This is a genomic window from Desertihabitans brevis (assembly GCF_003327535.1).
Lineage (GTDB): Bacteria > Actinomycetota > Actinomycetes > Propionibacteriales > Propionibacteriaceae > Desertihabitans > Desertihabitans brevis.
The window spans coordinates 1-57432 of the sequence record NZ_QOUI01000011.1 but is presented as its reverse complement, the minus strand read 5'-3'; the positions used below and the strand labels follow the sequence as shown (position 1 = coordinate 57432).

The following is a 57432-nucleotide window of genomic DNA, read 5'->3' as shown; positions in this document are numbered from 1 at the left end:
CGTCCAGCAGCTCCTGGGTGATGGTGCCCTCGTTGGCCGACAGCGCCTCGGCCACCGGGGCGAACACCTGGGCCAGCTCGGCGTCCTCGGTCTGCGCGGTCAGCGCCTGGGCCCAGTAGAGCGCCAGGTAGAAGTGGCTGCCGCGGTTGTCGATCTGGCCGAGCCGGCGGGCCGGGGACTTGCCCTCGGTGAGCACCTTCTCGGTGGCGGCGTCCAGGGTCTCGCCCAGCACCCGAGCCCGCTCGTTGCCCTCGGAGCCGGCGAGGTGGCGCAGGCTCTCGGCCAGCGCCAGGAACTCACCCAGGCTGTCCCAGCGCAGGTAGTTCTCCGACTGCAGCTGCTGGACGTGCTTGGGTGCCGAGCCGCCGGCGCCGGTCTCGAACAGCCCGCCGCCGTTCATCAGCGGCACCACCGACAACATCTTGGCGCTGGTGCCCACCTCGAGGATGGGGAAGAGGTCGGTGTTGTAGTCGCGCAGCACGTTGCCGGTCACCGAGATGGTGTTCTCGCCGCGGCGGATCCGCTCCACGGAGAACTTCGTCGCCTCGACCGGGCTCATGATCTCGATCTGCAGGCCCTCGGTGTCGTGCTCGGGCAGGTACTGCTCGATCTTGGCGATGAGGTTGGCGTCGTGGGCGCGCTCGCGGTCGAGCCAGAACACCGCCGGGTCGCCGGTGGCGCGGGCCCGACCGACGGCCAGCTTGACCCAGTCGCGGATCGGGGCGTCCTTGGTCTGGCAGGCGCGCCAGATGTCGCCCGGACGCACCTGGTGCTCCAGCAGCACGGTGCCGTCGGAGCCGACCACCTGCACGGTGCCCTCGGCCTCGATCTGGAAGGTCTTGTCGTGGCTGCCGTACTCCTCGGCCTTCTGCGCCATCAGCCCGACGTTGGGCACGCTGCCCATGGTGGTCGGGTCGTAGGCGCCGTTGGCCTTGCAGTCCTCGATCACCGCGGCGTAGATGCCGGCGTAGGAGTGGTCGGGGATGACGGCGAGGGTGTCGTCCTCCTCGCCCTGCGGGCCCCACAGCTTGCCGCCGTTGCGGATCATCGCCGGCATCGAGGCGTCGATGATGACGTCGCTGGGCACGTGCAGGTTGGTGATGCCCTTGTCGGAGTTGACCATCGAGAGCCGCGGCAGCTCGGCCATCCGCGCCTCGAAGGCCGAGCGCACCTCGTCCCGGACGTCGGCGGGCAGGGCGTCCAGCCCGCTGAGGATGCCGCCCAGGCCGTCGTCGGGGCTGAGCCCGGCGGCGGCGAGCTGGTCGCCGAAGCGCTCGAACACGTCGGCGAAGAAGACGCGGACGGCGTGGCCGAAGATGATCGGGTCCGACACCTTCATCATCGTCGCCTTGAGGTGGAGGGAGAACAGCACGTCCTCGCTGGCGGCCCGCTCGACCTGCGCGCGCAGGAACTCCTCCAGGGCGGCGGCGTCCATGAAGGTGGCATCGACCACCTCACCGGCCTGCACCGGCACCGACTCCTTGAGCACGGTGGTGGTGCCGTCGGCGCCGACCAGCTGGATGGTGAGGGTGTCCTCGGCGGCGGCCACCACCGACTTCTCGTTGGAGGCGAAGTCGCCGGAGTCCATGGTCGCGACGCTGGTGCGCGAGTCGGCCGACCACTCCCCCATCCGGTGCGGGAAGGAGCGCGCGTAGGCCTTCACGGCGGCGGGGGCGCGACGATCGGAGTTGCCCTCGCGCAGCACCGGGTTGACCGCGCTGCCCTTGACCTTGTCGTAGCGGGCCCGGACGTCCTTCTCCTCCTCGGTCGAGGGCGACTCGGGGTAGTCCGGCAGCGCGTAGCCCTGGGCCTGCAGCTCGGCGATGGCGGCCTTGAGCTGCGGCACCGAGGCGGAGATGTTGGGCAGCTTGATGATGTTGGCCTCGGGCGTCTTGGCCAGCTCGCCGAGCTCGGCCAGCGCGTCGGGCTGCCGCTGCTCGGGGGTGAGGCGCTCGGGGAACTGGGCGATGATCCGTCCGGCCAGGGAGATGTCGCGGGTCTCGACCTCCACACCGGCAGCCGAGGTGAAGGCCTCCACGATCGGCTTCAGGGAGTACGTCGCCAGCAGCGGCGCCTCGTCGGTCTTGGTGTAGATGATCTTGGCCATGCGTGGCCCTGCCTCTCAGACGGTGGTGACGACTCGGGGCGAGGCTACCGAACGCCACCGACCGGAGTCGCCTCCGCCGGAGAGGCCGACGGTCAGCGGGGGTTGTGGGCGTCGGCGTCGATGACGCTCGGCAGCACGGCCATGGCGCTGATCAGGAGGATGCCGAGGACGGCGCCGACGGTGAGCAGGATCTGTGTGATGTCCATGACCCCATCCAAGGTCGGCCGGCGGCAGCGGACATCGGGGCACGGTCCCCCTCCGACCCCGACCCGGGGTGGGGGCGACCCCGGCCGGGCACGACCGTCGTCCTAGGGGTCGCCGGTGTCGGCTGCGACACCGGGAGCGGTGCCCGCGCCCGCGTCGGCCCCGACCTGCGCGGGGTGCACCGGCACCGGGTCGGGCGACCCCTCCCGGATGTCGGTGCGGCTCACTAACGTGCCGACCAGACGAGTCCACGTCCCGGTCACGACGAAGGAGTTCCCGGTGTCCACGTTGCTCAACCCGTACCTGCAGTTCGACGGCGACGCCCGCGAGGCGATGGAGTTCTACCGAGGCGTCCTGGGCGGCGACCTCGACGTGTCCACCTTCGGCGACATGGGCGGCCCTGCGGACGCCCCCGGCGCCGACAAGGTCATGCACGCCCAGCTGACCACGCCCGACGGGTTCACCCTGATGGCCTCCGACACCCCGCCCGGCATGGAGTTCCAGCCGGGCAGCAACTTCGCGATCAGCCTCAGCGGGGACGAGGCGGAGAAGATGCGCGGCTGGTGGCAGCGGCTGAGCGCGGAGGGCACGGTGTCGATGCCGCTGGAGAAGCAGCTGTGGGGCGACGAGTTCGGCCAGTGCACCGACCGCTTCGGCGTGGCGTGGATGGTCAACATCGCCGGCTCACAGGCCTAAGCCATCCCGTCCGTCCACCTCTCCGACCCCCGGTCGCCCGCCCGCGGTGGCCGGGGGTCTTCGCGTGCGCCGCCGCCGACCGTTGACCTCGTGCCCCGCGTCTGCCTACCCTCGTGGACCTGCAGTTGCGATAGTTGATCGAAACTATCGGGGGACGGCCACCCTCCCGACCGTCTCCGTCCTGCACCCTCCCGAGGAAGTGAGAGACAGATGCGCGAACACCGTCGTTCGACGCCCCGGCTCCTGACCGCGGCCCTCGCCGCGGGACTGCTGGCGGGCGCAGCCCTGACCACCACCGCGACCGCCCCGCCGGCGGCGGCCGCCCCGCAGGAGAGGCCGTCGGTGCAGTCGTTGGACACCCTGCGGGACTGGGCACCCCGCCAGTTCCGGATCGGCACCGCGGTGGCCGGAGGCGGCCACCACACCTCCGCCGACTACCCCGAGCCGTTCCCCAACGACCCGACCTACCGCGCGTTCCTCGCCGACCAGTTCAGCTCGCTGACGGCGGAGAACCAGATGAAGTGGAACCACATCCACCCCGAGCCCGACCGCTACGACTTCGAGCAGGCCGACGCCATCGTCGACTTCGCCGAGCAGAACGGGCAGGTGGTCCGCGGGCACACGCTGTTCTGGCACAGCCAGAACCCCACCTGGCTGGAGGAGGGCGACTTCAGCCCCGAGGAGCTCCGGGCGATCCTGCGTGACCACGTGGAGACGGTGGTGGGCCGCTACGCCGGGCGCATCCAGCAGTGGGACGTCGCCAACGAGATCTTCGACGACGCCGGCCAGCTGCGCACCCAGGACAACCTCTGGATCCGCGAGCTCGGCCCCGGCATCGTCGCCGACGTCTTCCGCTGGACCCACGAGGCCGACCCGCAGGCCGAGCTGTTCTTCAACGACTACAACGTCGAGGGACCGAACGCGAAGTCCGACGCCTACCACGCCCTGATCCAGCAGCTGCTGGCCGACGGCGTCCCCGTGCACGGGTTCGGGATGCAGGCCCACCTCGGGCTGCAGTACGGCTTCGACGGGCGGATGCAGGCGAACCTGCAGCGCTTCGACGACCTCGGCCTAGCGACGGCCATCACCGAGATCGACGTCCGCGGCCCGGTCGGTGAGGACGGCCAGCTGAGCCCCGAGCTGCGTCAGCGGCAGACGGACTGGTACGCCGCGGCGCTGGAGGCCTGCCTGGCCGTCGAGGGCTGCCGCTCCTTCACCATCTGGGGGGTGCTGGACGAGCACTCCTGGGTGCCGGGCACCTTCCCCGGTCAGGGTGACGCGCTGACCCTGGAGGGGGACTACCAGCGCAAGCCGGCCTACTGCGCCCTGCAGGAGACGCTCGCGACCGGGACCGGGCACCCGGGCCGGGACCGCCGGTGGGAGCGGATCTCGCCGCGGCTCAGCTGCGCCGCCGACCGCGGCTGAGCGCACACGACCCGCCCGCACCGTTCACCGGTGCGGGCGGGTCGTGAGGTGCGCGGCGCGGCGCCGGGATCAGTGCAGGATCTTGATCTGCGCCGGGTACGTGTAGAGCACCCCGCGGCTGGCGCGTACGGCCCCGAGCACGTGGCAGACCACGGTCATCAGCCCGGCGACCACCCACAGGATGACGGCCAGCGGGAAGAGCACCACGGTGATCGCGCAGACCCAGGCCACCACGTTGATGATCCAGGCCCAGATGTTGAAGTTGAACGACCCGGCGGCCGAGAGCCGGACGAACGGGCTCCGGCCGCGGAACAGCAGCCAGACCACCAGCGGCCCGACGAAGCTCAGCCAGCCGGCGCTGATGATCATCGCCACGATGGTGGACAGGTGGGCGGCGACCGCGAGCGTGCGCTCGTCGCCGTCCGCACGGGTGCGGTAGGGGGTACTCATCGGGGACTCCTTCGACTCGGACACCTCCAGTGAACCGCTTCCGGGGCCCCGGCCGGTGCGTCCCCGGGGCACCGTCAGGGTCGGGCGGTCACCGGTTGGGGGACGACCCCCGCACCCCGGCTCAGCCGACCAGCGCGAGGGCGAACGGCAGCACCGCCGGCACCCCGTGGCGGCGCAGCAGCCGGGCGCAGGCGGTCAGCGTCCAGCGGGAGTCGCAGAGGTCGTCGACCAGCAGCACCGGCCCGGCCAGCTCGGCCAGCCGGGCCGCCAGCGCGTCGTCGACGCTGAAGCGCTGCAGCACCGCCGCCGCCCGGTAGGCGCTGTTGCCGCCGCGGCCGGTCGCCGGCTCCCCGTGCGGCTCCAGGGTGCCCAGCAGCGGCAGCCGGCCCAGGCTCGACAGGCCCTCGGCGAGGGAGGCGACCAGCCGCGGCCGCGACGTCGACCCGACCGCGACCACCGCCACCGGGCGCTGCGCCCAGTCCCAGTCGCGCAGCACCTGCACGCAGGCCGAGGCGAGCACCGGCGGCACCTCGGCGTCGACCGGACGGCCGTCGGCGTCGGTGCTGAACAGCTCGCGCAACGGCTGGCCCCAGCCCAGGTCGGTCAGCCGACCCACCGCACGGCCCCGCTCGGCCAGCTCCCCGGCCGGGATCCTGCCCGACAGGTCGAGCCCCAGCCGCCCCAGCCCGGTGGGCCACTGCGCCCGCGGCTCGATCGGCACACCCACCCGCAGCAGCCCGGTGCCGGCCCGCTCGGCCCAGTCGGTCGGGACGTCGGTGGGATACCACGGCGGCTTCCCGGCCGCGCGCAGGCAGCTGTCGCAGCGGCCGCACGGGGCGGCGTCGGGGTCGTCGAGCTGGGCCACCAGGAACTGCATCCGGCAGCCGTCGGTGGTCAGGTACTCCCGCATCGCCTGCTGCTCGGCCTCCCGCGCCCGCGCGATCCGGTCGTAGCGCTCCTCGTCGTAGGTCCAGCCCCGTCCGGTGCCCACCCAGCCACCGCGGACGTTCTCGACCGCGCCGTCGACCGACAGGACCTTCAGCAGCAGCTCCAACGGCGTGCGGCGCAGGTCGACCCGCGCCTCCAGCGCCGGCACCGACAGCGGGCCGCCGGCGTCGGCCAGGGCGGCCAGCACAGCGTCGGCCCGGGCCCGTGAGGGCATGCTGGCGGTGGCGAAGTGCCGCCAGATGTCGGCGTCCTCCGGGCCGGGCAGCAGCAGCACGTCGGCCCGCTCGGTGGCCCGCCCGGCCCGTCCCACCTGCTGGTAGTAGGCCACCGGCGAGGACGGGGCGCCCAGGTGCACGACGAACCCGAGGTCGGGCTTGTCGAAGCCCATCCCCAGCGCGCTGGTGGCGACCAGCGCCTTGACCTCGTTCGCCTTCAGCGCGGCCTCGGCCTGCTCGCGCTCGGCGGCGTCGGTGCGGCCGGTGTAGGCGAGCACCTCGTGCCCCGCCTCGGCCAGCAGCCGGGCGGTGTCCTCGGCGGCGGAGACGGTGAGGGTGTAGATGATCCCGCTGCCGGGCAGCGCGTCGAGGTGGGTGAGCAGCCAGCCGAGCCGCTGCTTGGCCGACTGCAGCCGCAGCACACCCAGGCGCAGCGAGTCGCGGGCCAGCGGGCCGCGCAGGGTGAACACCTCCCCCTCGACGGCCTCGCTGCCGGCCCCGCCGCGCGGGGCGAGCTGCTCGGTGACGTCGGCGATCACCCGCTCGTTGGCCGTCGCAGTGGTGGCCAGCACCGGCGTCCCGACCGGGAGGGTGGCGATCACCGCGGCCAGCCGCCGGTAGTCGGGCCGGAAGTCGTGACCCCAGTCGGAGATGCAGTGCGCCTCGTCGACCACCAGCAGACCCAGCCGCTCCAGCAGCGTCGGCAGCACCGTCTCCCGGAAGCGCGGGTTGGTCAGCCGCTCCGGGGAGATCAGCAGCACGTCGACCGCGTCCGCGCGCAGCTGCTGCTCCACCTCGTCCCACTCGGTCTGGTTGGCCGAGTTGATCGCCACCGCCCGGACGCCCGCCCGCGCGGCTGCCGCGATCTGGTCGCGCATCAGCGCGAGCAGCGGGGAGACGATGACGCTCGGCCCGCTGCCCCGGCGGCGCAGCAGCATGCTGGCGACGAAGTAGACCGCCGACTTGCCCCAGCCGGTGCGCTGCACCACCAGCGTCCGGCGGCGGTCGGCGACCAGGGCCGCGACCGCCTCGAGCTGGCCGGGGTGGAAGTCGACCGCGCCCGGCCGGCCGTCCCGTGCGGTCAGCTCGCGCAGGCAGGCCAGGGCCTCCTCCCGCAGCTCGTCGGCGGCGGGCACGGCAGGGGCGGGTGTCGGACTCATGGTCCCGAGTATGGCGAGCGGCACCGACGGGCCGCGCCGTCCGCCCGCCCTCGTCCACAGCGAGCCTCTGGTCAGTGCCGCACGACCTGTGCTCGACTGAGGGCCACGGCCCGGCGACGGCGAGGAGGTCCGACGATGGCGAACCTGGAGGAGCGGGAGACGAGCAGCGCCTCCAGCGAGCAGCCCACCGAGCTCAGGCGGGTGATCGGCCCGGGCCTGCTGCTGCTCTTCATCGTCGGCGACATCCTCGGCACCGGTGTCTACTCCCTCACCGGCAAGGTCGCCGCCGAGGTCGGCGGAGCGGTCTGGCTGCCCTTCCTCTGCGCCTTCGTGGTGGCCTTCCTCACCGCGTTCAGCTACCTCGAGCTGGTGACCAAGTACCCCCGGGCCGGGGGCGCGGCGATGTACACCCACCGAGCGTTCAAGATCCAGTTCCTCACCTTCCTCGTCACCTTCGCGGTGATGTGCTCGGGGCTGACCTCGGCCTCCAGCGCCGCCCAGGCCTTCGCCGGCAACCTGTTCGCCGCGGTCGGCGTCGACGAGCCGGCCGAGCTGCTGCTGCTGGCCGGCGCCCTCGGCTTCATGACCCTGGTCGCGCTGGTCAACCTGCGCGGCGTCGGGGAGAGCGTCAAGGCCAACGTGGTGCTGACCTGCATCGAGCTGAGCGGTCTGCTCATCGTCATCGGCGTCGGGTTCTGGGCGCTGGTGCGTGGACTGGGCGAGACCTCCCGGCTGACCGAGTTCAACGTGCCCGAGGGCGAGACCCCCTTCGGCGCCGTCACCGCCGCCACCGCCCTCGCCTTCTTCGCCATGGTGGGCTTCGAGGACTCGGTGAACATGGCGGAGGAGACGAAGAACCCCAGCAAGATCTTCCCGAAGTTCATGGTGATCGGGCTCTGCGTGACCGGTGCCATCTACGTGCTGGTGGCGATCTCCTCGGTGGCCCTGGTCAGCCCGGCCGAGCTCGGCGAGGGGTCGACGCCGCTGCTCAAGGTGGTGCAGGCCGGGGCGCCGGGCTTCCCGATCGCGGTCTTCGCCTGGATCTCGATGTTCGCGGTGGCCAACTCCGCCCTCATCAACATGCTGATGGCCAGCCGCCTGCTCTACGGCATGGCGCGCGAGGACGTCCTGCCGCGGTCGCTCAGCCGGCTGCTCCCGGGGCGGCGGACGCCCGTGGTCGCGATCATCTTCACCACCCTGCTGGCCTTCGCCCTGGTCTCGCTGGCCGACCTCACCGCTCTCGGCGGCACCACCTCGTTGCTGCTGCTGTGCGTGTTCACCGTCGTCAACATCGCGGTCCTGGTGCTCAAGCGCGACCGGGTGGAGCACCAGCACTTCACCACCCCGGCGCTGGTCCCGGTGCTCGGCGCGGTGCTGTCCGCCTACCTCGCCAGCCCGCTCTCGGGACGGGCCACCGACGACTACGTGGTGGCGGGCTGGTTGATGCTGGCCGGGGTGGTGCTGGGGGCGATCACGCTGCTGGTCAACCGCTACCTGCTGCACCGGCGGGTCCGGATCGGCACCGCGAACATCGACCCGCGCACCCCGCGCTGACCGGGGCCGTCCGGCCGGCGCCCGTCAGCTGAGGACCAGGCGGACCGCCAGCACGGCCATGGTGAGTGCCACTCCCACGTCGATCCCCCGCCACACCGCCGGGCGGGCGAGCAGCGGCGCGAACCGGTGCGCCCCCGCCCCCAGCAGGGTGAACCAGACGACGCTGGCCGTCACCGAGCCGGCGACGAACCACCAGCGATCGGGGCCGTGGGCGTGGGCCAGGGTGCCGAGCAGGACGACGGTGTCGAGGTAGACGTGCGGGTTGAGGAAGGTCAGCGCCGCCGCGGTCAGCAGGGCCCCGCGCCGGGTGGTGCGCCGGTCCGAGGCCGCCTGCAACGCCGCTGCCGGTCGCAGCGCCCGGCGCAGCGCGATCCCGGCGTAGACCAGCAGGAAGGCCGCCCCGCCCCACCGGGTCACCTCGACCAGCCAGGGAAACCGCTCCAGCACCGCGCCGAACCCGGCCGCCCCGGCGCTCATCAGCAGCACGTCGGCCGCGATGCAGAGGAGCACGACCTCCGCCACGTGCTCGCGACGCAGCCCCTGGCGGAGCACGTAGGCGTTCTGGGCACCGATGGCGACGATGAGGGCGGCACCGCTGGCGAAGCCGGTGAGCAGGACGGGGAGGATCACGGCGCCGACGCTAGGCGCGGACCCTGATGCAGTCCAACGCAACTTCCTGATGCTCGTGAAGCACTGCTTCATCTAGGGTCGCGGACATGGACCTCGACCTCGCCGGTGTCACCACCCTGGTCGCCGTGGTGCGCACGGGCAGCTTCGAGGCGGCAGCCCGCGAGCTGCGGCTGACACCGTCGGCGGTCAGCCAGCGGGTGCGGGGGCTGGAGACCCGGGTCGGCCGGGTGCTGCTGCGCCGGACCCGTCCGGTGGTGGCGACCGAGGCCGGTGAGGTGCTGCTGCGCCTGGGCGGGCAGCTGGAGCTGCTGGTCGAGGAGGCGGTCGAGGAGCTGCGGGTCGAGGCAGCGCCGGCCAGCCGTCCGCCGGTGCTGCCGGTCGCGGTCAACGCCGACTCGCTGGCCACCTGGCTGCTGCCCGTGCTGGCCGAGCTGCACGAGGACCAGGGCGTCACCTTCGAGCTGCTGCGCGATGACGAGCACCACTCCGCCGAGCTGCTGCGCCAGGGCCGGGTGCTGGGTGCGGTGACCGCCGACCCGGTGCCCGTGCAGGGCTGCCGGTCGGTGCCGCTGGGGGTGCTGCGCTACCGCGCGCTGGCCGCGCCGTCCTGGGTGGCCCGCTGGGGCGCCCCGCCGCAGCAGATCGAGCACGCCCCGGTGGTCGTCTTCGACCCCCGCGACACGCTGCAGCACCGGGTGCTCGCCCGCCGCGGGCACCCCGACGCGCAGCCGCCGACCACCAGCGTCCCCTCCTCGTGGGACTTCGACCGGGCCGTCCGGATGGGGCTGGGCTGGGGCATGGTCCCCGAACCCGGCCTCGGCGACGCGGTCGAGCGCGGTGAGCTGGTGCCGCTGTGGGACGACGGCGAGCTCGACGTCGCGCTCTGGTGGCAGCACTGGCGCCTGGACTCCCCCCTGCTGCGCACCCTCACCGAGGCCGTCCAGCGCGGCGCCGCCGCCGTCCTCCACCCGCCCCACCCCTGACCGCGTGTATGTCATCGCGGTCACGGCCGGTGTGTCGCGGCGTGTCGGGCGGATCTGGCGCAGCGACGCACACGATCTCAGGGTTCGCGCGCGCTACCGGCCCGGCGCCTCCGCTAGCAGTCTGGCGGCGCCTCGGCTCGCTGCGGTCCGGCCCTGCTCGGGCGCTTCCCTGAGATCGTGTCGGCAGACGGGCCTCCGGGATGCGACACGCCGCGACGCGCCGGCCGTGACCGCGATGACATACACGGGAGCAGGGACCGGGCGCGGTCAGGCGGCGGTCAGGCAGCAGGCAGGTCGGAGGGGAGCAGGCTGAAGAGGAGGCTGTCGCGGCGGCCGCCCGTGAAGCGCAGGTGCTCGCGGAGCAGGCCCTCCTGCTGGAAGCCGCAGCGGGTGGCGACCTTCTGGGAGGCGAGGTTGTCCGGGCCGCAGGTCAGCTCCAGCCGGGCCAGCCCCAGGTCGGTGAGCGCCCAGCGGGTCAGCAGCCGGACGGCCCGCGCCGCGGCACCGCGGCCACGGGCGGCCGGGGCCAGCCAGTAGCCGACGCTGGCCCGACCCTGGTCGAGGTCGATCCCGGACAGCGAGACCTCACCGAGCACCGCGGACGGGTCGTCGGCCGCCACGACCGCCAGGTGCAGCCCGCGCCCCTCCACGCGGGCGCGCTCCACCGATGCGATCCGCCCGAGCACCTCCTCGCGGCCGGTGGGGGCCCAGTCGGAGAACCGGAGGAACACCGGGTCGCAGAAGGCGGCCAGCTGCGCGTCGGCGTCCCCGGGCCGCCAGGGGCGCAGCCGGACCACCGCGTCGGCCAGGGCGGGCACGGTCAGGGTCGGCACGCACCCACCGTAGGCCCGGCACCGTCCGCCGGGCCGGTGTGCGTCTGCGGCAGAGTGGGAAAGGTCCGTGCGAGCGACGAGGAACGAGGAGACCACGATGACCCAGCTGCCCCTGGACGTGCCGACCGACCTCTTCATCGGAGGTGAGTGGCGGGCCGCCTCCGGCGGGGACCGCATCGACGTCACCGACCCCGCCGACGACAGCCTCCTGGCGCGGATCGCCGACGCCACCGCCGAGGACGCCACCGCAGCCCTCGACGCCGCCGTCGCGGCCAAGCAGGAGTGGGCCGAGATGGCGCCGCGGACCCGCTCGGACGTGCTGCGGTCCACCTTCGAGGCGGTGATGGACTCCGCCGACGAGCTGGCCCTGCTGATGACGCTGGAGATGGGCAAGCCGCTGGCCGAGTCGAAGGGTGAGGTCACCTACGGGGCAGAGTTCCTGCGCTGGTTCAGCGAGGAGGCCGCCCGGGTGGGCGGACGGCACGGGGTGCGGCCCGAGGGCGGTGCCGACATGGTGGTGCGCCCCTACCCGGTGGGGCCCTGCCTGCTGATCACACCGTGGAACTTCCCGCTGGCGATGGCCACCCGCAAGCTCGGGCCCGCGCTGGCCGCCGGCTGCACCGTCGTCATCAAGCCCGCCACCTCGACCCCGCTGACCACGCTGGCGGTGGTGGCGATGATGGAGCGCGCCGGGCTGCCGGCCGGGGTGGTCAACGTGGTCACCAGCTCCAGCGCGTCGAAGGTCTCCAAGCCGCTGATGGCCGACCCCCGGCTGCGCAAGGTCAGCTTCACCGGCTCCACCGAGGTGGGCCGCATCCTGCTCGAGCAGGCCGCCCCCAACGTGCTGCGGACGTCGATGGAGCTCGGCGGCAACGCCCCGTTCCTCGTCTTCGACGACGCCGACCTCGACACCACGGTGACCGCCGCCATGCAGGCCAAGTTCCGCAACGTCGGGCAGGCCTGCACCGCGGCCAACCGGTTCCTGGTGCAGCGCGGCATCGCCGAGGAGCTCACCGCCCGGCTGAAGGACGCCGTCGACGACCTGGTGGTGGGACGCGGCACCGACGAGGGCGTCACCATCGGCCCGCTGGTCGACGACGACACCGTCGCCAAGTGCGTCGAGCTGACCGAGGACGCCGTCTCGCGCGGGGCGAAGGTGCTCTGCGGCGGGGAGGCGGTCGACGGCCCCGGGCACTTCATGCAGCCCACCCTGCTCACCGACGTCCCGCCCGACGCCCGGATCTGCGCGGAGGAGGTGTTCGGCCCGGTGCTGCCGATCACCGTCTTCGACACCGAGGAGGAGGCGGTCGCGATGGCCAACGACACCGAGCTCGGCCTGACCTCCTACCTGTGCACCTCCGACATGGTGCGGGCCCGCCGGGTGACCGACGCGCTGGAGGTCGGCATGGTGGGGATCAACATCGGGGTGCTGTCCAACGCGGCAGCCCCGTTCGGCGGGGTGAAGCAGTCCGGGCTGGGCCGCGAGGGCGGCAGCGAGGGGATCGCGGAGTACCAGACCCTGCGCTACAGCCTCACCCCGCTCTGAGGCTCGATGACGACCTTGCCGGTCCGCCCGGCGGCCGCGGCGGCGTAGGCGGTCGACGCGTCGGCGAGAGGGAACCGGTCGGTGACGACGACCTCGGGGTGCAGGTCCCACTCGACCAGGCGCTCCAGCAGCTCGGCCATCCGCGGCAGGCTGGTCACCCAGGACCCGTGCACGGTCAGCGAGGGGTGGATGACCACCGCGGAGACGTCCTCGACGCTCAGGCTGGCCCCCTCGCCGACCAGCACGCAGCGGCCCCACCGGCCGAGCGAGGTCAGCGCGGTGAGCTGGGCCGCACCGTTGCCCGAGGCGTCCACCGCCACGGTGAACGGCGCCCCCGGCACCGGCGTCCCCGGCTCGTGCACGTCGGTGACCGCGCCGATCGACAGCGCGAACTCCCGCCGCTCGGTCACCGGGTCGCTGCCCACCACCGTGGTCGCGCCCAGCCGCCGGGCCAGCAGGCCGGCGGCCAGCCCCACCGGGCCCAGCCCGGTCACCAGCACCCGGTCCCGTCCCGACACCTGGGCCCGCACCACCGCCTCGTAGGCGGTGCCGAAGCCGCACGCCACGCAGGCCCCGTCCACGAACGACAGCGCGTCGGGCAGCACCACCAGGTCGCGCTCCTCGGCCAGCAGGTACTCCGCGTGCCCACCGTCGCGCTGCCAGCCGTGGGCCGCCCGCCGCGGCGACGTGCAGGCGATCTGGTAGCCCTCGCGGCACTCCGCGCACAACCCGCAGCCGGAGATGTGGTAGACGACCACCCGGTCGCCGACGGCCCGCTCTGCCACCCCCGGACCGGTCTCCACGACCACCCCGCACGGCTCGTGCCCACCGACGACGCCCTGGTAGGCCTCCGCCCCGGTGCCCAGGTGCTCGCGGTAGATCGCCCGGATGTCGGAGCCGCAGATCGTGGAGGCGCGCACCTCGACCAGCATCTGCCCGTGGCCGGGCACCGGGCGCTCCACCTCCCGCAGCTCCACCGTGCTGTCCCCGGGTAGGAACGCAGCCTGCATCGCCTGGCCTCCTCGTCGGCTCCGACGGGGCGAGCGCCCCTGGTCAGGCCGACGATCTCACGCCGGTGGTCGGGGTGCCGCTAGCCTCCCGGCTCGTGTGCACCCTCTCCCAGCGTCTGTGGGACGCCGCCCGGCCGACCTACGAGCAGATCCTCGACCACCCCTTCCTCCTCGGGCTGGCCGACGGGTCGCTGCCGCGGGAGGCCTTCCGGTACTTCATCGTCCAGGACAGCCACTACCTGCGGGCCTACTCGCGCTGCCTGGCCCTGCTCGGCGCGCGCTCACCGCAGGAGGAGCCGGTGCGGATGTTCTCCCTGCACGCGGCGAACGCGGTGGACGTCGAGCGCGAGCTGCACGCGTCCCTGCTCGGCGACCTGCAGATCACCGAGGACGACGTCGAGCGGACGGGCGCGCTGCCGACCACCACGGCCTACACGTCCTACCTGACCGCGGTCTGCGCCACCGGCTCCTGGGCGGAGGGGGTCGCGGCGGTGCTGCCCTGCTACTGGGTCTACCGCGAGGTGGGTCGGACGCTGCTGGAGCGCTCCTCACCCGACCCGCTGTACGCCCGCTGGATCGAGACCTACGGCTCGCCCGAGTTCGACGCGGTCGTCGACCAGGTCATCGCGGTCACCGACCGGCTCGAGGCGGCGGCCGGCGAGGAGCAGCGCTGCCTCACCCACTTCACGACCACCACCCGGTACGAGTGGATGTTCTGGGACGCCGCCTGGCGCGGGCTGGTCTGGCCGGTGTGAGCGCGGCGGCTCAGCCGGTCGCCTCCTGGTCCAGCCGGTGGCCCGCGAGCACCTGCTCCACCCGCCGCCGCAGCTCCTGGTCGGCGTCGAGCTCGGTGACCTGGTCGACGAGCTGCTGGGCGACCTCGTGCAGCTCGAGGTTGCGGCTGCGGCAGAAGTAGCTGAGCAGCAGGAAGGCGCAGTCCTCGCTGAGGCCGAACGCGCTCATCGCGATCCCCTTGGCCTGCTCGACCACGTCGCGGTGCAGGGTCGCGTCGTGCACGGCCCGGCTGGCGAGGTGGCGTTCGCTGGCGGTGACGTCGACCAGCGTCCCGACCAGCGTGCAGCCGAGCCAGCTCGGCCGGTCCTGCGCCTCGGTGCTGTGGTCGGGCGCGATGGTCAGCACCATGGTGCGGACGCGTCCGCCGCGGGTGCGCAGCCGCAGCCGGAGGCTGGTCGCGCCGGCGGGCGGCTCGGCCAGCAGCTCACGGACCTGGGGCCGGTCGAGCGGGTCGACGTGGTGCAGCAGCACCTCGGTGGTGGGGACGAGGGAGCCCTCCCGCAGACCGAGCAGGGCGTAGAGCCCGCCCGACCACCACCAGCAGTCCTGGTCGAGGTTGGCGCGGAACTCCGCGGCCGGCAGCAGCTCGGCGTGGTCGTTGGCGGGAGGACGCCGGACGTCCTGCCGAGGGGTCGGGTCGATGGGTCGGACGTGGTCGATGGTCATCGGGAGCTCCTGCGGACGAGGAGTGGAGCAGGGGCCATGGCTCGACCCCGGGAGAGGGTGTCCGGGCGGGCGGCACCGGGTGCAGCCGCCGGGACGATGTCGGTCGACACGGGGTCCGTCGCCGGGAGACGCGGTGCGGGTGCCAGCACAGCGACGTCCGGTCCGGGCCCCTTTGCCGTCGGGAACGCATGAGCCGCTGTCTGACTCTCTCCGATCATGTCACGCCGGCGCCGTCGACGGCACCCCCGTACCACGACCGTCTCACGGGTCGAACGGGTCAGGACGGGCGAGCGTCCCGCCCGACGACCAGGACGTCCTCCCCGCCGATGCTGTCCTCGGTGACGACCGCGTCGGCGTCGACCACCGCGTGCCGCACGGTGACCCCGGAGCGCACCACCGCCCCCTCCAGCAGCACGGCGTCCTCCACGACCGCCCCCGGCTCGACCACGCACCGCTGGCCGACCACGCTGTCGCGCACCGTTCCCGACACGACGCAGCCGCCGGCCAGCAGGCTGCGCCGCAGGTCGGAGCCCTCCTCGACCCGGGCGGGCTGCGGGTTGGACACCGAGGTGAGCACCGGCCAGGACGGGTCGTCGAGGTCGATCCCGCTGTCGGCCAGCAGGTCGCGGTGCGCCTGGTGGTAGCGCTCGACCGTGCCGAGGTCGCGCCAGTAGCCCGGCAGCGGGTGGGCCGCCACCCGATGCCGCTCGAGCAGGTGCGGCACGAGGCTGTCGCCGTAGTCGGCGAGGTCCTCGCCCGCCTGCACCAGCTCCTCGATCGCACCCAGCAGCACGTCGGTGTCGTAGAGGAACAGCTCGGCGGCCACCACGTCGCTGGCCGGCTCCTGCGGCTTGTAGGCGAAGCCGGTGACCATCCCGTCCGACCCCTCCACCACGCCGTGGGACGACGGGTCGTCGGCGCGGTCGGTGGTGACCATCGTCAGCGCCGCCCCGCGCTCGCGGTGGGTGTCGACCACGTCGCGGAGGTCGAGGGTGTAGAGGTGGTCGGCGGAGGCGACGAGGACCAGGTCGGGGCCGTCCTGCTCGATCAGCCGGGCCTGCCGGGCGATGGCGTCGGCGTTGCCCTCGGCGAAGCCCTCCCCGTCCGTGCCCTCGAACGGCGGCAGCACCACGAGCCCGCCGCGGGTGCGGTCCAGGTCCCAGGGCCGGCCGTTGCTGAGGTGGTCGTTGATCGAGTACGGCAGGTACTGCTCGACGATCCACACGTCGCGGATGTGGGAGTGCACCAGGTTGGACAGCACCACGTCGATGATGCGGTGGCTGCCGCCCAGCGGCAGCGAGGGCTTGGCCCGGCGGTCGGTCAGCGGGCTCAGGCGTCCACCCCGGCCGCCGGCCAGGACCAGGGCGAGGACGCGCGGACGCTCGGCGCTCATCTCCCCACCGTAGGGCCCGGGGACGACGAAGGCCCCTCCCGGTCTCCCGGAAGGGGCCTCCTGCTGTGCGCGAGAGAGGATTTGAACCTCCACGTCCCTAAGGACACTGGCACCTGAAGCCAGCGCGTCTGCCGTTCCGCCACTCGCGCGTGGTCTCGCACCCCTCGGTGCGAACCGGCCGTGGAACATTAGCACGTCCGGCGTCGAGATCACGACTCGAGCCGTGTCCACCCCCTCCCGGCCGCCTCCGGCCGCTACCGTCGTGGCAGCCCGGGACCGCTACGGTCCGACCACGGTCCCGTCCGCCCCGCCGCCGCGCGGGAGGTTCGCCGTGCCGCGGCGGCCCGCATAGGATCGGGGCGGTCAGCAGAGGGTGGGTGCGTCGGCGGAGGAGGTGCCATGGGCGTGTTCGGTCGCTTCGAGAAGCGGATCGAGGGTGCGGTCAACGGCGTCTTCGCGCGCGCCTTCAAGGGCGACGTCCAGCCGGTCGAGATCGCCGCCCGGCTGCAGCGCGAGCTGGACGCCGAGGCCAAGCTGATGTCGCGGGACCGCCGCCTGGTGCCGAACGAGTTCGTGGTCGGGTTGAGCGAGCACGACTACGAGCGCCTCACCCCCTACGGCAAGACCCTCACCGGCGAGCTCATCCCCGAGCTGCGCCGGCACGCCTCGGAGCAGGGCTACGTCTTCAACGGCCCGATCATGATCCACTACGAGCTGGACGAGTCGCTGCCGACCGGACGGTTCACCGTCGCCTCCGAGGCGGTGGCCGGGGTGGACTCCGAGGACCCGGCCAGCACCACCCAGATCAACCGCGCCCGCCTCGTGCTGGAGGTCAACGGCATGCGCCACCCGCTCACCCCGCCCGGGCTGGTGATCGGCCGCGGCACCGAGGCCGACCTGCGGATCAACGACCCCGGCATCTCGCGCCGCCACGCCCAGATCGTGGTGCGCGGCAGCGGCCCCGACCTCAGCATCGAGATCAACGACCTCGGCTCCACCAACGGCATCGTCGTCAACGGCCAGCGCGTCCGCACCGCTCCCCTGCAGGCGGGCTCGCGGATCGAGATGGGCAACACCCGGATGCTGGTGCACGCGCCGTCGGGGAACTGAGGCGCGCCACCACCATGTCCGAGCTGATCGTCACCCTGCTCAAGGTGCTCTTCCTGGCCCTGCTCTGGGTCTTCATCCTGTCGGCCGCCTCGGTGATCCGCACCGACCTCTTCGGACGCACGGTGCGGGCCGGGGAGCTCCCCCAGCAGCTGGAGCAGCCGCGGCGGCGTGAGCGGCGGCGCACCAAGCAGGCACCGCGCTCGGTCGAGGTGACCAACGGCAGCCGGGAGGGCCAGCGGGCCGACCTGTTCTCCGGACCGGTGCTGATCGGCCGCAGCTCCGACTGCGCGATCATCCTCGACGACGACTACGTCTCGACCCGGCACGCCCGGATCGAGGCCGACAGCTCCGGCGGCTACTACGTCGAGGACCTCGGCTCCACCAACGGCACCTACGTCAACGGCCAGCGGATCACGGCGCCCACCACCGTGACCCCGGCCGACAGCGTGCGGATCGGACGTACGGTCTTGAAGTTGGTGAGCTGAGTGACGCTGCGCCTCAGCTACGTGGCCCACTCCGAGGTGGGTCTGGTCCGCAAGAACAACCAGGACTCCGGCTACGCCAGCCCGACCATGCTGGTGGTGGCCGACGGCATGGGCGGTGCCGCGGCCGGCGACCTCGCCTCGGCGGTGGCCATCGCCGAGGTGCAGGACGCCGACGCCGAGCTGCGCGCCGCCGCGCACGCCGAGCAGCAGGAGGCGACGGCCGACGGCGCACCGGGAGCGGACGGCAGCGGGCCCGAGGCTCCGGTGGAGGCGGCCGACGAGCCGATCGAGGCCGCCGAGGTCACCCTGGAGCCGCCGCAGATGCTCGACGTGCTGGCCGGGATCGTCGAGCGGGCCAACCGGCGGATCGCCGAGCTGGTCGCCGCCGACCCGAGCCTGGAGGGGATGGGCACCACCGTCGACGCGATGATGTTCGACGGCACGGACCTGGCCCTGGCCCACATCGGCGACTCCCGGGCCTACCTGCTGCGCGACGGCGTGCTGACCCGGCTGACCCACGACCACTCCTGGGTGCAGAGCCTCATCGACGAGGGCCGGATCAGCCTGGAGGAGGCGGCCTACCACCCGCACCGCTCGCTGCTGCTCAAGGTGCTCAACGGCCAGCCCTCCAACGACCCCGACCTCAGCACCCACCGGATGCAGGTCGGTGACCGCCTGCTGCTGTGCTCCGACGGGCTGTGCGGGCTCGTGGAGGACGACGTGCTGGGCTCCCTGCTGGCCCAGTCCGACCCGGCGACGGCGCTGGAGCGGCTGGTCTCCGAGGCCCACGCCGAGGGCGGCATCGACAACATCACCATCATCATCGCCGATCTGCTGGAGGCCGGCGAGGACGACGAGCTGCCTGACGTGATGGTGCTCGGGGCCGCCGGCACCCTGGACATCCCGGAGGTGACGGCCGTCCCGCCGCGGGCCCCGCTGCCCCCGGATGCCGAGGACGACGGCGCCTCCCCGCCGACGCCGCTGGCCGGCGAGGGCTCCCCGGCCAGCGCGAGCACACCGGTCCGCCCGCAGGCCAGCCCCGACGAGCGGGAGGAGGAGCGCCGCTACGCCCTGCAGACGCCGCCGTCGGCGCGGCGCCGGGTGCTGCGCTTCGCGCTGTCGGTGGTGCTGGCGCTGCTGCTGCTCGGCGGTGCCGCGGCCGGTGCCCTGGCTTGGGGCCGGACGCAGTTCTACGTCGGTGCCGCCGAGGAGACGATCGCCATCTACCAGGGGCTGCCCGACAGCCTCGGCCCGATCGCCCTGAACCGGGTGTACGAGGTGCAGCCCACCCGGCTGGCCGACCTGCCGCTGCTCTACCAGGACCAGGTGCGCAAGACCATCGACACCCGCAGCCTGGCCGACGCCCGGCGCACCGTCGCCGAGCTGACCGAGGTCTCGGAGGAGTGCATCCGGCAGCGGCAGGAGCGCGCCGAGCAGGAGCAGCCGCCCGAGCCCACGCCCTCCCCCACCCCGGACCCGACGCCGGACGACTCGCCCTCACCGACCGCCCCGCCCGAGGACGGGTCCTGCTGATGGGCGCGTTCGACCCGGAGGTGCCCAGCGTGGTGGTGGTGCACCGCAAGCGGCGCAACGTCGAGCTGGCGATGGTGGTCTTCGCCCTGCTCATCGGGCTGGCCGCCTACAGCCTGGTCCCGCTCAACCAGACCGGACGGCTGCCGGCGAACCTGCCGGTGGTGGCCACGGTCTGGTTCGGCCTGGGCGTCGCGGCCCACCTCGTCATCCGGTTCCGGCTGCCCTACGCCGACCCGCTGCTGCTGCCCTGCGTGCTGCTGCTCAACGGGCTGGGGCTGACGATGATCCACCGGATCGACATCATCAACGACCCGCCCACCTCCGGGGCCACCAGCCAGCTGCTGTGGACGGCCCTAGGCGTCGGGCTGCTGGTGGGCACCGCCCTGCTGCTGCGTGACCACCGACCGCTGATCCGCTTCACCTACTCGCTGGGCCTGGTGGGCCTGGCGCTGCTGCTGCTGCCGCTGGTGCCGGTGATCGGCACCGAGGAGTTCGGCGCGCGGATCTGGATCCGGATCGCCGGGTTCTCCTTCCAGCCGGCCGAGGTGGCCAAGGTCGTGCTGGCCATCGCGTTCTCCTCCTACCTGGTGGAGAAGCGGGACGTGCTGGCGCTGGCGGGGGCCCGGGTGCTCGGGCTCGACCTGCCGCGGGCCCGCGACCTGGGCCCCATCCTCATCGTCTGGGTGACCAGCCTGGCGATCCTGGTCTTCCAGCGCGACCTCGGCACCTCGCTGCTGTTCTTCGGGCTGTTCGTGGTGATGCTCTACGTCGCCACCGAGCGGCCCGGCTGGGCCGTCCTCGGCGCCGTGCTGTTCGCCGCCGGGGCCGGCTTCGCGGTGTGGGGGGCGAGCCGGATCAGCCAGCTCTCCCACGTGGGCGTGCGGATCGAGTCGTGGCTGCACCCGTTCGCCGACATCGACCAGAACGGCCAGATCGTCAGCGCCCAGTTCGGGCTGGCCTGGGGCGGGCTGCTGGGCACCGGGCTGGGGCTCGGACGTCCGGGGCTGACCCCGCTGGCGCGCAGCGACTTCATCGCCGCCGCGATCGGCGAGGAGCTCGGGATGGCCGGGCTGATGGCGGTGATCGTGGTCTACGCGCTGGTCGTGGCGCGCGGGCTGCGGGCGTCCCTGGCCTCGAAGGACCAGTTCGGCAAGCTGCTGGCGATGGCGCTGTCGTTCGTGCTGGCGCTGCAGGTGTTCATCATCATCGGTGGCGTCACCCGGCTGCTGCCGCTGACCGGTCTGACCACGCCGTTCATGTCCCAGGGCGGCTCGTCGATGATCGCCAACTGGGTGATCATCGCGCTGCTGCTGGTGATCTCCCACCAGGCCCGCAAACCCGCGGCGACCCGGCTGGAGAACGCGCTGGAGGACGAGGAGACCCAGGTCATCCAGACGGCAGGAGGCGCTCGATGAACCGACCGATCCGCCGCGTCGCCGTGCTCTGCCTGGTGCTGTTCGGGCTGCTGCTGGGCAACGGCACCTACCTCATCGTGGTGCGTCAGGACAGCCTCAACGCCCACGCGGCCAACCGCCGGGTCCGCGACGCGGAGTTCTCCCAGGACCGGGGCGCGATCCTCGTCGGCAACACCCCGATCGCCGACACCGAGCCCACCGACGGCCGGTTCGGCTACCAGCGGGTCTACCCCGAGCCCGAGCGCTACGCCCACGTCACCGGCTGGTACTCCTACGACCGGGCCCGCTCGGGGTTGGAGGAGAGCTACAACACCGAGCTGGCCGGCACCGACGACTCGCTGTTCGCCCGCCGCCTGGTCGACCTGGTGACCGGCCGGACGCCCGAGGGCGCCAGCGTGGTGACGACCATCGACCCGGCGGCCCAGCGCGCCGCGGAGGAGGCGCTGGGGAACCGCAAGGGTGCCGTGGTGGCGCTCGACCCCCGCACCGGCGCGGTGCTGGCCACCGTCAGCCACCCCAGCTACGACCCGAACCGGATCGCCAGCCACGACATCGAGGCCGCCAACGACGCCTACGCCGAGCTGGCCGAGGACCCGGACAACCCGCTGACCAACCGGGGGGTGCGCGAGATCTACCCTCCGGGTTCGACCTTCAAGCTGGTCACCGCGGCCGCGGCGCTGGAAGCGGGCCGCGAGCCCGACAGCGAGGTCGACACCCCGGCCGAGCTCACGCTGCCCGGCACCCAGACCACCCTCGGCAACGACACCGACTGCGGGGACGGCCGGGTCAGCCTGGACCGGGCGCTGCAGCTGTCCTGCAACACCGCCTTCGCCAACCTCGGCACCGAGCTCGGGGCCGACGCCCTGCGCGAGCAGGCCGAGCGGTTCGGCTTCGGCACCCGCCACCTCCCCGACCTCAACGGCGCGGCCAGCACGTTCCCCGAGGACCCGGACCCGGCGCAGACGGCGCTGAGTGCGATCGGGCAGTTCGAGGTGGCGGCCTCACCGCTGCAGATGGCGATGGTGGCGGGGGCGATCGCCAACGACGGCGTGGTGATGGACCCCTACCTGGTGAGCCAGGTGCGGGCGCCGAACCTGTCCACGCTGCGGGAGACCGAACCCCGTGAGCTGGGCCGGGCGATGTCGGCGGAGAACGCCGAGCAGCTGCAGCAGATGATGGTGAACGTGGTCGAGCAGGGGACCGGGACGAACGCGCAGATCAGCGGCGTGGAGGTCGGCGGCAAGACCGGGACGGCGCAGTCCGACCTGGACCGCAACCCCTACGCCTGGTTCGTCTCCGCCGCGCCGGTGGACGACCCGCAGGTGGCGGTGGCGGTCTTCATCGAGGAGGCCGACATCCCCCGCAACGACATCGCCGGTGGGCGGCTGGCCGCCCCGATCGCCCGCGAGGTGACCCAGGCGGTGCTGCAGTGACGACCGCGCCCCCGACCCCCCGGTCGACCAGGAAGGACCCGAACCGATGAACCTGCTCGGAGAGCGCTACGAGCTGGGCGACCAGCTGGGACGTGGCGGGATGGCGGAGGTCCGGCGGGCCACCGACACCCGGCTCAACCGGCAGGTGGCGGTCAAGCGGCTGCGCACCGACCTGGCCTCCGACCCCACCTTCCAGGCCCGGTTCCGCCGCGAGGCGCAGTCCGCAGCGGGTCTCAACCACCCCAACATCGTCGCGGTCTACGACACCGGCGAGGACTTCGACGAGCGGGCCGGGGTGGCCGTCCCCTACATCGTGATGGAGCTGGTCGAGGGCCAGACCCTGCGCGACGTGCTCCGCGACGGGCGCAAGATCATGCCCGAGCGGGCGCTGGAGATCATGCAGGGCGTGCTGGAGGCGCTGAGCTACAGCCACCGCGCCGGCATCGTGCACCGCGACATCAAGCCGGCCAACGTCATGCTGACGCCGAACGGCACGGTCAAGGTGATGGACTTCGGCATCGCCCGCGCGGTCGCCGACACCTCGGCCAACATGACCCAGACCGCCGCGGTCATCGGCACCGCGCAGTACCTCTCGCCCGAGCAGGCCCGTGGCGAGACGGTGGACGCCCGCAGCGACCTGTACTCGGCCGGCTGCCTGCTGTACGAGCTGCTCTGCGGACGTCCGCCCTTCGTCGGCGACTCCCCGGTCAGCGTGGCCTACCAGCACGTCCGCGAGCAGCCGACCCCGCCCAGCCAGCTCGACCCGATGATCACCGAGGCGATCGACGCCGTGGTGCTCACCTCGCTGGCCAAGGACCCGGGGGCGCGCTACCAGACGGCGCGGGAGATGAGCGACGACCTGGGCCGGCTGCTGTCGGGCCAGGACCTCACCACCGTGCTGGCCTCGCCTCCCCCGCCGTACGCCCCCGGTCCGCCGACCCAGGCCACCCAGGTGCTGGGCGCCCCGGCCCCGGTGCCGACCCCGGCCAGCGCCGGCACCGCCACCGAGGCCGACGGGCTGGAGGCCGCCGACGGCGAGGGCGAGCTGGAGGAGGAGCAGAAGTCGCGGCGGTGGCCGGTCGTGCTCGCCGTGCTGGCGCTCATCGTCATCGCGCTGGCGGCCGCCGGGCTGATCTACGTCTTCAACGGCCCCGGTGACGAGCAGGCCGGCCCGTCGACCTCGGCGACACCGCAGGTGCAGCTGGTGGACCTGCCGCGGGTGATCGGCTTCAGCCAGGAGCGGGCCGAGTCCGAGCTGACCAACGCCGGCCTGCGGATCGAGGTCGACGAGGAGCAGGGTCCCGACGACGGCACCGTGGGCCAGGTGACCCAGCAGAGCCCGGACCCCGACGACGAGCCGCAGGTCGAGGCCGGGTCCACGGTGACCGTCACGGTGAACGTCGGGCCCGACACCGCGACCATCCCCGACGACATCGTCGGCCAGCAGCAGGACGACGCGATCGACGCCCTCGAGGACGCCGGCTTCGACCGGGACAACATCGAGGTCGCCGACGCCACCAGCGAGGTGCCCAGCGACGAGGCCGGTGAGGTGCTGACGGTCGAGCCGGCCGCCGGGTCCGACGTCGCGGTGGACGAGACCATCCGGCTCACCGTGGCCACCGGCCAGTCCGAGATCCCGGACTGGAGCGGGTTCAACCAGGCCGCGGTCGAGCGGGACGCCCAGCGCAACGGCTTCACCGACATCCGCTTCACCCTCGAGGACAGCGACGAGGTCGCCCCGGGCGAGGTGGTCCGCACCGAGCCCAGCGCCGGCGTGCGGGTGCCGCGCGACAGCGAGATCGTGGTGGTGCTGGCGACCGCGCCGCCGCCCGACGGTGGCGGCACGGAGTCCCCGGACCCGGGTGACGGGCCGTCCCCGTCGGCCTCGCCCTCCGCCAGCCCCTCCGCGACCCCGGACGACGAGGACGAGGGCAACAGCGACACCAACTGAGCCCGGCGGGCCGTCGCGGGAGCGGCGGCCCGGACCGGGGCCTCGCTCAGCAGGTCAGCGCCACTGGGTGGCGATGACGAACGAGCTGGCCATCAGGCCCATGCCGATGAGGATGTTCCAGTTGCCCAGATCGCCCATGAAGGGGATCTGGCGACCGGCGATGTAGTAGATCACCAGCCAGGCCGCGCCGAGCAGACCGACGGTGATGAACACCGGGGGGACCCAGCGCCGGCTGCCCGGCGCCTTGACCCGCGGGGTCGACGTCTGGGCGTCGCGCTGCTTCCGCGCGCCCGCCTTCTTGCGAACCTTCGACTCCGCCACCAGTCCTCCTCGGGGTTTCGGTGGGTAGCGTAGTCCGCGCACCAGCAGATGGCACGTCGTCGGGGAGGGAGGACCTGTGGATCCCGCACCTGCGTCCCGCCCCGAGCAGGATGGACCGGACGCCTCCCGGGGCGGTTCCCCGGCCCGGTGGCGCCGTCCGCTGGAGCGGTTGCAGCACCGGCTCCACCTCGACCGCGGACGTCCGCACCGCCGGAGCCTGCTGACCATCGGGGTGTGCTTCCTGGCCGGGCTGATGATCACCGTCTCGGCCATCAACGCCCGGGGCACCGACCTGCGCCCGGAGCGGCACACCGAGCTGATCGACCTGGTCCGCAGCGAGGCCGCCCGCAGCCAGGCGCTCGCCGAGCAGGTGGCCGCGCTGCGCAGCGAGATCGACGAGCTGGCCGCCTCGACCGGCGACGACGCCGCCGTGGACGACCTCGCCGAGCTGGACCGGCTGGCCGGGCTGGAGCCGGTCGCCGGGCCCGGGGTGACGGTGACCCTCACCGACGCCCCGCTCAGCGTCGACCCGCCCGACGTCGACGGCGACCTGCTGGTGGTGCACCAGCAGGACATCCAGGCGGTGGTCAACGTGCTGTGGCGCGGTGGCGCGGAGGCGATGACCATCCAGGGCCAGCGGGTCATCTCCACCACCGGGATCAAGTGCGTGGGCAACACCGTGGTGCTGCACGGGGTGCCCTACGCCCCGCCCTACGTCATCTCCGCGATCGGCGACTCCGAGGCGCTGGAGTCCGCGCTGGACCGCTCGGCCTACCTCGACGTGTACGCCGACTACGTCGACGCCTACGGGCTGGGCTACGAGCAGCGGGTGGAGCCGGAGCTGCGGCTGGCCGGGTTCAACGGCGCCAGCACGCTGGAGTGGGCGACCCCGGCCGGGGTGGACTGAGCCGGCTCAGTGGGCTGGGCCGGCTCAGTGGGCTGGGCCGGCTCAGTGGGCTGGGCGGCTCAGGCGGCCGCCATCGCCCAGCGCACGGCGGCGGTGGACAGCCGGCCCAGCCGGCGTCCGGTGGAGGTCAGCGGGCCCGCGGTCAGCGGCGGCAGCAGGGCGCCGACGGGCAGCAGCATCCGCCGGGCCCACTCCGGCAGGACCGCCAGCCCGCCCGCGGCCAGCGCCCCGTAGCCGGGTCGCGCCGGCCACGGCAGCGGGGGCTGCACCAGCAGGAAGACGGCGGCCTCGCGGGCGGCGCGGCTGAGCTCGAGCTCGGGGCGGAACCGCTCCAGCCGCTCGGCCAGCTCCCCGGTCGAGGTCGGCGGTTCGGGGACGCCGAGCAGCCGGGCGGGGGTGCCGGTCTGGGCGACGTAGGTGTCGGCCTCGGCGGCGGTCAGCGGGGTGCGGGCGTAGGCCTGGTGGGCGGTGAGGAAGCTGTGCACCTCCGCGCAGTGCACCCACTCCAGCAGGTGCGGGTCGTCGGCCCGGTAGGGACGTCCGTGCTCGTCGGTGCCGTGCACCCGCCGGTGCACGCCGCGGACCTTCGCGATGGCGCGCTCGGCGTCGGGCACGGTGCCGAAGGTGGTGGTGGCGAGGTAGTGGCTGGTGCGCTGCAGCCGACCCCAGGGGTCGCCGCGGTAGCCGCTGTGGCCGGCGACGGCGGCCATCGCGAGCGGGTGCAGCGACTGCAGCAGCAGCGCGGCCAGACCGCCGGGGAACATGGCGGCCTCGGAGTGCACCCGCCAGATGGGGTCGGCGGCGCTGAACCAGCGCTCGCCCGGGGTGTCCCAGATCCGCTCGGCGTGCTGCCGGGCGTCCGGGCCGGCCACCCGGGAGCGGAGCGCGCGGCCGAGGACGCCCCGCAGCTGCTCGACCGCCGGTCCGGGCAGGGACACCGGCTCAGACGGCCATCAGCGGGCTGAGGTCCTTGGCCCGCTCGGGGGCGTCGGTGTCGCCGCAGACGGCCAGCCAGTTGGCCAGCATCTGGTAGCCGCCCTCGGTCAGGACCGACTCGGGGTGGAACTGGACCGCCTCGACGGCCAGCTCGCGGTGCCGCACCGCCATGATGACGCCGGACTCGGTGCGGGCGGTGACCTCGAGGACGTCGGGCAGCTGGGCGGGTTCGATCGCCAGCGAGTGGTAGCGGGTGGCGGTGAACGGCGCCGGCAGACCGGCCAGCACACCCGAGCCCTCGTGGTGCACCAGCGAGGTCTTGCCGTGCAGCAGCTCCGGGGCCCGGTCGACCACACCGCCGTAGGCGACCGCGATCGACTGCAGGCCGAGGCAGACCCCGAACACGGGCACCCGTCCGCCGTGGCTGCGGACCACGTCGACGCACACCCCGGCCGACTCCGGCGACCCGGGCCCCGGGGAGAGCAGCACCCCGTCGTAGCCGTCGGCCCAGTCGGGGCTGTCGAACCGCGGGTCGTCGTTGCGCCACACGTCCACCTCGGCCCCGATCTGGGCCAGGTAGTGGACCAGGTTGTAGACGAAGGAGTCGTAGTTGTCGACGACCAGGATGCGGCTCATCCCGCCATTCTGCTGCACGTCGCAAGCCCCGCCGGGCCCGGCTCAGCCCTGCAGCCCCGCGGACTCCTTGGGGTAGCGCAGCATGGCCGCCACCGGCGAGCCGTCGACGAGGTCGCGCTGCCGGACCGCGCGGACGGTGCCGCCGGCGCGCAGCACCCGGGCGGCGATCTCGTCCACCAGGTTGTAGGTGGTGGGCGTGGGCTCGGGGGCGGCGGTGATGGTGCCGTCGTCGGCGATGGTGCCCTCGTCGGTGGCGTCCATGTCGAAGCGCAGCTCCTCGACCGCTCCGACGGTGGCGGCCCGGGCCACCTCGGCCAGCGAGCTGGTGGCGCGGCCGGCGCTGCGGCGGGTGCCGAACAGCTCGCGCCACTCGTCCACCTCCGCCTTGTAGCCGGCGGTGAGGATCTCGCGCGCGCGGGCGTCGACGGTGTCGACGTCGAGGCTGGAGGCGTGGGCGTCGATGGTCTGCTCGCTGAGCAGCTCGTAGCGGTTGACCGCCCGGTAGGCCGGCTCGAGGTCCGGGGTGGCGGCGAGGATGAGCGGCAGCCCGGTGCCACGGACGTGGGGCAGCACGGCGTCCTGGACGGCGTTGGCGTAGCGCTCGCGCTGGGGGCCGTCGGCGTGCTTGCCGCGTCGGTCGGCCTGGCCGTGGTTGTCGGTGACGGCGAGCAGGCTGCCGATGTCGTCGGGCAGGTCGAGCTCGCGCGGCTCGGCCCGGTGGTCGGCGGTCAGCTCGAAGAAGCGGACGTCCTGCTCGGCCAGCCCGAGCACGAAACCACCGTGGCGCTGGCTCACCGCGCGCAGCAGCCCGCCCAGGTCGAAGCGGTCGCCGACGGCCACGTGCGGGGTGAGCCGGTTGGCGAGGCGGAAGGTGCGGGTGGTGCCGGGGGCGGCGAGCACGACGAGGGAGTTGGCCTGGTGGCGCCAGAACTCGTGGTCGGACTCGAGCTCGCGGACCGGGTCGAGCACCTGCGCCACGACGGCGGCGGTGGTGGTGCCGGCCTCGACCAGCTGACGTTCGGCCTCGGCGATGGCGTTGCGCAGGCCGATCTGGATGCGCTCGGTCTCGGCGGGGATCGGCGAGGACTCCAGCGCGATGGTGACGCTGGCTGGGTCGCGGGCGTCGATGAGCTCGGACAGATCCGTCGGGGTGGGGAGATCGACAGTCAGCATCCACCCACGGTAGGCCGTGGCCCGGCGGGGTTCGGCAGGGGGGTCGGGGGTGCGGCTCAGCCGCCGTCGAGGACGCTGGCGGCGACGTCGGAGAGCACCTGCCAGGTGTGCTCCACGTCGGCCAGCCGGGTGCGCCAGCCGCCGACCGCCCAGCGCAGGTAGGTGCGGCCGTCGGTCTGGCCGTGGCTGAGGTAGGCCACCCCGGAGGTGTTGAGGACGGTCATCAGCTCGCGGGTGGCCTGCTCGGCGTGGTCGTCGGGCAGCGGGCGTCCGCCGGTGTCGGCGACCAGCCGGAAGGTGGCCAGGCCGAGGCTGGGTGGGGCGGCGAGGGCGAAGCGGGGGTCGGCCTCGACCAGCTCGGCGACCCGGGCCGCGCCGGCGATGCCGGAGCGCAGGTGGGCCTGGAGCCCGGAGCGGCCGTAGCAGCGCAGGACGGTCCACAGCTTGAGCGCACGGAACCGGCGTCCGAGCTGGGGGTGCCAGTCGCGGTAGTCGACCACGGCGCCGGACTCGCTGGCCGGGTTGCGCAGGTACTCCGGCAGCACCGACAGGGCGCCGATGAGGGCGGCGCGGTCGCGGACCCAGGAGGTGGAGCAGTCGAAGGTGGTGAGCAGCCACTTGTGCGGGTTGGTGACGTAGGAGTCGGCGTGCTCGGCGACCCCGGTGTTGACGTCGGCGTGCTCGGGGAGCAGGGCGGCGACCCCGGCCCAGGCGGCGTCGACGTGCACCCACAGCCCGTGCTCGCGAGCGACCGCGGCGAGGGCGGGGACGTCGTCGACGGCGCCGGTTCCGGTGGTGCCGAGGGCGGCCTGGAGGAAGAACGGGGTGCGGCCGGCGGCGCGGTCGGCCTCGACGGCGCGGCGCAGGGCGGCGACGTCCATGGCCTGGGTCCAGGGGTCGACGGCGACGAGGTGCAGGGCGTCCTCGCCGAGACCGGCCATCATCGCCGCCTTCTGCAGCGAGGAGTGGGCCTGGGTGGAGCCGTAGAGGACGTAGTCGGTGCCGGCCGTGCCCGCGGTGCGGACGGTGCCGCCGCTGGCCCGGTGCAGGGCGGCGAGGACGGCGGTGAAGGTGGCGGTGGAGGCGGTGTCGGAGATCACGCCGCCGCCGGTGGCCGGCTGGCCGTCGGTGCGCCGGTGGCAGAAGGCCTCACCGAGGCCGAGGGCCCGGGCGAGCTCGTCGAGGACCAGCTGCTCGAGCTCGGTGGCGGCCGGGCTGGTGGCCCAGACCATGCCCTGGACGCCGAGACCGCTGCTGAGCAGGTCGCCGAGGACGGCCGGTGGGGAGGAGTTGGCGGGGAAGTAGGCGAAGAAGCGCGGGTGCTGCCAGTGGGTCAGCCCGGGCAGCAGGTGGGTGTCGAGGTCGGCCAGCACGGCCTCGACCGGCTCGGGCTCGTCCGGGATGGTGACGTCCAGGGCGGCCGCCACCTCGCCCGGCTCGACCTGGGCCAGCACCGGGCGCTCGTCGACGCCCTCCCAGTAGTCGGCGATCCAGTCGACCACCCGGTGGGCGTGCTGGCGGAACTCCTCGGCGCTCCAGTGCGGTGACGGCTCACTCACCCGCCCACGGTAGCCGTCCCCGGACCGGACGGGAGGCGTCAGGCGGGCGCCGCCGCAGGAGGAGGGACGGGGGCGACGTAGTGTCGGGCTCGTGCTGACCACCGTGCAACGGATGCGCGAGGCGGCCCGGCGGCTGTGTGACTCGCTGCACGGCGCCGCCCGGCGCGGCGTCGCGCCGTTCGACGTCGGTGACCGGCGGGAGTGGACCTACCTGCCGGGTCCGCGGCCCGGGGTGGCGCTGGTCGACCTGGACCCGGGCCAGCGGGAGCTGGTGATGGCGCTGCTCGACACCGCGCTCAGCAGCACCGGCTCGCGGACCGCGCGGGAGGTGATGGAGCTGGACGGTGTGCTGCGCGAGCTGGAGCGCGAGCGGGGGGCGTCCAGCTGGCGTGAGCGGCACCCGCTGCACTACTGGGTGCGGGTGCTCGGCGACCCGGAGGCCGACGTCTGGGGCTGGAGCCTGGGCGGGCACCACCTGACGGTGGCCGTGACCGTGGTCGGTGACCGGGTGGCGGCCACCCCGCAGTTCTTCGGTGCCAACCCGGCCGTGGTCCGCGAGGGCCCGCGGGCCGGTTGGCAGGTGCTGCGGGCCGAGGAGCAGGGGGCCCGCGACCTGCTCGGTCTGCTCGACGCCGACCAGCGTCGGGTGGCCGTGGTGGCGGACGAGGCGCCCAGCGACATCGCCACCCGCCACGACCCGGTGGCCGACGCGGCTCTCGTGCCACGCGGGATCGCGATGGGCGACCTGGAGCGGGGACAGCGCGCGGCGCTCGAGCGGCTGGTGCGCTGCTACCTGGACCGGGCCGCCGAGCCGGTCGCGGCCGCCGCCTGGACGTCGGTCGTCGACGGCGGGCTGGCGGAGCTGACCTTCGCCTGGTCGGGCAGCACCGAGGTGGGCCGGCCGCACTACTACGCGCTGCGCGGGTCGAGCTTCCTGGTCGAGTACGACAACACCCAGGACGACGCCAACCACGTGCACACCGTCTGGCGCGACCTGCGCGGCGACTGGGGTGAGGACCTGCTGGCCCAGCACCACGCCTCCGCGACGCACCGCCACTGAGCCCCGCTCCGGCTCCAACCATCCAGCCCCACCGCCCGCGCTGACGCGGCTACTCGTCTGGCCGTCTACTCGTGCAGGCTCACATGACGCAGGACGAGGTCGACCGTGGGTGGATCAAACGGGATCCGCGCCGAGCACGTCACCTGGACACGCAGGTCGCGCCCGCGGGCAGTCGTCGCTGGGCCGTGTCGACCCGGCCCACCGAGGGAGCAGATCACGGTCAAGTCGCACGGGTGTGCGGGTAGCCCTGCCCATGCGGGCGCCGACCTGGGTGGTCGGCGAGCGGTCGGGCTTCAGCGCTCCAGTTCGCGAGCGAGCTGACCGGTCTGCCGTGCCCGGCAGCGAGGAACTTGCCGGCTGTTCACAGCTGCCGCTCATGGCGCCGCAATCGACCTGGGTCCCGCGCACGCCCAGGGCCCCGGCGGCAGCGTAACGCCGACGGGGTGGGCAGGGCCGTGTGCGCGCGTCGCCGGGCGACGCCCGGGTGGTGCGGTTACAGGTGAGACGAGGTCTCGGGGAGGCAGGTACGTCTGGTGCCTAGAACGGCGGGGGTGACTCGTTCGGAGCGTCGGGCGGCCCGGCAGCTCCAACCGGGACTGGTGAACTCAGCTTCCGGCGGCTGGCCGAGTTTGTGGTCGGCCTCTGTCGAGGGCGTCGGCGGGGTGGTCCGGTGTCCGGGGTGAGGTCGGTGGTGCCGCCGTCGGGGTGGCGGCGGTAGCGGTAGCCGTGCGGGCTGGTCCAGTCGTAGCAGCCGGGGCCGGTGCGGGTGTGGCGCCAGCCGGTGAAGGTCTTCAGCCGATGGTGGGTCCGGCACAACGGGGCCAGGTTGTCGCTGCTGGTCGGCCCACCGAAGTCCCAGGGCACGAGGTGGTCGTCCTCGACCGACCAGCGTTCCTCTGCCTCCACCCCGACAGCGTCGTCGCGGCGGGGCAGCGGGTAGGGGTGGGCGGGTCTTGAGCACCAGGGGAACACACAGGTGCGGTCGCGCAGCGCGATCTGCTCACGCATCCGGGCGGTGGGCCGGTACGCGTCGGTAGCCATGGTCGCGTTGAGGTCGATGACCGGTTTCACGCTGACCCGGGCGTCGGGGCGGGCGCACCACTCACGGATCTGCTCAGCGGTCACCGGTGCGCCGGTGTTCTGCACCCGACCCACTGACTCCGTTCCAGCGGGACCCGCATGCCCGGGCTGGACGAAGACGTCGATGGCGGTGGCCGGTTGTCCGGCGCTGTCTGCCCGTCGTGGGCAGTCGGCTCCTGCTCCCTGCACGACTGGTGCGGCCGCGAATCCTCCGCCGAGCGCGGCGGCGGACAGGTGGAGGTAGAGCACCACCCGTTCGGCGGCCTTGCCCGCGACCACACCGCTGTTCGTGGTCTCCTCGGCGGTGAGGAGGTCGAGGGCGGGTTGGCGGCGGGCCAGCTCCCCCACCGCGCGGGCTCGGCGCACGTCCAGGCTGTCGGTGCAGCCGGCGGTGGCGAGCGCTTGTGCCCCGTCTTGGACGGCGGCTTCGAGGGCGAGGGCGTCGGGCAGGTCGAGCGTGCCCCACACCGAGGACAGGGCGTGGTCGCGGCCGCTGCGGTCGTGCTCGATGGTGAAACCGCGCCCCTCCAACGCGTCCTGGCGGCGGCGTTCGGCCTCGGCGGGCATGTGCCGCTGGATCGCAGTCGTCACCAGCCGGTCCAGCTGCGCCACCCCGACCCGGCCCGCCACCGCGCACACCTGGCTGTCGACGAACCCGGCCGCCTCGACGCTCACCATCATGGTCCGCTCGGCCACCGACCGGGCGACCCAGGCGGGCACGGTGTGGTCGTGCACCCGGGCCCACAACCGGGGCAGCCGGTGGCGCAGCTCCAGCGCCTGCCCCACCAGCCGGGCACCGGCGCCGGTCGACATGCCCAGCGCGGCGGCGACCTCGGCGAGGGAGTCGGCGGCGACCTGTGGGGTGCCGGATCCGGCGATCGGGCAGCCGGTCTCCTTGCCCTGGTCGTGCAGGCTCGCCGCCTGGCCGGGCTCGAGGGCGGGGTGGAGGTCGGCCCAGGCGGCGGCCTGGCGCAGCAGGGCTGCTGCGGTCGCTCGCTCGGCCCCTCGCAGATCGCGCACCTGCGCGAGCACCCCGGCCGCGCTCGTCGTCTCCTCCATGGACAGAACGCTACGGACTACCACTGACAGTTTTCGCACACGTGATCGATGACGCTGGTCGACCAAGGGCTTGATGTGCGTTGACCGCACACGTCAAGGATTGACTCCGCCGCCAGTCCGATCCCAGCAGCAGGACCCGCGCAGGGGAAAGCCGGGTCAGCAGGGCCGTCGCCAGCCCTTCGGCAGGCTCAGGGCGCTGTGGTCGGGGCTGCTTGCAGTCGTCGAGGCAGGGCGGTGCGTGCGGTCGTCGCGCCTCGACAGGCTCAGGGCGTTGTGGTCGGGCTCGGACGATCAGTCGGTCCGGGGACGGCAGCGGGTCGCCCAGTGCTGCCGAGGTGACCCGGGACGGCTCAGAGCACCCCGCCCATGGCGGGGTCGGAGAGCATCAGGGCGACGTCGGAGAGGAACTGCGAGCCCTCGGCGCCGTCCACCACCCGGTGGTCGAAGGAGACCGACAGGGTGGTCACCCAGCGCGGCTCGATCCGCTCCTCGGCGCCGGTGCCGACCACCCACGGACGCCGGTTGATGGCGCCGATGCAGAGGATGCCGGACTCGCCCGGGTTGAGGATCGGGGTGCCGCCGTCGACCCCGAAGACGCCCACGTTGGTGATGGTGAAGGTGCCTCCCGCCAGGTCGGCCGGCGGGGTGCGTCCCTCCCGCGCGGTGCGCACCAGCGCGGTCAGCGCGTCGGCCAGCTCGACCAGTCCGAGCCGGTCGGCCGCCCGGATCTTCGGCACCACCAGACCGCGCGGGGTGTCGGCGGCGATGCCGAGGTCGACCTGCCCGGCCCGGACGATCTCCGCACCGTCGGCGGTCTCCTCCCAGCGGGCGTTGAGGTCGGGGTTGCGGCGCAGGGCCCGGCAGACCGCCGACGCCACCAGCACCAGCGGCGTCAGGCGGACCTCGGCCAGGTCGCGGCGCCGCCGCAGCCGGTCCAGCAGCTCCATGGTGGCGGTGACGTCCACCTCGACCCACTCGGTCACGTGCGGGGCGGTGAACGCCGAGCGCACCATCGCCTCGGCGGTCAGCTTACGGACACCCTTCACGGGGATGCGCTCCTCGCTCAGCCCGGTGGGGGAGTCGCCCTTCGACAGGCTCAGGGCGTCGGGGGTGGGGGCGATGGGGGTGGAGGCGGCGGCGCGTTCGACGTCGGCGCGGGTGATGATGCCGCCGTCCCCGGTGCCGGTCACGGTGGCCAGATCGACGCCCAGCTGCTTGGCCAGCAGGCGGGTCGGCGGCTTGGCCAGCACCGGTCCGCGCTCCGACGTCGGCTCGGACGGCCCCCGTCCCGGCGTCGGCAGCGGCTCACCACCGGACCCGGCAGGCTCCGCCCGCAGCGGCGCCACCTCGTCGGCCTTCCGCGACACCTGCGTCGCCGGGTCGAAGGACCCCTGCACCTGCGCCTGCGCGCGGCTGGCCGACTCCTCCGCCGGCACCGCCGCAGCAGCCGCCCGTCGCGGACGCCGGCTGGTGCCGGCCTTCTTCACCCCGTAGCCCACCAGGTTCGGCGCCGCCGCCTCGTCGCCGTCCGCCTGCCCCGACCTGCTCGGAGCCGGGGACGCGGCACCCGACCCGTCGTCCACCGCGATGATCGGCGTGCCGACGTCGACGGTGGCGCCCTCCTCGACCAGCAGCTCGGTCACCGTGCCGGCGAAGGGGCTGGGCAGCTCGACCAGCGACTTGCTGGTCTCCACCTCCACCACCACGTCGTTGACCTTGATCTCGTCCCCGACCGCGACCCGCCAGGTGACGATCTCGGCCTCCACCAGGCCCTCACCGGGGTCGGGCAGGTTGAAGTACTGCATCGTGCTGGTCCTCCTGGGGACGGGTCAGTGCGCGAGCGAACGGTCGACGGCGTCCAGGACGCGGTCGAGGTCGGGCAGGTACTCGTCCTCCACCCGGCTGGGCGGGTACGGCATGTCGTAGCCGGCCACCCGCAGCACCGGGGCCTCGAGGGAGTAGAAGCAGTGCTCGGTGATCCGCGCCGACAGCTCCGCGCCGAGGCCGAGGTTCTGCTGGGCCTCGTGCACCACCACCGCGCGCCCGGTCTTCTGCACCGAGCGCACCACCGTGGCGGTGTCGATCGGCGACAGCGTGCGCAGGTCGACCACCTCGAGGCTGCGGCCCTCCTCCTCGGCGGCCGCGGCGGCGTCCAGGCAGGTGCGCACCATCGGCCCGTAGGCCAGCAGGGTGACGTCGGTGCCCTCGCGCGCGACCGTCGCCTGGTGCAGCGGCAGCGGGGTGGCGTCGACGTCGACCTCACCCTTGTCGTGGTAGCGCCGCTTCGGCTCGAGGAAGATGATCGGGTCGTCCGAGGCGATCGACTGCTGCATCATCCAGTAGGCGTCGGACGGGGTGGAGCAGGTGACGACCTTGAGCCCGGGCGTGTGGGAGAAGTAGGCCTCGGGCGACTCGCTGTGGTGCTCGACCGCACCGATCCCGCCGCCGAACGGGATCCGGATGACCACCGGCATCGACTGGCGTCCCTGGGTGCGGAACCGCAGCTTGGCGACCTGGCTGACGATCTGGTCGTAGGCGGGGAAGACGAACCCGTCGAACTGGATCTCCACCACCGGCCGGTAGCCGCGCATCGCCATCCCCACGGCCGTGCCGACGATCCCGGACTCCGCCAGCGGGGAGTCGATCACCCGGTGCTCGCCGAAGTCCTTCTGCAGGCCCTCGGTGATCCGGAACACCCCGCCGAGCTTGCCGATGTCCTGACCGCACAGCAGCACCTTCGGGTCGGCCTCGAGCGCCCGCCGCAGTCCCGCGTTGAGGGCCTTCGCCATGGTCAGGGTCGTCATCGGGAGCCCGCCTCCATCTCGAAGCTGTCGGCGTACTCGGCGTAGGCCTGCTGCTGGGCGGCCAGGTACTCGGTCTGCTCGCCGTACACGTTGCCGAACAGCGACCGCAGCCCGGGCCCCTGCAGCTGCACGCAGCGCCGGCGCAGGTCGGCGGCCAGGTCGTCGGCCTCGGTCTCGAGGTCGCGGAAGAAGGACTCCCCCACCGACCCGGACGTCCGCAGCAGCGCCCGGACCCGTTCGATCGGATCCCGCAGCCGCCAGGTCTCCAGCTCGTCGGCGAGCCGGTACTTGCTGGGGTCGTCGGACGTGGTGTGGGCCCCCATCCGGTAGGTGAAGGCCTCGATCAGGGACGGTCCGCCGCCGTTGCGCGCCCGCTCCAGCGCCCGCTCGGTCACCGCCCGCACCGCCAGCACGTCGTTGCCGTCCACCCGCACCCCGGGGAACCCGAAGCCGAGCGAGCGCTGGTACAGCGGGATCCGCGACTGCCGGCTCATCGGTTCGGAGATCGCCCACTGGTTGTTCTGGCAGAAGAAGACCACCGGCGCGTTGTAGGAGCTGGCGAAGACGAAGGCCTCGTTGACGTCGCCCTGGCTGGTGGCACCGTCACCGAAGTAGGCCACCACGGCGGCGTCCTCCGCCTTGGTGCCGTTGCCGACCAGTCCGTCGCGCTCGAGAGCCATCGCGTACCCGCAGGCGTGCAGCGTCTGGGCGCCGATCACCAGGGTGTAGAGCCGGAACCGGGTGGCCTCGGCGTCCCAGCCGCCCATGTCGACGCCGCGGAACAGCCCGAGCAGGTCGATCGGGTCGACGCCCATGCACAGCGCCACAGCGTGCTCGCGGTAGGTGGGGAAGACCACGTCGTTGGGTCCGAGCGCCCGGGCCGAGCCGACCTGGGCGGCCTCCTGACCCAGCAGGGACGCCCACAGGCCCAGCTCGCCCTGGCGCTGCAGGGCGGTGGCCTCGGTGTCGAGACGGCGGCCGAGGACCATGTCGCGGAGGTGGCCCGCGATCTCCTCGTCGCTCCCGGTGAACTCGTACTCGGGGTGCTCGACCCGCACGCCCTCGGGGGTGAGCAGCTGGACGAGATCGGTCTCGTCGGCTGTGGTGGTGCTCAACGACTGTCCTCCTCAACCATCTCTCCCGCACCCGGTCGGTGTGCCGGTGCACGCGCCGTCGGCGGTGCGGGGGTGGCCGCGTTGCCGACGGAGTCGGCACCCGATCGCCGCGCACCGACTCCGCTCAACCTAGCCCTCCGTCTCCGCCGGTGACCAGAAAGCGAGGACGTCCAACCAGTCCCGCGCCCGGCGTCGGGAGCAGAATGCCGTCATGCCGCTGCTGCTCCAGGCCGTCGTCGAGGTCGCCCGCCGGGTGGGCGCCACCCGCTCGCGCAACGCCAAGCGGGACGCGCTGGCCGACCTGCTGGCGGCCTGCGGTGACGACGAGCTGGGGGTGGTGACGGCCTGGCTGAGCGGTGCCCCCCGGCAGCGCCGGACCGGGGTGGGCTGGCGCTCGCTGGCCGACCTGCCCGCACCCGCCGGCGCACCCGCGCTGACCGTGGCCGACGTGGACGCGACGCTGGACGCGCTGGAGGCCGACTCGGGTCCGGGCTCGCAGGGGCGCCGCCGCGACCGGCTGACCGCGATGATGGCGGCCGCCACCGCCGAGGAGCAGCAGTTCCTGCGCCGGCTGCTCACCGGCGAGCTCCGCCAGGGTGCCCTCGACGCGGCCGTGCTGGACGCCGTCGCGCAGGCCTCCGACGTCCCGCTGGTTCTGGTGCGGCGGGCGGCGATGCTGGGCGGGACGGCCGCCGCGGTGGCCGAGGCGGCCCGGCGGGGTGGGACGGAGGCGCTGGCCGCGTTCCGGCTGGAGGTGATGCGTCCGGTGCGGCCGATGCTGGCGTCCTCAGCACCCGACGTCGCGGCAGCGCTGGAGGGCACCCGGCCGCCGTGGATCGTCGACGCCAAGCTCGACGGCATCCGCATCCAGGTGCACCGCGAGGGCGAGGAGGTGCGGGTGTGGAGCCGCAGCCTGGACGAGATCACCGAGCGGTTGCCGACCGTGGTGGAGACCGTCCGCGCGCTGCCGGCGCAGCGCCTGGTGCTGGACGGGGAGGCGCTGGCGGTCGACCAGGCCGGGCGCGCGGTGGCGTTCCAGGAGAGCGCCTCGCTGGCCGCCCGGCACCGACCGGATGACGCCGGAGCCCAGGACGGGCCGGTGCTCAGCTGCTGGTTCTTCGACCTGCTGCACCGCGACGGCGTCGACCTGCTGGACGAGCCGGCCTCGGTCCGGGCGGCCGCCCTGGAGGAGGTGGCCGGCGACCTGGTCGTGCCGCGGCTGGTGACCTCCGACCCGCAGGCCGCCGCCGACTTCGACTCCCAGGCGCTGGCCGCCGGTCACGAGGGCGTGGTGGTGAAGAGCAGCGACGCCCCCTGGGAGGCGGGCCGGCGCGGCCGCGGGTGGGTGAAGGTGAAACCGCGGCACACCCTCGACCTGGTGGTGCTGGCGGTGGAGCACGGCAGCGGCCGGCGCAGCGGGATGCTGTCCAACATCCACCTGGGCGCCCGCGACCCCGCCACCGGCGGGTTCGTCATGCTCGGCAAGACGTTCAAGGGGATGACCGACGAGATGCTGGCCTGGCAGACCGAGCACTTCCGCACCCTCGCCGTCGAGGACAGCCCGTGGGTGGTCGAGCGCGGTGACTGGGTGGTGCCGCTGCGTCCGGTGCAGGTGGTGGAGATCGCCTTCGACGGCGTCCAGCGCTCCACCCGCTACCCCGCCGGGATGGCGCTGCGGTTCGCCCGGGTGCTGCGCTACCGCGACGACAAAGGGCCGGAGGAGGCCGACACCGTGGACACGGTCCGGGCGCTCGCCTCCGGGTGACCCGACCGCCGGCCCCCGTCGCCGGCGGGCTGGTCGTCGGGACCGGTCAGGACCAGGCCGCGGGCTCGGCGATCACCTGCAGCAGGTGGCCGTCGGGGTCGGCGACGGTCGCGCAGTACCCCCACGACTGCTCGGCGGGTTCGGCGACCACCTCCGCGCCCGCCGCCCGGGCCCGCTCGACCAGGGCGTCGACGTCGGCCGGGGCGTCCACCGGCAGGCTCAGCAGGCACTCCACCGTGCCGGGCCCGGCGGCCGTCCGGCCCGGCGTCATCCAGCCGAACCCTCCGGGAGGCACCAGCATCAACCGGCAGCCCTCGCCCAGCTCGACCTGCAGCGGTTCGGGGACGCCGTCATGGGCCAGCGGGCCGGGGGTGGGCAGGCCGAGCCCGGCGCCGTAGAAGGCGTGGGCGGCGACCCGGTCGGTGGTGGGCATGGCGATCACGGTGCTGCGGCTCATGCCCGGTCCGACCGTCGCGGGAAACCGAACTCATCGCCGCCGATGAGTCCGCGGCCGGAGCGGGGTCCACCCCGATGGACGTCCCGACCCGAGGAGGAGCCGTGCCCGACCTGACCGCCCAGACCCGAGAGCTGAGCCGACTGGTGGCCGAGGTGCCCGAGGAGGCGCTGGGCCGCCCCACCCCCTGCCCCGACTACACCGTGGCCGGGCTGCTCGGCCATCTGCACGGCCTGTCGGTCGCCTTCGCCGACGCCGCCCGCAAGGTCGACGGCCCCACTACGCGGACGGCCCCCGACCCGACCGCCGTCACCCTCCCCGACGACTGGCGCCGCCGCATCCCCGAGGCGCTGGACGGGCTGGCCGACGCCTGGCGGGAGCCCGGGGCCACCGAGGGCACGACGGTCGCCGGCGGGATCGAGATGCCGGCCGAGGAGATGGCGGTGGTCGTCACCGACGAGCTCGTGCTGCACGGCTGGGACCTCGCCGTCGCCACCGGGCTGCCCTACACCCCCGACCCCGAGGCGCTCGAGACCGCGTTCGGGATGTGCTCGTCGATCCCGGACGACCCAGAGGCGCGCGCCGGGCTCTTCGGGCCGGTGGTCCCGGTGCCCGAGGACGCCCCGCTGCTCGACCGCACCCTCGGCGCCGCCGGGCGCGACCCGCGCTGGACGCCCTGACCACCGCACGGGAGGCTGGGCCCGTGCAGCTCCAGCCCGGCTACGACGTCCTCGCCGAGACCTACCACGAGGTGCTCCCGCTCCCCTACCAGACGCCGCTGGAGGAGCACGCGGTCGCCGCCTTCGCCGACACCGTCCTCCGGCGGGACGCCGCCGGGGTGGTGGTCGACGTGGGCTGCGGCACCGGTGGGGTCGCCGCGGACCTGACCGCCCGCGGGCTCGCCGTGGTGGGGGTCGACCCGTCCAGCGCGATGCTGGTGATCGCCGCGCGGGAGCATCCCGGGCTCACCCTGCTGCGGGGTGACGCCCGGCTGGCCGCGCTGCCGCCGGAGCAGCCGGTCGCCGCCGTCATCGCCCGGTTCAGCCTGATCCACGTGCCGCCCGAGGAGCTGGCGGAGGTGTTCGCGGTCTGGCGTTCCCGGCTCCCGGCCGGCGGCCCGGTGCTGGTCGCCTTCCAGTGCGAGGACGACCCCTCCCGTCCGTACGAGGAGTTCGACCACAAGGTGGCCCGGGCCTGGCGCCCGCACCCCGACGCGATGGCCGACCGACTGACCGCCGCGGGCTTCGCCGAGGTCTGGCGCACGATCAGCCGCCCCGACGCGATGCACCGCTTCCCCGAGTGCCACCTGCTCCTGTGCCGCACCGAGGACGTCCCCGGCTGAGACCGGCTCCCCAGCGGTCAGGCCAGGGCCGGATCCCGCATCCGCGGGCCGAGCCAGGGGTCGTCCTCGCCGGCGATGCGGGCGCGAAGGGCGTCCAGCCGGTCGCCGGCGGCCATCCCCCGCTCGCCCACCCACGCCTCGTCGTAGTAGGTGTCGGTGTAGCGGTCGCCGCGGTCGCAGAGCAGGGTGACGATGCTGCCGGGCTCGCCGGCGTCACGCATCCGCTCGGCCAGGTCGAGGGCCACCACCAGGTTCGTGCCGGTGGACGGACCCGGCGCCACCCCGAGCACCTCGTGCACCAGGTGCATCCCGGCCACGGAGTCGGCGTCGGCCACCGTGCGGACCTCGTCGACCACGTGCGGCAGGAAGGACGGCTCCACCCGCGGACGTCCGATGCCCTCGATCCGCGAGCCGGGTCCGGTGACGTCCAACCGTCCGGTGCGCCAGGCCTCGGCGTACACCGAGCCCTCCGGGTCGGCCACCGCCAGCCGGGTGCGGGTGCGCCGGTGCCGGGCGTAGCGGGCGATGGTGGCCGAGGTGCCGCCGGTGCCCGCGCCGGTCACCACCCAGGCCGGATCGGGGTGGCGCTCGTCGGCCAGCTGCTCCCAGATCGAGGCGGCGATGCTGTTGTTGCCGCGCCAGTCGGTGGCCACCGCGGCATTGCGGAACTGGTCGAGGTAGTAGCCGCCGGTGCTGGCGGTGAGCCGCTCGGCCTCGGCGTAGACGGCGTCGGCCTGGTCGACGGTGACGCACCGCCCGCCGTGGGACTCGATCAGCTCGAGCTTGCGGCGGCTGGTGCTCGCCGGCACCACGGCCACGAACGGCAGCCCCAGCAGCCGGGCGAACCAGGCCTCCGAGACCGCGGTCGAGCCGCTGGAGGCTTCCACCACCGTGGTGCCCGGGCCGATCCGTCCGCCCACCAGCCCGTAGAGGAACAGCGAGCGGGCCAGCCGGTGCTTCAACGAACCGGTCGGGTGCGCCGACTCGTCCTTGAGGTAGAGGTCGACACCCCACCGCCGCGGCAGCGGGAAGCGCAGCAGGTGGGTGTCGGCGCTGCGGGTGGCGTCGGCGGCGAGCTCGGCGATCGCGTCGTTGACCCAGCGGCGGTCCGGTGGCTGGCAGGCGGCGGGCACCCGGTCACTCTGGCCGACCGGGGTGCCCGCGTCCAGCGGCACGCGGCCTGCCCGCTCAGGTCTCCAGCGCGGTGACGCTGCGCATCACCTCGGGCCAGCGACGGTCCAGCGAGCGCCCGCCCAGCAGGACGCCACCGGCGACCACCGCGCCGCCGATACCCAGGCCGAGGGCCAGGGCCAGCCACTCCAGGCCGTCGACGAACAGCGAGGCGATACCGGCAGCCAGCACCGGTGCCGAGACGACGACCGACACCCCGGTGACGAGCAGGAAGGAGAGCATGCCCTCCACCCCGCCGCTGGAGCCCTTGCCGAACGGGTTGCCGCCCGGTGGCGGGGCGTGGCCGGGCCAGAACACGCTGATCCAGCTGGCCACCCCGCTGACGACCAGGGCCGTGCCGAAGGTCATCGCCAGGCTGGCGACCAGCAGGTCCCAGCGTCCGGCCACCGCCACGCAGGCCAGCACCACGACCGTCAGCAGGGGCACCACCAGCGCCGCCACCGCGAGCAGCCGCCCGGCCCGGTCGTCGCGGCCGCGCAGACCGGTGTGCACGTGCAGCGCCAACGCCGAGCCGTCGTAGGCCAGCTCGAAGGCGACCACGGTGCCGAGGATGAGGGAGATGGTGAGCGGGGCCAGCACGATCACCAGGTCCTGCGGGTCCGGCTGGACGAACTGGAGGACCACGACCATCGCCGGCAGCACCACCAGCGAGGCGAGGTTGGCCAGGTGGCGGGGGTCGCGGCGCCAGTACCGCACCGACCGGGCGGCGACGGCCCCCTTCGGGCTGGTGCCGAACAACCGGTCCACCGCGCCGCCGGGACGGACCTTGCCCGAGCCGCTGCGCCCCTCCAGCGGGCTGGTCAGCCGCCGCTGCAGGAAGTGCCGCCAGCCGGCCCAGCAGGCCACCACGAGGGCCACCGCCAGCAGCAGCCGCGCCGCCGCGGCCAGCCACTGCCCCTGGGCCACCGAGGCCGGCACCGCCCAGGCCCAGCCCAGCGGCGTCCAGCCGGCTATCTCGGCACCCCGCTCCAGGGAGGCGCCCCAGGCGGCCGGGTCGGTGCCGACGCCCTGGGCCACCACGTTGACGCCGACGGCGATGCCCACCCCCGACAGCGCCAGCGCGACCACGGCGAGGTCGCGGAAGCGCCGGGTGGAGAGCATCTCGGCCAGCGCGTCGGTGGCCAGCCGGGACAGCAGGAAGCAGGTCACCACCCCCAGCGGCACCGCGAGCAGGGCGGCGACCGCGGGAGCGACCGAGCCGCTCCAGGCCACCACCAGCCCGAGCGCGACGACGGTGGTGGCGATGCCGGGGATGCCGAGCAGGCCAGCCACGAGCAGCCCGGGCTGCAGCCGGCGGGCGCTCACCGGCAGCAGCGCGAACTTGGCCGGGCTGAGCGTCTCGTCGATGCCGGAGACCAGCACCGAGAAGACCACCCAGCCCAGCGTCACCGCCGAGAACGCCAGCACGGTGACACCGCTGATGAGCTCGACCGACCCGTAGGCGCGCAGCGCGACGAACCCGGCGTAGGACACCGCGATGACGCCCAGGCCGTAGAGGGCGCCGAGGACCAGACCGACGACCTTGAGGACGCTGCGCAGCAGCGCGTTCTTGAGCAGCGTCAGCTTGAGCCTTACGAGGACCGCAACCACGACAGCGCCTCCTCGTCGAGCTGCTTGCCGCCGACCAGGTCGACGAACCGCCGCTGCAGCGACTCCCCGGCCCGGATCTCGTCCAGGGTGCCGGTGGCCAGCACCCGGCCCTGGGCGATCACGGCCACGGTGTCGCACATGTTCTCCACCAGCTCCATCACGTGGCTGGACAGGACCACCGTGCCGCCGCCGGCGACGTAGCTGCGCAGGATCGCCCGGATGGTCTCCCCCGACACCGGGTCGACCGCCTCCAGCGGCTCGTCCAGCAGCAGCAGCCGCGGGGCGTGGATCAGCGCGCAGGCCAGGCCGATCTTCTTCGTCATGCCGGCGGAGTAGTCGACCACCAGGTTGTCGGCGTCCTCGCTGAGCCCGAGCGCCTCCAGCAGCTCGCCGCTGCGGGTGTCGACCAGCCCCGGGTCGACCGAGCGGAGCAGCCCGACGTAGCGCAGCAGCTCCCGGCCGCTGAGCCGGTCGAAGAGGCGGACGCCATCGGGCAGCACCCCCATCCGGGCCTTGGCCGCGGCCGGGTCGGCCCACACGTCGGCGCCGAGGACCACCGCACGACCGGCGTCGGGGCGCAGCAGCCCGGTGGCCATCGACAGCGTGGTGGTCTTGCCGGCGCCGTTCGGCCCGACCAGGCCGAACATCGACCCCGCCCGCACGTCGAGGCGCAGGTCGGCCACGGCCACCTTGGCGCCGAAGGACTTGTAGAGGCCCTGCAGCGAGAGCGCGATGTCGTTCACACCGCTCAGTCAACCAGTGGATCGGCCCGCCGACGGTGACGGTTGTCAGGAGGTCGCCGGGCGCTCTTCACACCCGGCGGCCCCCGTCATGCCGCGGACGACCGGTCAGGCCAGGGACTCGATCCAGGCCTCGTGCAGGGCGGCGTAGCGTCCGCCCTGCGTGCTGGTCAGCTCCGCGGGGCTGCCGTCCTCCAGCACCTGGCCGTGCTCCAGCACCAGCACCCGGTCCGCGATCTCCACCGTGCTCAGCCGGTGGGCGATGATCACCGCGGTGCGCGAGGCCAGGATCGTCTGCAGCGCCTGCTGCACCAGCCGCTCGCTGGGGATGTCGAGGCTGGAGGTGGCCTCGTCCAGGATCAGCACGGCCGGGTCGGCCAGGAAGGCCCGGGCGAAGGCGATCAGCTGACGCTGACCGGCCGACAGACGTCCGCCGCGCTTGGCCACGTCGGTGTCGTAGCCGTCGGGGAAGGTGTCGATGAAGGTGTCCGCCCCGACCGCCTGCGCGGCCGCCCGCACCTCCTCGTCGGTGGCGTCGGGACGGCCGAAGCGGATGTTGTCGGCGACGGTGCCGTCGAACATGAAGTTCTCCTGGGTCACCATCACCACCGCCCGGCGCAGCTCGTCGTCGGAGAGCTCGGGCAGCGGGACGCCGTCGAGGCTGACGGTGCCGCTGGTCGGGTCGTAGAACCGGGCCATCAGCTTGGCGATGGTGGTCTTGCCCGCCCCGGTGGTGCCCACCAGGGCGACCGTCTGACCCGCCGGGATGTCCAGATCCAGCCCGGGCAGCACCGGCCGGTCGGCGACGTAGCCGAACTCGACGCGGTCGAAGCGGATGTGGCCGGACGCCTTCGGCAGCGGCGTGGGCCGCTGCGGCGGGGCCACCTTCGGCTTCTCCTCCAGCACGCCGGAGAGCTTCTCCAGGGCCGAGGTGGCGGACTGGAAGGTGTTGTAGAACTGGCTGATCTCCTGCATCGGCTCGAAGAACAGCCGCAGGTAGAGCAGGAAGGCCGTCAGCACGCCGACGGTCATCTCGCCGTGCAGCACCCGCCAGCCGCCGTAGAGCAGCACGACGCCGATGGTGATGTTGCCGACGAGCTTGACCCCCGGCATGAAGATCGCGACCAGCCGGAACGCCGTGACGTTGGCCTCCCGGTAGCGGTCGGCCAGCCGGGCGAAGATGTCGTTGTTGCGGTCCTCGCGACGGTAGGCCTGCACGGCGCGGATGCCGGTCATGGTCTCCACGATCTGCACGATCACCGCCGCCGACGCCTCGCGGACGCTGCGGTAGGTGACCGCGGTGCGGCGGGAGAACCAGCGCACCAGCAGCATCAGCACCGGGAAGGAGGCCAGGCAGACCAGGCCGAGCTGCCAGTCCAGGGTGAGCATCAGCACCCCGACGCCGACCATGGTCAGCACCGCGGTGGTCAGCCCGGAGAACCCGGACTGCACCATCTCGGCGATGGCGTCGACGTCGCTGGTCAGCCGGGAGACCGCGCGCCCGGAGGTGTAGCGGTCGTGGAAGGCGACGTCGAGCTTCTGGAAGTGGCGGTAGGTGCGGCGGCGGATCTCCAGCAGCACCTGCTGACCCACCCGGCCCGAGCCGCGGATGAAGGCCATGTTGCCCGCCGCCTGGACGAGCACCGCGCCCAGCATCAGCGCCATGGTGGTGACCAGGGGGCCGACGGCGTCGTCGTCGACCAGCGCCGGGATGCCGACGTCGATGCCCTGCTGGACGAGGTAGGGCGGGGCCAGCCGGGCCCCGTTGGCCAGCACGACCACGACCAGCAGGATCCACAGCGCCCGGTGGTGGGGGCGGACCAGGTCGCGCAGCAGCGCCCAGGACCGGTGGCGCAGGAAGACGGAGCCGGTCTGGTCGATGTCCTCCGCACCCTCGGCCCGCACCCCCCGCCAGGCCTCGACGTCCACCGCGTCACGGGGTTCGCTGCGGCTGGCGCGCCCGGTCCGGGCCGCCCCGCGCGGGTCCTGCTGCACCGGCGCGCTCATCGGGCCACCTCCGCCCGGGCCCGCCGGTCCGCTCCGCCGGGGCCGTGGTCGCGCAGCTCGTCGGACTCGGCCTCGAGGTCGAACTCCGCCGACATCAGCTCGCGGTACTCCCGGCTGGTGCGCAGCAGCTCGGTGTGGGTGCCGGTGGCGACCACGGTGCCGCCGGACAGCACCGCCACCCGGTCGGCCAGCATCACCGTGGAGGCGCGGTGGGCGACCACGATGCCGGTGACGTCGTGCAGCACCCGCTTCAGGGCCTCCTCCACCAGCGCCTCGGTGTGGATGTCGAGGGCGCTCAGGGTGTCGTCGAGCACCAGCACGCGGGGGCGCACCAGCACCGCCCGGGCGAGCGCGAGCCGTTGGCGCTGACCGCCGGACAGGCTCATCCCCTGCTCGCCGATCCGGGTGTCCAGACCCCAGGGCAGGTCGTGCACGAAGTGGGCCTGCGCCACCTCGATCGCCTCCTCGATCTCGGCGTCGGTGGCGTCGGCGCGGCCCAGGGTGAGGTTCTCCCGTGCCGACATCGAGAACAGCGTCGGGTCCTCGAAGGCGGTCGCCACCAGGGTGCGCAGGTGGCGCAGGCGCAGGTCGCGGATGTCCACCCCGTCCAGCGTGATCCGCCCGGCGGTGACGTCCACCAGCCGCGGCACCAGCGCGGTCAGGGTGGTCTTGCCCGACCCGGTGCCGCCGACCACGGCGAGGGTCTCACCGGGGGCGATGTCGAGGTCGATGCCGTGCAGGGTGTCGGTGTCGGCGTCGCCGAAGCGGAAGCCGACGCCCTCGAAGCGCAGGTGCCCGCGGGGCTGGTCGATCTCGCCGTGGCCGTCGACCAGCACGTTCTCGGTGTCGAGCACCTCCGCGATCCGGTCCGCGGCCGTCATCGCCTCCTGCGTCATCGCCAGCAGGAAGCCCAGCGCGGCCACCGGCCAGATCAGCGACAGCAGCAGCTGGATGAAGGCGACCAGGGTGCCGAGGGTGAGCTGGCCGTTCGCGGTGGCCATCGCCCCGAAGCCCAGCACCAGGATCATCGTGCAGGTGGGGATGACCTCGAGGAAGGTGATGAACCGCGACAGCACCCGGACCCGATCCATGGAGGTCTCGTAGAGGACGCCGGTGCGCGCGGCGAAGCCCTGGTAGAGGTGCGCGAAGCGTCCGAAGGACTTGATGACCCGCAGCCCGTGGATGCCCTCCTCCACGCTGGAGGCCACATCCCCCTGCTCGTCCTGGATCTTGCGCGACAACCGGGTGAGCTTCTTCTCGTTCGTCAGGCAGAGCCACGCCACCGGGACGATCGAGGCGAGCACCACCAGGCCCAGCGGCCAGTAGAGGTTGAGCAGCAGCACCAGCACCACGGTGATCTGCAGCACGTTGACGACCAGGAAGATCATCCCGAAGCCGAGGAAGCGTCGGATGATGGAGAGGTCGGTCATCATCCGCGACAGCAGCTGGCCGGACTGCCAGCGGCCGTGGAAGCTCATCGGCAGCGACTGCAGCTTGGTGTAGAGGTCGGTGCGGATCAGCCGCTCCGAGCCGTTGTTGGCGCGCGAGACGATCCAGCGCCGCAGGAACAGCACCACGGCCTCGGCGATCCCCACCCCGACGGCGAACACCCCGAGGACGAGCAGGCCGCGCTGGTCGGACCGGCTGATCGGGCCGTCGATGACCTGCTGGGTGAGCAGCGGGATGAGCAGGGAGAACCCGATGCCCACCACCGAGGCGACCGCCATGATCAGGTAGCGCGCCCCGTAGGGGTAGAGGTAGGTGCGCAGCCGCCACAGCGAGGTCGTGTCGCGCTTGCGCGCCGGCGCCGGGGCGATCAGCGGGCGCTGGGGATCGGGTGCGGAGGAGGTGGGCGGTGGGGACGCGATGACGGTGCTGGCCGCAGGCATGGAGGTAGCCGTCCTTGGCTGGTGCGGGATGGGGCTTGCTGACCATCCAATACCACCGGGGGGCGAGGTCAAAATGGATAACCCCGTTAAAGAACCAGGACTTATGGACCCCATCACGACCGGCTCTGCAGCGCTTCCCCCTCCCCCGCCGCGCCGGAGAGCCGGGACGGGCCGCCGACGATCAGCGCCGCTGCCGGCGAGCGCCCAGCGCGACGGCCACGTTGACCCCCACGATCCCGGTCCAGGACACGGCCACGCCCAGCAGCCCGGGCTCGACGTTGGTGGCGCCGATCGCGGTGATCGGGATCCCGACGGCGAGGGAGATGATGCCGAGCACGAAGCGCTGCGTGCGGGCCTCCCGCTCCGCCTTCTCCGCGGCGGTGCCGGACGCGGCCACCTGCTGCAGCTCCGCGCTGCGGGCCGCCGCCAGCTGCTCGATCCGCTCGGCCAGCCCCGCGGCGATGGCGTCCTCGTAGTCGGGGCCGAGCTCGCGGCGGGCGGCCAGCGCGGCGTCGACCTCCGGACGCGTCTGCGAGGCGGGACGCGGCTGCTCGCGCGGGGTCGGTGCGACGCCGGACGGGAACGTGCTCATGCCCGGAACACTAGGCGCTCCTCCCCCTCCTGGACACGGTCCAGAGGGTGGTTCGGGGGTGGCTCCGGGGCACCCTGGGCCGTCCCTGGTCCGGCGTGCGGAGATCCCGCTGCGCGCGACCCGCGTGGGACGATGGCCCCATGCTGCTCCGCCTCCTCGCCAACGCGGCCGCCCTCGCCGTGGCCACCTGGGTGCTGCCGGGGATCAGCCTGACCGACGGCTCGACGCTGCAGAAGGTGCTCGTGCTGCTCGGGGTGGCGCTGATCTTCGGCATCGTCAACGCGGTGGTCAAGCCGGTCTTCCAGCTCGTCACGCTGCCGGTGATCATCCTCAGCCTCGGCGTCTTCCTGCTCGTCATCAACGCCGCCATGCTGGGGCTGGCGTCCTGGGTCAGCGGGCTGCTCGACCTCGGCTGGCACGTCGACGGATTCTGGAACGCGTTGTTCGGCGCGCTGATCGTCTCCGTGGTCAGCTTCGTGCTCAACGCCTTCCTGCCCGACCGCAAGAACCGCCGGGGCCGCGCATGAGCGGGTCGTCGACCGGCCCCCGGCGGGTGGTCTTCGTCTGCTGGGGCAACATCTGCCGCTCGCCGATGGCCGAGCGGGTGGCGCGCAGCTGGGCGGCTGACCAGGGCGGGCTGGACGACGTCGAGTTCAGCAGCGCCGGGGTCAGCCGCGAGGAGCTGGGCAACCCGATCGACCCGCGCGCCCGGGCCTGGCTGCGCCGCCACGGCCACGACGCCGAGGGCCACTCCGCGCACCAGGTGGACGCCGAGGAGATCGCCGGTGCCGAGCTGGTGGTGGCGATGGAGGAGCTGCACGTGCGCCGGATGGAGCAGATCACCGGACGGGTCAACGACAACGTCCGGCTGCTCACCGACTTCGACCCCGGCGCACCCGCGGGTGCCGGGGTGCCCGACCCCTGGTACGGCGACGAGGAGGGGTTCGGCGACACCATGGCCAGCATCGAGGCCGCGATGCCGGGCCTGCTCGCCACCCTGCGGGGCGAGCGCACCGACGCCGGCTGAGGCCCCGGACCGCGGCGGCGCGCGGTGCGCGAGCCGCAGGCGTCCGGCGTCGGTCGGAGACTCTAGGGTGGACGCCATGCACATCCTGGTGGTGGACGACGACCAGGCCGTCCGTGACTCCCTGGCCCGGTCCCTGCAGTACAGCGGTTACGAGGTCAGCACCGCCACCGACGGCGTGGAGGCCCTGGCCCGGCTCTCGGCGGTCCGGCCCGACGCGGTCGTGATGGACGTGATGATGCCGCGGCTGGACGGCCTGGAGACCACGCGGATGCTGCGCTCCACCGGCAACGACGTGCCGATCCTCGTGCTCACCGCCCGCGACGCGGTCGGTGACCGGGTGGACGGGCTGGACGCCGGCGGCGACGACTACATGGCCAAGCCGTTCTCCCTGGACGAGCTGCTGGCGCGGCTGCGGGCCCTGGTGCGGCGGGCCGGCACGGTGACCGAGTCCACCGACCCCACCGCCCACAACCTCACCTTCAGCGACCTCTCGCTCAACACCCAGACCCGGGAGGTGCTGCGCGGCAGCCGCTCGATCAGCCTGACCCGCACCGAGTTCGCGCTGCTGCAGGCGTTCATGGAGAACCCGCGGCGGGTGCTGGAGCGCAGCTGGCTGCTCAACGAGGTGTGGGGTTTCGACTTCCCCACCACGGCCAACTCGCTGGAGGTCTACATCGGCTACCTGCGGCGCAAGTCCGAGGCCGAGGGTGAGACCCGTCTGATCCACACGGTGCGCGGCGTGGGCTACGTGCTGCGTGAGACCCCACCGTGATCCGGTGCCGGAGCGCGGGGCACCCAGCTCTTCGGCGGGCGGGGGCCGGCCCGACGAACCGGCCCCGCCGGAGGCGTCCGGACCGATGAGGACGATCTGGCAGTGGCTGGGGCAGCCGACCCTCGGGCGGCGGATCTCGGTCCTCACCGCGGTCGCGGTGGCCTGCGCGGTCATGCTCACCGGTCTGGCCGGCTGGCTGGTCACCCGGGTCTCGCTGTACCAGCAGCTCGACAGCGAGCTGACCGAGGTCGCCTCCTACACCTCCGACCTGGTCTCGGCCGACCTCAACACCATGGGCGGGCTGGCCCCGGAGCGGCTGCGCTCCATCAACGTCACCCTGCTGGTGCTGCGCTCCGACGGCCACACCCAGCGGGTGCCCGGGGAGCGGGTCACCCTCGACTGGGGCGCGGAGGAGATGGCGATCGCCCGGCTCGGCCAGGGCTCCTCCGCGCGCGACGGCTTCGCCGACGACGGCACCCCGTACCGGATCGTCGCGGTGCCGATGCCCGACGTCTCCGACGGCGGCCAGTACGCGCTGGTGATCGGCCGCCCGCTGCAGCCCTACACCAACATCCAGTTCTCGCTGGCGCTGGTGATGGCGATCTTCGGCGCGATCGCGATCGTCGGGGCCGCCTTCATCGGCTACGCCGTGGCCCGCTCCAGCCTGCAACCGGTGCGCGAGCTGTCGGCGGCGGTGGCCCGGGTGACGGTGACCGACCACCTCGACCCGATCGTGGTCCGCGGTGACGACGAGCTGTCGCAGCTGACGCGCTCGTTCAACACCATGCTGTCCTCGCTCAGCCTCTCCCGCGAGCGGCAGCGGCGGCTGATCGCCGACGCCGGGCACGAGCTGCGGACGCCGCTGACCAGCCTGCGCACCAACATCGAGCTGCTGGTCGCCGACGACCGCACCGGCATGCTGCCCGAGGGGGCGCGCGCCGACATCCTGCGCGACGTCGCCGCCCAGCTCAGCGAGTTCACCACCCTGGTCGGCGACCTGGTCCAGCTGGCCCGTGAGGACCGGGTGGAGCCGTCCCCGGAGCCGATCGACCTGCGCGAGATCACCAGCAACGCCATCCAGCGGGCCCGCCGGCGCGGACCGGGGCTGAAGTTCGACGTCGAGCTCAACCCGCTCTACCTGATCGGCGAGCCCGACACCCTGGAGCGGGCCATCACCAACCTGCTCGACAACGCGGTGAAGTTCTCCCCGCCCGGTGGCACCGTGCACGTGCTGCTCGAGGGCGACCGGTTGCGGATCTCCGACCAGGGGCCCGGCATCGCCGACGAGGACCTGCCGCACATCTTCGACCGCTTCTACCGTGCCGACAGCTCCCGCAACACCCCCGGCACCGGGCTGGGGCTGTCGATCGTGGCCACCACGGTCGCCCGGCACGGCGGCTGGGTGAAGGCGGGACGCTCCGCCGAGGGTGGTGCGGAGTTCACCGTGCAGCTGCCGGGGACCACCAGCCCGGACGAGCTGGAGGACGACTCCGACGAGCAGACCCAGGTGCTGCAGCGCGTCACCGACTGACCCGTCCCGCCGGACCGTCGCCGGGGGTTCCGCACCAGGGCGGTGGGGCCCTAGCATCAGCGCGGGACCGGCTGGACGGGACCGGCATCGGCAGCCTCGTGCCGGATCCCAGGAGCTCCCGTGCCGCTGCCGACCGACCGCGCACCCCACCCCTCCTCCCCCGCCGCCCGCCCCTCCCGGGGTGTCCGGGCCGTGGCGCTCGCCGGTGTCGCCACGCTGCTGCTGACGGCCGCGCCGCAGCCGGCCCGGGCCGACGGGCCGAGCGAGGACTACGTCGTCATCGCGACCACCGAGCGCGCCGCCGACACCGTGGCCGAGCGGATCGACGGCGAGCAGGTGCCGGCGCCGCAGGGCAGCCCCGCCGAGGCGACCCTGGTGGTGGCCGAGCTCACCGAGGCCGAGGCGGCGGCGGTCGAGGACCGTCCCGACGTCGAGGCCGTGGTGCCCGACGTCCGGCTGCGCAGAGCGCCCGCCGTCGCCTCCAGCAGCCGCGCCACCGCCGTGCCATGGGGGCTGGACCGGATCGACCAGCGCAGCCGCACCCTCGACGGCGTCTACCGCACCCCCACCACCGGCGCCGGCACGGTGGTGGCCGTGGTCGACGGCGGGATCAGCTACGACCACGCCGAGCTCGCCGGGCGGATCCTCACCGAGGACGACTGGGACTTCGTCGGCCGGAACATCGACGACCCCGACGACGGGGACGCCTCGGCCGCGGAGTGCACCAGCGGCAGCGGGCGCGGCCACGGCACCCACGTGGCGGCCACCGCGGCCGGGGCGACCCTCGGCGTCGCGCCGGGGGCGTCGGTGCTACCGCTGCGGGTCTTCGACTGCGAGGGCTACGCCAGCTTCGCCGACCTCTACTCCGCCTTCCACCACGCGCTCGCGCTGTCGCGGGTGCGGGAGGAGCGGATGGTCGTCAACTACTCCGGCGGCGTCTACACCGACGAGCTCGACGCCGGTGGCCGGGAGGCGGCGCGGGTGATCGAGCAGAAGGTGGCCGAGCTGGTCGCCGCCGGCGTCCCGGTGGTGACCGCGGCCGGCAACGCCGACGTCGACTCCTGCCTGTCCAGCCCCGGCCGGCTGCCCGAGGTCATCAACGTGGCGGCCTCCACCTCCGCCGACCGGCGGGCGGACTTCTCCGACCGCGGCCGCTGCGCCGACCTGTTCGCCCCCGGGGTGGGCATCCGTTCGGCGTGGGTCGGGTCGCGGACGGCCACCAAGGTGCTGGACGGGACGTCGATGGCCGCCCCACACGTCACCGGCGTGGTGGCGCGCCTGCTGCAGCGCTCGCCACGGGCGACCAGCGCGCAGGTGCGGCGGGTGCTGACCGACCAGGCCACCTGGGACGTCGTCGGCGGCAGCGCCGGCACGCCGAACCGGCTGCTCTACGCCGACCTCCGGCTGGCCCCGCCGTCGGCGCCGACCTCGGTGGCCCTACGCACCGACCACGCCCGGCAGAGCGTCGTCCTGTCCTGGAAGGCCCCCACCCGCTCCAACGGGCCGACGACCACCGGCTACCGGGTGACCCGTTCGGGCACCGACTCCCGCGGCACGGGCCCAGAGAGCGTGCTGGTGGGCCGCACCGAGCGGGCCAAGACCTTCCGCTACCTGGTCCCCGGCCGCAGCTACACCTTCACCGTGGCCGCGGTGAACGGTGCCGGCACCGGCCCGGCGGTGACCACGAAGGTGACCGTGCTCAAGCCGCCGGGGAAGCCGGCCACCCCGGTGCTGCGGTCGGGTTCGACGAAGGACTCCCCCGTCTCGGTCACCGTCGACTGGGACCGCCCCTCCGGCTCCGCGCTCACCTCCTACCGGGTCACCGTCCGCCGCACCTCGGACGGGGCGACGAAGACGATGACCGTGCCCGCCAGCTCGAGCACCTGGGTCAAGGTCACCGGGCTGAGCCGCGGCAAGACCTACACCGCCACCGTCCGCGCCGTGAACGCGGCCGGGCAGGGGCCGCTCTCGAGCACCTCGAAGAGCGCCACCGCCCGCTGACCCGGGACGTCAGGATCGGCCGCGGGTGGCGCGGGGGGTGTGCGTGGGCAGGGTCATCCGCGGGCCGCGGCGCGGCGGCCGGGGTGCGGTGAGCTCGATCAGCAGCTGCACCCGGAAGCGGTGCCCCCGGTAGGGCTCCAGGGCCTCCAGCGCGGCGTCGTCGTCGCCCTTCACCCCCGTCAGGGCGTAGCTGAGGTGGCCGCCGACGTGGTAGTCGCCGATGCTCCAGGCGTCGGCGTCGCCGTGGGAGCGCTGGCGCACCTCCGCCGAGGTCCACGGCCCGATCCCGGGGAAGGAGCGCAGCGCCCGGTCCACGTCGGAGGACCGGCGTCCGCTCAGCCGCTCCAGCGCGCTGCCGCGCACCGAGCAACGCACCAGCGGCGCGCTGCGGCGCTGCTCCACCCCGGCGGCCAGGAAGCGCCAGCTCGGGATCCGGGCCCAGGTGGCGACGTCCGGCGGCAGCCGCAGCCCGTAGCCGCTGGAGCCCGGGTCGCGCGCCGGCCCGGGGGCGGGTTCGCCGAACTCGCGCACCAGCAGGCGGAACGCCGACAGCGCCTCGTCGCTGGTCACCACCTGCTCCAGGCAGGCCGGCGCCAGGGCCTCGTGCACCCGGTCGCTGGCCCCGATCCGCAGCCCGTGCAGTCGGCGGGCGGCGGCGAGCAGCACGGGATGGCGGGGCTCGAACCCCGACGGGTCGTCCTCGGCACCGAGCAGCCGGGGCGCCTGCTCCAGCGTCCACTCCGCACCCGGCCCCCAGGCCTGCACCCGCACCCCCTCGGGCAGGGCCACCCAGACGCTGGTGGCCGGGCCCTCCGGCGTCCGGCTGGCCCGCCACCACTGCCCCTCCGACAGCCGCCGGTGGGTGGGGTCGGCGACGCCGTGACGCAGCTTGCCCAGGTTGAGCCGGACCGCGAGCAGCGGGTCGCCGTCCAGCTCGACGAGCCGGACGGCGCCGTCGGCGGGCCGGGCGGCCCGGGTCACCGGTCGCTGGACTTGACCCACGGGTGCGGTTCGCACTCGCCCACCGACTTCGTCTGCTGCATCATGATCGGCGCCCGCTCCCCGGCGGCCGGGCAGTCGACGTGGTCGTAGCCGAGCCGGTGCCCGACCTCGTGGTTGACCAGGTACTGCCGGTAACCGGTGATGTCGTCGCCGTAGGCGTCGGCGCCGAAGACCCAGCGCTTGGCGTTGAGCACCACGTTGTCGCCGTTGCGGCAGGACACCTCGCCCCGGGTCAGCAGCGGGTAGCAGAGCTCGTCGGTGGTGTCGGGGGTGGTGACGTAGATGGTGAAGTCGTAGCGGTCGCCGCGGCCGACCAGCTGGAAGCGGACCGAACCGTCGCCGGTCCAGCTGCGCTCGTCGTCGAGGATGCCGGCGATCGTCTTCGCGGTGGCCTCCGCGTCCAGGTCGAGGTCGCGCTCGACCCGCACCCGGTACCGCAGCACCTCACCGCGCTTCCCGCTCGGCTTGCGCGTGGTCTTCGCCACCGTGTACTCCTGCGAGCCCGCGGTGGGGACCGTCGGCTCCGGGGACGGCTCGGGCTCGGGCTCCGGCGGTGGAGCGGCGTCCGGATCGGCGGTCGGACCGACCAGCTCGGTCGAGGCCGGCGCCGGCGGCGGGACGACCGGCTCGGCGTCCAGCTCGACGGCGGGGCTGATGCTGCGCACCCCCACGATGCCGATCGGCAGGGCCAGCACCAGCGCGGCCACCAGTACCCAGAGACGGTAGTTCGGGCGGGCGGGGACGGCGCGGCGGGGTCCAGGAGCTGCCCGGCGGGGGGAAGACCCTCCGGTAGGGTGCAAGACGTCGGCGGACGCCGTGTCCGTCGGATCGGTCACGATCATCAAGACTAGGCGAACTCGTGTCTCACACCCATCTCCACCACAGCGGGCCGTCGACCCCGGAGTCGGCCGAACGGCAACGCCGGGCCCTGCGCATCCTCGTGGTGGCCCTGGTGCCGCTGGCCGTCTGGACCCTGGTGGGGCTCGTCGTGATGTGGCCCACGAACGTCGAGGAGCACATCCGCTCCGACGCGTCCACGTACTCCGTCGAGGGCGTGACGACGCCGGAGGGCCGGATCGTCAACGTCTCGGAGGTCAACTGCGACGGCCTGGAGGGCTCCAGTCCGGGCTCGGAGAGCGTCTGCGCCGACATCGGCGTGGAGATGCTGCAGGGCCCCGAGCGCGGGCAGATCGTGCACGTGACGCTCACCTCGGCGGTCTACGACTCCGGGGTCGAGGTGGGCCAGCGGGTCAGGCTGTTCCGGGTGCCGATCCCCGACGCCCCGGCCGGCTACCAGTTCTCCGACTTCTCCCGCCAGGTGCCGCTGGTCGTGTTCACGCTGGTCTTCGCCGCCGGCATCGTCGCCGTGGCGCGGCTGCGCGGGCTGATCGCGCTGGTCGGGCTGGCCTTCGCCGGCTTCGTGATGATCAGCTTCATGTTCCCCGCGCTCATCAGCGGCTCCAACCCGGTGATGGTGGGGCTGGTGGGCAGCTCGGCGATCATGTTCGTCGTCCTCTACGCCACGCACGGCTTCAGCACCCGGACGTCCACCGCGCTGATCGGCACCCTGGCGGGGCTGATCGTCTCCGCGGCGCTGTCCTACGGGGCGGTGGAGTGGGCCCACCTGACCGGGGTGGCGGCCGAGGACGACTTCCTGCTCTCCAACTCAGCACCCGACCTGACGCTGTCCTCGGTGGTCATCATGGGCATCATCATCGCCAGCCTGGGCGCGCTCAACGACGTCACCATCACCCAGGCCTCCGCGGTGTGGGAGCTGGCCGAGACCGAGCGGGACGCCGGCAAGATCTTCCGCCGGGCGATGCGGATCGGGCGGGACCACATCGCCTCCACCGTCTACACCATCGCCTTCGCCACCGCCGGCGCCTCGTTGGGCGTGCTGCTGCTCATCACCATCTACGCCCGGCCGTTCTTCGACGTGGTGCAGCAGGAGCAGTTCGCCGCCGAGGTGCTGCGGACCATCGTCGGCTCGATCGGGCTGGTCGCCGCGCTGCCGCTGACCACCGCGATCGGTGCGGCGCTGGTCAGCCTGACCCGCCGCGAGGGCGAGCCCGAGCTGCAGCCCGACCAGCGGCGTCCGCGCAACGAGGGCGACGAGCTGCTCGACCTGCACTGATCCCGCGACCTCCTGCGGTTCGAGCTCATCGCGGACGCCGCGCGGATACCTCGAACGGCGGAAGGGGTCGGCGGGTCGCCACCACGTCGGGCCACGCCGTGTCCGCGGTTCGAGGTGATCGCGGATGGGCAGGTTCAGGAGCCAGCGCAACACCCGATCGGTGGAGGCTGTTGTGGTTGTTGCTGCTGGGGTGAAGGCGCAGG

50 protein-coding genes and 1 tRNA gene (1 of these 51 only partly in view) are annotated in these 57432 nt (G+C 73.5%); 23 read left to right on the top strand and 28 right to left on the bottom strand.

Going from position 1 to position 57432, the window contains the following annotated elements:
- Positions 1–2107 carry the 5' portion of an NADP-dependent isocitrate dehydrogenase gene (locus tag DT076_RS15955; protein WP_114127705.1) on the bottom strand. Its footprint begins 113 nt before the window's first position, so the window shows 2107 of its 2220 coding nt (coding positions 1–2107); it begins with the start codon at positions 2105–2107; the stop codon falls past the left edge of the window.
- Positions 2108–2415: 308 nt separating this feature from the next.
- On the bottom strand, positions 2416–2598 hold the full coding sequence (locus DT076_RS19455) for a hypothetical protein (RefSeq protein ID WP_114127704.1): 183 nt from the start codon (positions 2596–2598) through the stop codon (positions 2416–2418).
- Between DT076_RS19455 and DT076_RS15945 the strand changes: the two genes are divergently transcribed.
- Together DT076_RS15945 and DT076_RS15940 are read left to right on the top strand one after the other, a co-directional pair.
- Positions 2591–3007: a VOC family protein gene (locus tag DT076_RS15945; RefSeq protein WP_114127703.1), complete on the top strand. Its 417-nt coding sequence runs from the start codon at positions 2591–2593 to the stop codon at positions 3005–3007. The genes DT076_RS19455 and DT076_RS15945 overlap by 8 nt on opposite strands.
- Before the next feature lie 210 nt (positions 3008–3217).
- On the top strand, positions 3218–4432 hold the full coding sequence (locus DT076_RS15940; protein WP_114127702.1) for an endo-1,4-beta-xylanase: 1215 nt from the start codon (positions 3218–3220) through the stop codon (positions 4430–4432).
- A 69-nt stretch (positions 4433–4501) separates the two neighbouring features.
- Here DT076_RS15940 and DT076_RS15935 read toward each other — a convergent pair whose 3' ends face one another.
- Together DT076_RS15935 and DT076_RS15930 are read right to left on the bottom strand one after the other, a co-directional pair.
- On the bottom strand, positions 4502–4882 hold the full coding sequence (locus tag DT076_RS15935; RefSeq protein WP_114127701.1) for a DUF4870 domain-containing protein: 381 nt from the start codon (positions 4880–4882) through the stop codon (positions 4502–4504).
- 121 nt (positions 4883–5003) lie between these two features.
- The gene (locus DT076_RS15930; protein WP_114127700.1) at positions 5004–7205 is read right to left on the bottom strand and encodes a RecQ family ATP-dependent DNA helicase; all 2202 of its coding nucleotides are present in this window, start codon (positions 7203–7205) and stop codon (positions 5004–5006) included.
- Positions 7206–7340: 135 nt separating this feature from the next.
- Between DT076_RS15930 and DT076_RS15925 the strand changes: the two genes are divergently transcribed.
- Entirely contained in the window at positions 7341–8759 is a 1419-nt protein-coding gene (locus DT076_RS15925) for an APC family permease (RefSeq protein WP_114127699.1), read from the top strand.
- Between the two features lie 24 nt (positions 8760–8783).
- Here the strand turns inward: DT076_RS15925 and DT076_RS15920 are convergent, their stop codons facing one another.
- Positions 8784–9389, bottom strand: coding sequence for a LysE/ArgO family amino acid transporter (locus DT076_RS15920; protein WP_325048380.1), 606 nt, complete (start codon positions 9387–9389; stop codon positions 8784–8786).
- An 86-nt stretch (positions 9390–9475) separates the two neighbouring features.
- Here DT076_RS15920 and DT076_RS15915 point away from each other — a divergent pair, with 86 nt between their 5' ends.
- Entirely contained in the window at positions 9476–10372 is an 897-nt protein-coding gene (locus DT076_RS15915; RefSeq protein ID WP_114127697.1) for a LysR family transcriptional regulator ArgP, read from the top strand.
- Between the two features lie 278 nt (positions 10373–10650).
- On the opposite strand, the gene DT076_RS15910 is transcribed toward DT076_RS15915, so the two are convergent.
- The gene (locus tag DT076_RS15910; protein WP_199539232.1) at positions 10651–11205 is read right to left on the bottom strand and encodes a GNAT family N-acetyltransferase; all 555 of its coding nucleotides are present in this window, start codon (positions 11203–11205) and stop codon (positions 10651–10653) included.
- A gap of 97 nt (positions 11206–11302) precedes the next feature.
- Between DT076_RS15910 and DT076_RS15905 the strand changes: the two genes are divergently transcribed.
- Positions 11303–12751, top strand: a complete 1449-nt coding sequence (locus tag DT076_RS15905) for an NAD-dependent succinate-semialdehyde dehydrogenase (RefSeq protein WP_114127695.1) — start codon at positions 11303–11305, stop codon at positions 12749–12751.
- Here DT076_RS15905 and DT076_RS15900 read toward each other — a convergent pair.
- Positions 12730–13761 (bottom strand): zinc-dependent alcohol dehydrogenase family protein, encoded by a 1032-nt coding sequence (locus DT076_RS15900; RefSeq protein WP_114127694.1) that lies wholly within the window; start codon positions 13759–13761, stop codon positions 12730–12732. The genes DT076_RS15905 and DT076_RS15900 overlap by 22 nt on opposite strands.
- Before the next feature lie 95 nt (positions 13762–13856).
- Here DT076_RS15900 and tenA point away from each other — a divergent pair, with 95 nt between their 5' ends.
- Positions 13857–14516 (top strand): thiaminase II, encoded by a 660-nt coding sequence (tenA, locus tag DT076_RS15895; RefSeq protein WP_114127780.1) that lies wholly within the window; start codon positions 13857–13859, stop codon positions 14514–14516.
- A 10-nt stretch (positions 14517–14526) separates the two neighbouring features.
- On the opposite strand, the gene DT076_RS15890 is transcribed toward tenA, so the two are convergent.
- The 3 genes from DT076_RS15890 to DT076_RS15880 form a co-directional block, all read right to left on the bottom strand.
- Positions 14527–15222, bottom strand: a complete 696-nt coding sequence (locus DT076_RS15890) for an ANTAR domain-containing protein (protein WP_114127693.1) — start codon at positions 15220–15222, stop codon at positions 14527–14529.
- Positions 15223–15499: 277 nt separating this feature from the next.
- Positions 15500–16615 carry a glucose-1-phosphate adenylyltransferase family protein gene (locus DT076_RS15885; RefSeq protein WP_114127692.1) on the bottom strand — a complete coding sequence of 372 codons (1116 nt, stop codon included), beginning with the start codon at positions 16613–16615 and terminating at the stop codon, positions 15500–15502.
- 66 nt (positions 16616–16681) lie between these two features.
- Positions 16682–16764, bottom strand: a tRNA-Leu gene (locus tag DT076_RS15880).
- A 250-nt stretch (positions 16765–17014) separates the two neighbouring features.
- Between DT076_RS15880 and DT076_RS15875 the strand changes: the two genes are divergently transcribed.
- Genes DT076_RS15875 through pknB form a run of 6 tightly spaced genes read left to right on the top strand, consistent with a single transcriptional unit; the run spans position 17015 to position 24542 of the window.
- Positions 17015–17725: an FhaA domain-containing protein gene (locus DT076_RS15875; protein WP_114127691.1), complete on the top strand. Its 711-nt coding sequence runs from the start codon at positions 17015–17017 to the stop codon at positions 17723–17725.
- Between the two features lie 14 nt (positions 17726–17739).
- On the top strand, positions 17740–18210 hold the full coding sequence (locus tag DT076_RS15870; protein WP_114127690.1) for an FHA domain-containing protein FhaB/FipA: 471 nt from the start codon (positions 17740–17742) through the stop codon (positions 18208–18210).
- Complete coding sequence (locus DT076_RS15865) at positions 18211–19743, top strand: PP2C family protein-serine/threonine phosphatase (protein WP_114127689.1); 1533 nt, start codon at positions 18211–18213, stop codon at positions 19741–19743.
- Positions 19743–21158, top strand: a complete 1416-nt coding sequence (locus DT076_RS15860) for an FtsW/RodA/SpoVE family cell cycle protein (RefSeq protein WP_233494009.1) — start codon at positions 19743–19745, stop codon at positions 21156–21158. The genes DT076_RS15865 and DT076_RS15860 overlap by 1 nt, the downstream gene beginning before the upstream one ends.
- Positions 21155–22591, top strand: a complete 1437-nt coding sequence (locus tag DT076_RS15855) for a peptidoglycan D,D-transpeptidase FtsI family protein (protein WP_114127688.1) — start codon at positions 21155–21157, stop codon at positions 22589–22591. Before DT076_RS15860 ends, DT076_RS15855 begins: the two co-directional genes overlap by 4 nt.
- Positions 22592–22637: 46 nt before the next feature.
- A complete protein-coding gene (gene pknB, locus DT076_RS15850) occupies positions 22638–24542 on the top strand; it encodes a Stk1 family PASTA domain-containing Ser/Thr kinase (protein WP_114127687.1) in 1905 nt (634 codons plus the stop codon).
- A 54-nt stretch (positions 24543–24596) separates the two neighbouring features.
- On the opposite strand, the gene DT076_RS15845 is transcribed toward pknB, so the two are convergent.
- Positions 24597–24863, bottom strand: a complete 267-nt coding sequence (locus tag DT076_RS15845) for a cell division protein CrgA (protein WP_114127686.1) — start codon at positions 24861–24863, stop codon at positions 24597–24599.
- A gap of 76 nt (positions 24864–24939) precedes the next feature.
- Between DT076_RS15845 and DT076_RS15840 the strand changes: the two genes are divergently transcribed.
- Positions 24940–25770: a DUF881 domain-containing protein gene (locus DT076_RS15840; protein WP_233494008.1), complete on the top strand. Its 831-nt coding sequence runs from the start codon at positions 24940–24942 to the stop codon at positions 25768–25770.
- 59 nt (positions 25771–25829) lie between these two features.
- On the opposite strand, the gene DT076_RS15835 is transcribed toward DT076_RS15840, so the two are convergent.
- Genes DT076_RS15835 through DT076_RS15820 form a run of 4 tightly spaced genes read right to left on the bottom strand, consistent with a single transcriptional unit; the run spans position 25830 to position 30074 of the window.
- Complete coding sequence (locus DT076_RS15835) at positions 25830–26708, bottom strand: oxygenase MpaB family protein (RefSeq protein ID WP_199539231.1); 879 nt, start codon at positions 26706–26708, stop codon at positions 25830–25832.
- 4 nt (positions 26709–26712) lie between these two features.
- Positions 26713–27342 carry an aminodeoxychorismate/anthranilate synthase component II gene (locus tag DT076_RS15830; protein ID WP_114127685.1) on the bottom strand — a complete coding sequence of 210 codons (630 nt, stop codon included), beginning with the start codon at positions 27340–27342 and terminating at the stop codon, positions 26713–26715.
- 42 nt (positions 27343–27384) lie between these two features.
- Positions 27385–28515 (bottom strand): baeRF11 domain-containing protein, encoded by a 1131-nt coding sequence (locus DT076_RS15825; RefSeq protein ID WP_114127684.1) that lies wholly within the window; start codon positions 28513–28515, stop codon positions 27385–27387.
- A 56-nt stretch (positions 28516–28571) separates the two neighbouring features.
- Positions 28572–30074: a pyridoxal phosphate-dependent decarboxylase family protein gene (locus DT076_RS15820; RefSeq protein ID WP_114127683.1), complete on the bottom strand. Its 1503-nt coding sequence runs from the start codon at positions 30072–30074 to the stop codon at positions 28572–28574.
- A 91-nt stretch (positions 30075–30165) separates the two neighbouring features.
- On the opposite strand from DT076_RS15820, the gene DT076_RS15815 reads away from it, so the two are divergent.
- Complete coding sequence (locus DT076_RS15815) at positions 30166–31134, top strand: DUF3500 domain-containing protein (RefSeq protein WP_233494007.1); 969 nt, start codon at positions 30166–30168, stop codon at positions 31132–31134.
- A 537-nt stretch (positions 31135–31671) separates the two neighbouring features.
- On the opposite strand, the gene DT076_RS15810 is transcribed toward DT076_RS15815, so the two are convergent.
- From DT076_RS15810 to pdhA, 4 genes are all read right to left on the bottom strand, one after another.
- Complete coding sequence (locus DT076_RS15810) at positions 31672–33273, bottom strand: HNH endonuclease signature motif containing protein (protein ID WP_147264169.1); 1602 nt, start codon at positions 33271–33273, stop codon at positions 31672–31674.
- A gap of 350 nt (positions 33274–33623) precedes the next feature.
- Positions 33624–35078, bottom strand: a complete 1455-nt coding sequence (locus DT076_RS15805; RefSeq protein WP_114127681.1) for a dihydrolipoamide acetyltransferase family protein — start codon at positions 35076–35078, stop codon at positions 33624–33626.
- 24 nt (positions 35079–35102) lie between these two features.
- Positions 35103–36077, bottom strand: a complete 975-nt coding sequence (locus DT076_RS15800; RefSeq protein ID WP_114127680.1) for an alpha-ketoacid dehydrogenase subunit beta — start codon at positions 36075–36077, stop codon at positions 35103–35105.
- Entirely contained in the window at positions 36074–37192 is a 1119-nt protein-coding gene (gene pdhA / locus DT076_RS15795; RefSeq protein WP_114127679.1) for a pyruvate dehydrogenase (acetyl-transferring) E1 component subunit alpha, read from the bottom strand. The genes DT076_RS15800 and pdhA overlap by 4 nt, the downstream gene beginning before the upstream one ends.
- Before the next feature lie 211 nt (positions 37193–37403).
- Between pdhA and DT076_RS15790 the strand changes: the two genes are divergently transcribed.
- Positions 37404–38957 (top strand): ATP-dependent DNA ligase, encoded by a 1554-nt coding sequence (locus tag DT076_RS15790; RefSeq protein WP_114127678.1) that lies wholly within the window; start codon positions 37404–37406, stop codon positions 38955–38957.
- 46 nt (positions 38958–39003) lie between these two features.
- On the opposite strand, the gene DT076_RS15785 is transcribed toward DT076_RS15790, so the two are convergent.
- Positions 39004–39414 (bottom strand): VOC family protein, encoded by a 411-nt coding sequence (locus DT076_RS15785; RefSeq protein WP_114127677.1) that lies wholly within the window; start codon positions 39412–39414, stop codon positions 39004–39006.
- Between the two features lie 101 nt (positions 39415–39515).
- On the opposite strand from DT076_RS15785, the gene DT076_RS15780 reads away from it, so the two are divergent.
- Both DT076_RS15780 and DT076_RS15775 read left to right on the top strand, forming a co-directional pair.
- Positions 39516–40091 (top strand): TIGR03086 family metal-binding protein, encoded by a 576-nt coding sequence (locus DT076_RS15780; protein ID WP_233494006.1) that lies wholly within the window; start codon positions 39516–39518, stop codon positions 40089–40091.
- A gap of 23 nt (positions 40092–40114) precedes the next feature.
- Positions 40115–40753, top strand: coding sequence for a class I SAM-dependent methyltransferase (locus tag DT076_RS15775; RefSeq protein ID WP_114127675.1), 639 nt, complete (start codon positions 40115–40117; stop codon positions 40751–40753).
- Between the two features lie 17 nt (positions 40754–40770).
- On the opposite strand, the gene DT076_RS15770 is transcribed toward DT076_RS15775, so the two are convergent.
- The 6 genes from DT076_RS15770 to DT076_RS15745 all read right to left on the bottom strand — a co-directional run bounded on the left by DT076_RS15770 (position 40771) and on the right by DT076_RS15745 (position 48762).
- Positions 40771–41928 (bottom strand): PLP-dependent cysteine synthase family protein, encoded by a 1158-nt coding sequence (locus DT076_RS15770; RefSeq protein ID WP_325048379.1) that lies wholly within the window; start codon positions 41926–41928, stop codon positions 40771–40773.
- Between the two features lie 13 nt (positions 41929–41941).
- Positions 41942–43534, bottom strand: a complete 1593-nt coding sequence (locus DT076_RS15765) for a hypothetical protein (protein WP_114127674.1) — start codon at positions 43532–43534, stop codon at positions 41942–41944.
- Positions 43516–44277: an ABC transporter ATP-binding protein gene (locus DT076_RS15760; protein WP_233494005.1), complete on the bottom strand. Its 762-nt coding sequence runs from the start codon at positions 44275–44277 to the stop codon at positions 43516–43518. The genes DT076_RS15765 and DT076_RS15760 overlap by 19 nt, the downstream gene beginning before the upstream one ends.
- A 105-nt stretch (positions 44278–44382) precedes the next feature.
- Positions 44383–46281: an ABC transporter ATP-binding protein gene (locus tag DT076_RS15755; protein WP_114127672.1), complete on the bottom strand. Its 1899-nt coding sequence runs from the start codon at positions 46279–46281 to the stop codon at positions 44383–44385.
- Positions 46278–48170, bottom strand: a complete 1893-nt coding sequence (locus DT076_RS15750; RefSeq protein ID WP_114127671.1) for an ABC transporter ATP-binding protein — start codon at positions 48168–48170, stop codon at positions 46278–46280. Before DT076_RS15750 ends, DT076_RS15755 begins: the two co-directional genes overlap by 4 nt.
- A gap of 181 nt (positions 48171–48351) precedes the next feature.
- Complete coding sequence (locus DT076_RS15745; RefSeq protein WP_114127670.1) at positions 48352–48762, bottom strand: hypothetical protein; 411 nt, start codon at positions 48760–48762, stop codon at positions 48352–48354.
- 140 nt (positions 48763–48902) lie between these two features.
- Here DT076_RS15745 and DT076_RS15740 point away from each other — a divergent pair, with 140 nt between their 5' ends.
- The 5 genes from DT076_RS15740 (at position 48903) to DT076_RS15720 (ending at position 54093) form a co-directional block, all read left to right on the top strand.
- Positions 48903–49289 carry a phage holin family protein gene (locus DT076_RS15740; protein WP_114127669.1) on the top strand — a complete coding sequence of 129 codons (387 nt, stop codon included), beginning with the start codon at positions 48903–48905 and terminating at the stop codon, positions 49287–49289.
- A complete protein-coding gene (locus tag DT076_RS15735; protein WP_114127668.1) occupies positions 49286–49789 on the top strand; it encodes a low molecular weight protein-tyrosine-phosphatase in 504 nt (167 codons plus the stop codon). Before DT076_RS15740 ends, DT076_RS15735 begins: the two co-directional genes overlap by 4 nt.
- A gap of 76 nt (positions 49790–49865) precedes the next feature.
- Complete coding sequence (locus DT076_RS15730) at positions 49866–50561, top strand: response regulator transcription factor (RefSeq protein WP_114127667.1); 696 nt, start codon at positions 49866–49868, stop codon at positions 50559–50561.
- 85 nt (positions 50562–50646) lie between these two features.
- Positions 50647–52092 (top strand): sensor histidine kinase, encoded by a 1446-nt coding sequence (locus tag DT076_RS15725; RefSeq protein WP_114127666.1) that lies wholly within the window; start codon positions 50647–50649, stop codon positions 52090–52092.
- A 120-nt stretch (positions 52093–52212) separates the two neighbouring features.
- Positions 52213–54093 (top strand): S8 family serine peptidase, encoded by a 1881-nt coding sequence (locus DT076_RS15720; protein ID WP_114127665.1) that lies wholly within the window; start codon positions 52213–52215, stop codon positions 54091–54093.
- A gap of 9 nt (positions 54094–54102) precedes the next feature.
- On the opposite strand, the gene DT076_RS15715 is transcribed toward DT076_RS15720, so the two are convergent.
- Together DT076_RS15715 and DT076_RS15710 are read right to left on the bottom strand one after the other, a co-directional pair.
- On the bottom strand, positions 54103–55095 hold the full coding sequence (locus DT076_RS15715) for a DNA-3-methyladenine glycosylase family protein (RefSeq protein WP_233494004.1): 993 nt from the start codon (positions 55093–55095) through the stop codon (positions 54103–54105).
- The gene (locus DT076_RS15710) at positions 55071–55802 is read right to left on the bottom strand and encodes a DUF3152 domain-containing protein (protein ID WP_158548169.1); all 732 of its coding nucleotides are present in this window, start codon (positions 55800–55802) and stop codon (positions 55071–55073) included. The genes DT076_RS15715 and DT076_RS15710 overlap by 25 nt, the downstream gene beginning before the upstream one ends.
- 152 nt (positions 55803–55954) lie before the next feature.
- Between DT076_RS15710 and DT076_RS15705 the strand changes: the two genes are divergently transcribed.
- A complete protein-coding gene (locus DT076_RS15705) occupies positions 55955–57229 on the top strand; it encodes a YibE/F family protein (protein ID WP_233494003.1) in 1275 nt (424 codons plus the stop codon).
- Positions 57230–57432: the final 203 nt, after the last annotated feature.

Bases quoted from the DNA above. Each gene is read 5' to 3' on its own strand.
- DT076_RS15735 (WP_114127668.1), top strand. From the start codon at position 49,286: ATGAGCGGGTCGTCGACCGGCCCCCGGCGGGTGGTCTTCGTCTGCTGG.
- DT076_RS15825 (WP_114127684.1), bottom strand. From the start codon at position 28,515: ATGCTGACTGTCGATCTCCCCACCCCGACGGATCTGTCCGAGCTCATC.
- DT076_RS15725 (WP_114127666.1), top strand. From the start codon at position 50,647: ATGAGGACGATCTGGCAGTGGCTGGGGCAGCCGACCCTCGGGCGGCGG.
- DT076_RS15905 (WP_114127695.1), top strand. From the start codon at position 11,303: ATGACCCAGCTGCCCCTGGACGTGCCGACCGACCTCTTCATCGGAGGT.
- DT076_RS15855 (WP_114127688.1), top strand. From the start codon at position 21,155: ATGAACCGACCGATCCGCCGCGTCGCCGTGCTCTGCCTGGTGCTGTTC.
- DT076_RS15940 (WP_114127702.1), top strand. From the start codon at position 3,218: ATGCGCGAACACCGTCGTTCGACGCCCCGGCTCCTGACCGCGGCCCTC.
- DT076_RS15900 (WP_114127694.1), bottom strand. From the start codon at position 13,761: ATGCAGGCTGCGTTCCTACCCGGGGACAGCACGGTGGAGCTGCGGGAG.
- DT076_RS15930 (WP_114127700.1), bottom strand. From the start codon at position 7,205: ATGAGTCCGACACCCGCCCCTGCCGTGCCCGCCGCCGACGAGCTGCGG.
- DT076_RS15915 (WP_114127697.1), top strand. From the start codon at position 9,476: ATGGACCTCGACCTCGCCGGTGTCACCACCCTGGTCGCCGTGGTGCGC.
- DT076_RS15790 (WP_114127678.1), top strand. From the start codon at position 37,404: ATGCCGCTGCTGCTCCAGGCCGTCGTCGAGGTCGCCCGCCGGGTGGGC.
- DT076_RS15755 (WP_114127672.1), bottom strand. From the start codon at position 46,281: ATGAGCGCGCCGGTGCAGCAGGACCCGCGCGGGGCGGCCCGGACCGGG.
- DT076_RS15890 (WP_114127693.1), bottom strand. From the start codon at position 15,222: ATGACCATCGACCACGTCCGACCCATCGACCCGACCCCTCGGCAGGAC.
- DT076_RS15830 (WP_114127685.1), bottom strand. From the start codon at position 27,342: ATGAGCCGCATCCTGGTCGTCGACAACTACGACTCCTTCGTCTACAAC.
- DT076_RS15750 (WP_114127671.1), bottom strand. From the start codon at position 48,170: ATGCCTGCGGCCAGCACCGTCATCGCGTCCCCACCGCCCACCTCCTCC.
- DT076_RS15860 (WP_233494009.1), top strand. From the start codon at position 19,743: ATGGGCGCGTTCGACCCGGAGGTGCCCAGCGTGGTGGTGGTGCACCGC.
- DT076_RS15935 (WP_114127701.1), bottom strand. From the start codon at position 4,882: ATGAGTACCCCCTACCGCACCCGTGCGGACGGCGACGAGCGCACGCTC.
- DT076_RS15800 (WP_114127680.1), bottom strand. From the start codon at position 36,077: ATGACGACCCTGACCATGGCGAAGGCCCTCAACGCGGGACTGCGGCGG.
- pknB (WP_114127687.1), top strand. From the start codon at position 22,638: ATGAACCTGCTCGGAGAGCGCTACGAGCTGGGCGACCAGCTGGGACGT.
- DT076_RS15730 (WP_114127667.1), top strand. From the start codon at position 49,866: ATGCACATCCTGGTGGTGGACGACGACCAGGCCGTCCGTGACTCCCTG.
- DT076_RS15805 (WP_114127681.1), bottom strand. From the start codon at position 35,078: ATGCAGTACTTCAACCTGCCCGACCCCGGTGAGGGCCTGGTGGAGGCC.
- DT076_RS15810 (WP_147264169.1), bottom strand. From the start codon at position 33,273: ATGGAGGAGACGACGAGCGCGGCCGGGGTGCTCGCGCAGGTGCGCGAT.
- DT076_RS15885 (WP_114127692.1), bottom strand. From the start codon at position 16,615: ATGAGCGCCGAGCGTCCGCGCGTCCTCGCCCTGGTCCTGGCCGGCGGC.
- DT076_RS15745 (WP_114127670.1), bottom strand. From the start codon at position 48,762: ATGAGCACGTTCCCGTCCGGCGTCGCACCGACCCCGCGCGAGCAGCCG.
- DT076_RS15740 (WP_114127669.1), top strand. From the start codon at position 48,903: ATGCTGCTCCGCCTCCTCGCCAACGCGGCCGCCCTCGCCGTGGCCACC.
- DT076_RS15785 (WP_114127677.1), bottom strand. From the start codon at position 39,414: ATGAGCCGCAGCACCGTGATCGCCATGCCCACCACCGACCGGGTCGCC.
- DT076_RS15875 (WP_114127691.1), top strand. From the start codon at position 17,015: ATGGGCGTGTTCGGTCGCTTCGAGAAGCGGATCGAGGGTGCGGTCAAC.
- DT076_RS15925 (WP_114127699.1), top strand. From the start codon at position 7,341: ATGGCGAACCTGGAGGAGCGGGAGACGAGCAGCGCCTCCAGCGAGCAG.
- DT076_RS15870 (WP_114127690.1), top strand. From the start codon at position 17,740: ATGTCCGAGCTGATCGTCACCCTGCTCAAGGTGCTCTTCCTGGCCCTG.